Below are 56,850 nucleotides of genomic sequence, written 5' to 3' on the forward strand. Positions count from 1 at the left end.
GCTTCAACGTTAGATACTACTTTACGTGCTGGTCAAACTAGCAACATCGAAGCTGCAACTGCCGTTGGTAAATTAATTGCAGAACGCGCTAAAGCTGCCGGTATTACTAAAGTTGCGTTTGATCGTAGCGGTTTTAAATATCATGGTCGTGTTAAAGCATTAGCTGAAGCCGCTCGTGAAAATGGATTGGAGTTCTAATCATGGCAAAAGTTGAACAAACAGACGGTTTAGTAGAGCGCTTAGTCACAGTTGGCCGTGTATCTAAAGTTGTAAAAGGTGGTCGTATCTTTTCTTTCACCGCACTCACAGTGGTAGGTGATGGTAATGGTCGTGTTGGTTTTGGTCGTGGTAAAGCGCGTGAAGTGCCTGCAGCGATTCAAAAAGCACTAGAAGCTGCCAAACGTAATATGATTACCGTTGATTTAGCAGGTACAACCCTTCAACATCCTATTACTGCTAGCCACGGTGCAAGCCGCGTGTATATGCAACCAGCCTCTGAAGGTACCGGTGTTATCGCGGGTGGTGCAATGCGTGCAGTATTAGAAGTTGCAGGCGTAGAAAACGTATTAGCAAAATGCTATGGTTCAACCAATGCCGCTAACGTTGTACGTGCAACTTTCAACGGGTTAAAAGAAATGTCTTCTCCTGAAAAAGTTGCGGCAAAACGCGGCAAATCAGTTGAAGAAATCTTGGGCTAAGCTAAGGTGAGCTAACATGAAAAAAATGAAAGTTACTCAAGTAAAATCGAGTGCCCATCGCCTAGCAAGCCATAAAGCTTGTTTGAAAGGTTTAGGGTTACGTCGTATTGGACATACTGTCGAAGTTGAAGATACCCCTTCGACCCGTGGTATGGTAAACCGCGTTAACTACTTAGTTAAAGTGGAGGAAGTATAATGGGTCTACGTTTAAATGAATTGAGCCCAGCTGAAGGTTCAAGAAAAAATAAACTTCGCCGTGGTCGTGGTATCGGTTCTGGTATCGGTAAAACCGGTGGTCGTGGTGTCAAAGGTCAAACCTCACGTACAGGTTCTGGTATTCGCTCAGGTTTTGAAGGCGGTCAGATGCCTTTATACCGTCGTTTGCCAAAATTTGGTTTCACCAGTAAACTTGCAATGGTAACGGCAGAAGTGCGTTTATCAGAATTGAACCAAGTTGATGGTGACGTGGTAAGCGTTGAGTCTTTAAAAGCAGCGAATATCATTCGCCACGATATGCAACGTGTTCGTATCATCCTTTCAGGTGACGTAACCAAAGCATATACTTTTAAAGGTGTTAAAGTGACTAAAGGTGCTAAAGCGGCTATTGAAGCAGCTGGTGGTACTGTTGAGGAGTAATCCTACATGACTAAGCATTCAACATCGATGAATCCTCTAGCATTTATTCGTAAGTACGATGAATTATTTAATCGTTTACTATTTTTGTTGGGTGCTTTAGTCGTCTATCGTTTCGGTTCACACGTACCTATTCCTGGTATGGATCCAGAAAGCTTATCGAAATTTTTTCAAACCAATGAAAATACTATTTTAGGTTTGTTTAATATGTTTTCTGGTGGGGCATTAGAGCGGATGTCAGTCATGGCACTCGGGATTATGCCTTATATTTCTGCTTCAATCATTGTCCAGATGATGACGGCGGTTATACCATCATTGGATGCATTAAAAAAAGAAGGCCAAGCCGGTCAACGCCAAATCAACAAGTATACACGCCAATTAACCCTTGCCTTAGCTTTGGTTCAATCAATTGGTATGTGTACAGGTCTGATTAGTCAGAATCTTACATTGACCAGTGGTCTTGGTTTTTATATTCCTGCGGTAACCTCGTTGGTTGCAGGGTCGATGTTTTTGATGTGGTTAGGTGAACAGATTACTGAACGTGGTATTGGTAACGGTATTTCAATGCTAATTTTAGCGGGTATCGTAGCGACTTTTCCACAAGTGGTCACACAGTCAATTAACTCTGTCCAGCAAGGTCAAATGAATATGATTGCCTTGTTGATATTTAGTTTATTGGCGTTAGCGGTGGTGGCGGGGATTGTATTTATTGAGCGTGCACAGCGCCGTATCCCAGTCAACTATGCCCAAAAGCAATCGCAAGAACGAAAAATATATGCACAGCAGCAATCGCATTTGCCATTAAAAATTAATATGGCAGGGGTTATTCCAGCGATTTTTGCCAGTTCATTGTTGTTATTCCCAGCGAGTTTGGGACAGTGGGTAGGTCAATCACCCAATCCCAATATTTTTCAAAGTTTCTTGCAGAATATGGCATTAGTGTTATCACCCGGCCAGCCGCTGTATTTGGTAATTTTTGCAGCCTTGATTATTTTCTTTTGTTATTTTTATACCGCGTTGGTATTTAGTCCAAAAGAAGTATCAGAGAATTTGAAACGAAGTGGGGCGTATATTCCAGGTATTCGTCCAGGTTTACAAACTCAACGTTATTTAGATCATGTATTAAATCGCTTAACCTTTATTGGTGCGATTTATATGACAATTATTTGTTTGATGCCGATGATATTGCAATCTGCGTTTGGTATTCCGTTTCATCTAGGCGGTACCTCAGTACTGATTAGTGTGGTCGTGATTATGGACTTTATTGCCCAAGTTAAAGCGCACTTAATGACTCACCAATACCATGATTATTCGCTGATGCAAACTATGGAAGTCAAGCATTCATAACTACTACTAGGAGCTGAAAATGAAAGTTCAAGCATCTGTAAAAAGAATCTGCGGTAGCTGCAAAATTGTACGCCGCAAAGGCGTTGTTCGCGTTATTTGTAGTGCAGAACCGCGTCATAAACAACGTCAAGGTTAATCTAAATTGTTAGATTGGACTTGAAATCAGGTAGCGGATACTGTATTATCCGCTACTTGTCGTTATTTTGACACATTTGTAGATAACCAAGTGTTTCAAAATGCTACATCAGTAGATGATTAACTCATCTTTTCCTTATAATTGGAGAAATGTCAATGGCTCGTATTGCCGGTGTAAACATTCCGGACAACAAGCACGCTATCATTTCACTCACTTATATTTTTGGTATTGGTCGTACCACTGCTGCTAAAATTTTAGAAGCGGTAAACATTGCACCAACTACTAAAATCAGTGAACTAAATGATACTCAGCTTGATGCTGTCCGTACCCAAGTTGCAGAGTATGCGACTGAAGGTGACTTGCGTCGTGAAATCTCGATGAATATTAAACGTTTAGTAGACTTAGGTTGCTATCGTGGCTTGCGTCATCGTCGCGGTTTACCAGTAAATGGTCAACGCACAAAAACAAATGCGCGTACTCGTAAGGGTCCACGTAAAGCAATCAGAAAATAATTAACTTAGGAAGCTAAAAGATGGCAAAAGACACTCGTAGTCGCAAAAAAGTGACTCGCCGCTCGGTAGCTGAGGGCGTAGCGCACATCCATGCGTCTTTTAATAACACCATTGTAACGATTACCGATCGTCAAGGTAATGCTTTGGCTTGGGCCACCGCTGGTGGACAAGGCTTCCGTGGTTCACGTAAATCTACACCATTTGCTGCACAGGTTGCGGCTGAAGTTGCTGGTAAAGCAGCACAAGAATATGGTGTCAAGAATGTTGATGTCTTGGTTAAAGGTCCAGGACCTGGTCGTGAGTCTGCGGTAAGAGCCTTAGGTGCATTGGGTTATAAAATAAACAGCATTAGCGATATAACCCCGATTCCTCATAACGGAACTCGTCCACCGAAAAAACGTCGCGTATAAGGAGACTTTCATGGCCCGTTATCTAGGTCCAAAATTAAAACTTTCTCGTCGTGAAGGTACTGATTTACAATTAAAATCAGGCGTAAAAGCGTACGAAGAAAAAACCAAAAAAGCTGACCGTGCCCCTGGTCAACATGGTAATCCACGTAGCAAAACGTCAGAGTATTCTGCACAGCTTCGTGAAAAACAAAAAGTAAAACGCATTTATGGTGTGTTAGAGCGTCAATTCTCAAACTACTATAAAGAAGCTGCGCGTATGAAAGGCGCAACTGGCGAAAACTTGCTTCAAATGTTAGAACGTCGCCTCGATAACGTTGTTTATCGTATGGGTTTTGGTGCAACTCGCGCAGAAGCTCGCCAATTAGTTAGCCATCGTGCTATTCTAGTAAAAAAAGCGGGTCGTGATGAGTTTGTTCGTGTGAACATTCCTTCAATCCAATTGCAAGATGGTGATGTGATTGCCGTACACGAAAAAGCCAAAGAACAATTACGTATTAAAAACGCAATTGAATTGGCGGGTCAACGTGGTACGCCTGTATGGTTGGAAGTTGATCACAGCAAATTGCAAGGTACTTTTAAACAAGCGCCAGAGCGTGCTGATTTACCAACCGAAATCAACGAAAGCTTAATCGTTGAGTTGTACTCTAAATAATTAATTTTACTATAAAGTCGAGGTGACAAATGATGCTAAATGCTACTGAGTTTCTTACACCGAATGCCATTCATGTGGACACGGTCAATGAAACACACGCCAAAGTCACGCTCGAACCGTTAGAACGAGGTTTTGGGCATACCTTAGGTAATGCCCTACGTCGTATTCTATTATCTTCATTGCCTGGTGCAGCTGTAATCGAAGCTGAAATCGAAGGCGTTGATCATGAGTATTCAACCCTTGAAGGGTTGCAAGAAGATGTGTTAGATCTATTGTTAAATTTAAAAGGTTTAGCGATCCAATTGCATGATCAAAATGAAGTATTCTTGACCCTTAACAAACAAGGTCCTGGCACTGTACTAGCATCAGATATTGAGTTACCTCACAATGTAGAGATTATCAATCCTGATTTAGTTTTAGGTACATTAAGTGATCGTGGTCATTTAAAAATGCGTTTGCGTGTAGCAGTAGGTCGTGGTTATGAGCCTGCCAATGTACGTAAAGATTCTGGTGATAATAAAGTTATTGGTCGTTTAAAATTGGACGCTAGCTATAGCCCAATCTTACGCGTGGCATACCAAGTTGAAAATGCCCGTGTTGAACAGCGCACTGACTTAGACCGTTTGGTTATTGAACTTGAAACCAATGGTACCATCGATCCAGAAGAAGCGATTCGCAAAGCAGCAACGATTTTGCAGCAGCAAATTGCCGTATTTGTTGACCTTGAAGCGGAAGCTACCCCAGAACCTGTTAAGGAAAAAGAAGAAGTTGACCCTGTGCTACTGCGCCCAGTGGATGACTTAGAATTAACGGTTCGCTCAGCAAATTGCTTGAAGGCGGAAAATATCTATTACATTGGCGATTTGGTACAACGCACCGAAACTGAGTTGTTAAAAACCCCAAATCTCGGTAAGAAATCATTAACTGAAATCAAAGACGTCCTTGCTTCTAAAGACTTAGAACTCGGTATGCGCCTTGAAAATTGGCCACCTGCTGATTTACGTGTTGATGACCGCTTCTCTTACCGTAGCCGTTAAAATTTAAAGGAAGTTTGACCATGCGACATCGTAACAGTGGAGTTAAGTTGGGTCGTACCAGCAGCCATCGTAAGGCCATGTTCCAAAATATGACCAACTCACTATTTGAACATGAACTCATCAAAACTACTCTTCCTAAAGCTAAAGAGCTTCGCCGTGTGGCAGAGCCGCTAATTACTTTGGCAAAAGAAGATTCAGTTGCTAACCGTCGTCTAGCGTTTAACCGCTTACGTAATAAAGCGACTGTAGGTAAATTATTCACGACACTAGGCCCACGCTACAAAGCGCGTCCAGGTGGTTATTTACGTATCATCAAATGTGGTTATCGCGATGGCGATGCTGCACCGATGGCATACGTTGAATTAGTAGACCGTGACTAATCATCCTGATTAAAAAAACCCCATAGGTTCGCGCTTATGGGGTTTTTTTGTTTATAGTGATAACTCCTCAATTAACCTTTGGAAATATGATGCAGCTGAGTTTTGATGTACTAGTGATGTTAACGTTGGTCGCGGGGATTGCAGGATTTTTAGATGCCATGGCAGGGGGTGGCGGCTTACTAACTATTCCTGCCCTGTTAATGGCAAATGTTCCTACGCTTTATACCTTGGGCACTAATAAGCTGCAAGCGACTGCAGGTTCGCTTTCTGCTTCTATTACCATGATACGCAAAGGCAAGATTCACCCCAAGCAAATTTGGCGTTCGATTATCGCCTGTTTTGTCGGAGCTGTGCTAGGCGCTATGGCTGTGCAACTTTCTCCGCCAGTGCTATTAGCCAAAGGCATTCCTTTTTTAATCGCGCTTATTGGTATTTATTATCTGTTTGCACCCACTATCGGTGAGGTCAAATCTGCACCACGAATCAGCAAAAATAAATGGCAATATGGGATGTCACCCTTAATTGGTTTTTATGATGGCTATTTGGGCCCTGGTACAGGGATGTTTTTTGCGCTAGGCGGTATCACCATGCGGGGCTTGGATATGATTACCGCGACTGCCAATGCCAAATTACTCAACTTTACCAGCAATGCCGCATCATTGATGTTCTTTGTGTTGGGTGGAAAAGTGCTTTGGTCAGTGGGAGTTGCTATGATGGTGGGGCAGTTTATTGGTGCTTCATTGGGTGCAAGGATGGCCGTTAAAGGGGGCACTAAGTTTATTCGACCGGTGATTGTGGTGATGTGTTTTGCGATGCTAATTAAATATGTGTTTTTTTCTTAATAATTTTTATTTATGATAGCGGGAAAATTATTCATACTTTGAGTATCGAGAATATGACAACTGAAATGATTTTAAGTATTTTTCTTGGGATTGGCTTGGCGGCAAGTAGCGGGTTTCGTGTGTTTGTACCGCTGTTTGCGCTCAGTTGTGCCGCATATTTTCATATTATTCCCCTTAATGATAGCTGGCAATGGGTGGCATCCACCCCTGCGTTAATTATTTTGGGTGTAGCCAGTATTGCAGAGTCGATCAGTTATTTAATCCCGTTAGTTGATCATCTGTTAGATACGGTTGCTGTACCGCTCGCAGGGATTGCAGGAACATTGGTCATGGCTTCGACATTGACCGATATGAGTCCTGCCATGACTTGGGCGCTAGCGATCATTGCTGGCGGCGGCGCTGCGGCTACGATAAAAGGTACAGCTGCCACCACGCGCGTGGCTTCGACTGCGACGACGGGCGGTTTGGCAAATCCCGCTGTTTCAGTGGCAGAAACCGGGACAGCGATAGGGCTGTCGGCTTTGTCGATTTTTTCACCCATTTTTGCAATGATTGCGTTAATCATTGGTTTATTGATGATGATTTGGGTGGTAATAATGGTTAAAAACCGCGTCAAACGCTAAGGCATCTTGCCTGTTTCTTGTAAAGAAAGCGTGCCATCTTGACCCACGATAATATGGTCAATCAAAGTCATATCGACAAGCTGACACGCTTTTGCCAAACTGCGGGTAATTTCTAGATCTGCCTGTGACGCTGTGGCAGAGGTGCTTGGGTGATTGTGGGCGATAATAAGCTGGCTTGCCCCATATTTTAACGCACAGCGCAACACTTCCCGCACACACACCGAGCACGATGAAATACCGCCTGTGAACAACACCTCGTACTGGATTAAGGTGAGCTGATTGGTCAAAAACAGCACCGCAAACACCTCGCGATTGAGCGGTCGCAGCTGCGTAGTCAGATAGTCTTTGACCAATTGGCTGTCGTTAAGGGTAGGGGCTTGTTTGACTTGGCTGGCAAGGTAGCGTTTGCCCATCTCAAGGCTTGCCAAAATCTGCGCGTATTTTGCCATGCCGATACCATGACACGCCATGACTGCTTCACTCGGCGCAGCTAGTAACTGAGCCAGACTGCCAAATTTTTCAATCAAGCCACGAGCCAGTTCGATGGCGGATTGGTCTTTGGTGCCTGTGCGTAAGAATATTGCCAAAATCTCACTATCTGATAGACTCTCAGCGCCCTTTTGCAGTAGCTTTTCTCTGGGGCGCTCGTCTTGGTGCCAGTCTTTGATTGCCATAGGCATTTCCTAATAAATGATGATTAATCATACCTAAAGTGGCGGAAAATTGTTACTATAGGCGAAATTTTTTAGTGCTTTTATCTTATGAAAAATATCCTTCTTGGTATCACAGGCGCTATTGCTGCCTACAAATCCGCCTCGTTTGCCCGACTATTGATTAAAAGTGGCTATGACGTCCGTGTTATTATGACGGCAAGCGCACAAGCCTTTATCACACCGTTAACGCTGCAGGCCTTGACGGGCAACCCAGTGCATATCGACTTGTTGGATGAGAGCGCTGAGCTGGGAATGGGGCATATTGAACTGGCAAAATGGGCGGATTTACTGATTATCGCGCCTGCTACCGCGAATACGATTGCTAAACTGGCCATGGGAATAGCGGATGATTTACTCACTACCGTCTGCCTTGCTACCGCTGCCCCGATTTTAGTGGCACCTGCTATGAATCAGCAAATGTGGCAACATCCATCGGTCAAACTTAATTTGCAGACGTTAACCGATTATGATTATGAGATCATCCAACCAGCCAGCGGTGAGCAAGCCTGTGGTGATATCGGTGAGGGAAGATTGCCAGAGCCAGAGCAGTTGCTTGAATACGTGCAATATTTCATCGCAGCGCAAATCACCCCGCAAGTATTGGCGGGTAAAAATGTGACAATCACCGCAGGTCCAACGATTGAAGCCATCGACCCTGTGCGCTATCTATCCAATCATTCCACGGGCAAAATGGGATTTGCGCTGGCAAAAGCGTGCCGTAATGCAGGCGCGAGGGTGACCTTGATCGTTGGGGGTAAAGTGCCCCTACCAACGCCACTACTGGTCAATCGTATCGATGTGTTATCGGCTGAAGAAATGCTAATGACCGCTCGCCAATGCGCCAGTGATGATATATGTGAATGCCATGACGATCACCACCATAACCACAATCATCATGACCATGAACATCACCACCATCATCATCATGATGAATTTGGCAATGATATCGAAGTCGAACCTGTTAGCACAGCGACCGATATTTTTATTGCCACGGCTGCGGTCGCTGATTATCGCACGCGTGATGTCGTGCCGCAAAAGATTAAAAAAACGCAAGATCAGATGTCGCTGGATTTGGTGAAAAATCCTGATATTTTGGCGACCATTGCCGAAGAATTCCCTGAGGTTTTTGTGGTAGGATTTGCGGCAGAAACCCAAGATATCGAAAAATATGCTCGTGGCAAGCTTGAAGCCAAAAACTTAGATATGATTGCCTGTAATGATGTCTCCCGCACCGATATTGGTTTTGGCAGTGATGACAATGCCATGACGGTGTTTTTTAAAGATAAATCAGAAGGGATGACACTAGAAAAAGCCAGTAAAGATAAAATTGCGGAACAATTGGTTGCCTTAATTGGGGAAAATTTGCATTAATCACCCAAAAAAGCTAGGTGCAATCACGCAGCTTTTTTGCATTAACTAAAATGTGTCTTAGGTTGTTTTAGCTATCAGCCGCTAATTAGTTTGGTGCTAAGTATCAGTGATAGTTGCGATTTTAGCGATAGCTAGTATCTTTCATCGCTTGACCGGGTAACGCTGATGAACGGCATCAGCGTTTATTTTACTATCCGTTGTAATTGTAAAGCTCTGTCATACAAAGCATTTTTTTTCGTCCCTGTGATATCGCTGGCGAGCTGTGCGGCTTTTTTCAATGACAAATCTTGCAATAGTCGTTTTAACAATTCATCGTGTTGATTATCATTATTCTGTAAGTCACTTGCCCCAGCGACCACCAGTACCATTTCCCCTTTTTGCTGATTGGCATCGCTTGCAACAAACTGTTTTAGTTCACCGAGCGTTGATGGATAAATGGTTTCAAACGTTTTGGTTATCTCACGGCAAAACGTCACTTGTCGATTGTCGCCAAGCACCATAATCATGTCATCGATACACTCAACAATACGATGGGGCGCTTCATAAAAAATCAGCGTAGCGGTTAAGTCCTTGATTTTAGTCAACTCGCTTTGGCGTCCTGCGGTTTTGGCAGGCAAAAAGCCATAAAAATAAAACTTGTCTGAAGGTAATCCTGCGACCGATAAGGCGGCTATGGCAGCACTGGCGCCGACAACCGGTGAGACTTTGATACCGGCTTGGTGACAGGCGCGCACCAGTCGAAAACCAGGGTCGCTAATCAGCGGGGTACCGGCATCACTGATAAGCGCGATACTTTGCCCTGACTGTAATACTTCAATCAGTTTAGGGGTCTGTACTTCGGCATTGTGGTCGTGATAAGCCCAAGTTTTGGTGGGGATGTTAAAGTGGTTGAGCAGTTTGCCCGAGGTACGGGTGTCCTCACAGGCGATGATAGCCACGCTTTTTAGGCAGTCGATGGCGTGGGCGGTCATATCGGTTAAATTACCAATCGGGGTGGCGACGATGTAAAGTGTGCCGTTTTGCTGCATGATTTTCTCAAATTTTGCTAAATATTGGTGGTATTATAAGGTGTTTTCTGCGGAAAAAAGGATTTGTCATGAAAACAATTTGCTTTGCTATTTTAAGTGTAAGTTTAATTTCAACGGCAGAGGCTTGTTTACCCTCATCCCCGGCTGATGTGTTGGTCGGACGAATTGCCAGTATCGAAAAAGGCGGTGAATTGCAACGTGAAAGCCAATCCAAGCAAGGTTTTGGCTTAAAATTCACCGATTATTACTGGGCATTTCGCACATGGCGTCAACGGCTTATTTTGCCATCGGCGCAGCGTTTTGAAGGTGTTTTTGCCATTAGCTCATTAAAACCCAACGATATCGTTGTGGCATTAGCCAGTCATTATGATGGGGGTAAACCGCATAATTATCGCATTGATAGTGTGGCAAAGCTGACTTGTCAAAACAACAAGCTGATTTTACAAAAGCCGTTGGTGATACCGGTCAGTTGGAATCGACAACAGCAACGATGTGGGATTGGTCAAAATTACTCAGGGATTTTGGATGGCTTTATCGACAACAACCAAGCCTATTATTTGGCAAAATTACAGCAAAAATACCCAACTTGTGCCGCTTTAGAAAAAACCTTTGCAACAGTAAAATAACCCAACAATGAAACTCACCGCCCCAAAACAGCGCCAAGGCGACTATTATGAAACCCTCGCCAAACACTACCTTGAAGCGCAAGGCTTAACGTTTTTTGCCAAAAACTGGCACTACAAAAACTTGGGCGAGCTTGATTTGGTGATGCTTGAGCCGACGCAAAAAATCCCTTGCCTCGTCATTGTCGAAGTGCGTCAACGAAAAGCCAGCCAATTTGGCACAAGTTTAGACAGTATCACCCCCGCCAAACAACGTAAAATCATTAAAACCACCGCAGCTTTTTTACAAGCGCATCCACAATTTGATACCTTTGACATTCGCTTTGATGTAGTAATTTATGAAGGCGTTTTAGCTGCACGGCAGGCTGTCATGCCAACGCCTACGTGGATTAAGGACGCTTTTAGCGTAAATTAAGCATTTTGTATAACGTATAAACTTAGCAAAAATTATGCTATGCTACGCAGCAAAATAGTATAATTTTACCCCTCTTTTATTAGGTATTTCCCATGAACGCACAAGATTTAATTACTTTACTACAACCCCATTTTCCGAGTGGCAAAATCGAAGCTGCCAATCAAGGCAACAAATTTGATGTGCGCGTGGTGGATGACAGCTTTGAGGGTAAACGTCCTGTCGCACGTCAACAAGCCGTATTGGGGTTGGTGTCTGATAAATTTGCGTCAGGTGAAATCCATGCACTCAATATCCAAGCGTTGACCTATGCCCAGTGGCATGAGATGCAAGCCAAACAAGCTGCGCAATAAGCCATTTTTAGGAGAAACACATGGATAAATTTTTAATCACGGGTGGCACCCAGGTCAAAGGTGAAGTGGTCATCTCTGGTGCAAAAAATGCGGCATTACCCTTGCTTGCGGCAATGATTTTGGCAGAAACCCCCGCCACCCTGCACAATGTACCGACACTCAAAGACGTCAATACCTTGGTCAAATTGATTGCGGGAACGGGTATCACCATTGAAAAGAACGGCGATACGGTGACTTGCGATACCAGTACCATCAATAGCTACTATGCCCCGTATGAGCTGGTCAAAACCATGCGTGCATCGATTTTGGTATTGGGACCGCTGCTTGCGCGCTTTGGGGAGGCTGAAGTGTCGCTACCTGGTGGCTGCGCAATTGGCTCACGCCCTGTCGACCAACATCTAAAAGCCTTGGAAGCGATGGGAGCGACCATCACTGTTGAAAATGGCTATGTCAAAGCCAAAGCACCCGCTAGCGGTCGGCTAAAAGGCTGTCATTTTACCTTTGATATGGTCACGGTTGGCGGCACTGAAAACACCATCATGGCAGCGGCATTGGCGGAAGGAACCACGCACCTAGAAAACTGTGCGCGTGAACCAGAAGTGGTTGATCTGGCTAATATGCTTGTCAAAATGGGCGCAAAAATTGAAGGCATTGGCACCGCTTATATGACCATTGAAGGCGTTGACAAATTGAATGGCTGTGAGTACTCAGTAGTACCAGACCGTATTGAAACAGGCTCATATCTTGCGCTTGCCATGATGACAGGCGGCGAAGTGACTGCCAAAAAAACTGAAGCAAGCTTAATGCAATCCGTGCTTAAAAAATTTGAAGAAATGGGCGCCCAAGTCACCGTTGGCAGCGACTGGATTAATGTCAAAATGGCGGGTCGTCCAAAAGCCGTTGATATCCGCACATTACCACACCCTGCGTTCCCAACCGATATGCAAGCCCAGCTCATGACAGTTTGCTGTATTGCAGAAGGTACCAGTACCATTATTGAAAATATTTTTGAAAATCGCTACATGCATGTCCCTGAGCTGCAACGTATGGGCGCAAATATCAAGGTCGATGGTCATACTGCCGTTGTTCAAGGCGTCGATAAACTCAATGCCGCGCCTGTCATTGCAACCGATTTACGCGCCTCTATGTCATTGGTAATGGCAGCGGTGGCAGCCCAGGGCGAGACCTGTATCGAGCGCATTTACCACATCGACCGTGGTTATGAGTATGTGGAAGATAAACTGCGCGGCTTGGGCGTCACCATTGAGCGGGTAAAAGGCGAATAACAGGTATAAGACAATGATACAAGCAAATGATGCCAATTATAACGGTCTTACCTTAGCGTTATCCAAAGGGCGAATCTTAAAAGATACCTTGCCCCTGCTAAAAAAGGCAGGTATCGAACTACTTGAAGACCCAGAAGAATCACGTAAACTTATTTTCCCGACCACGCATGCTGACGTGCGGATTTTGATTTTACGTGCCAGTGACGTGCCAACCTATGTGGAGCATGGGGCGGCGGATTTTGGTGTAGCGGGTAAAGATGTACTAATGGAGCATGGCTCAAGCAATTTATATGAATTGCTTGACCTACAAATTGCCAAATGTCGTTTGATGACGGCAGGTAAAGTGGGGCTACAATTACCCAGTCGTCGTCTTAGAATTGCCACCAAATATGTCAATGTGACGCGCGCGTTTTTTGCCAGTCGTGGTGAACAAGTGGATGTGATTAAACTCTATGGTTCCATGGAACTTGCGCCCTTGGTAGGCTTGGGTGATTTGATTGTAGATGTGGTCGATACCGGTAATACCTTAAAAGCCAATGGTCTAGAGCCGCGCCAAGAGATTTGCCAAGTCTCTTCGCGTTTGATTGTCAATCAGGTCAGTTATAAACGCAAATTTGCCCTGCTTGAGCCCATCATTGAAAGCTTCAAGCAAAGCGTCGCTGATAACACCCAGTAACGGTTCAAAAATTACCATGATGCAGCATCTTTTTGTGTATGGCACGCTAGCGCCCAATTGCGATAACCACAGTATCATGACACCCATCAACAACGGCAGTTGGCAACCTGCGACTATTCGTGGGCATTTGATGCCAGATGGCGGTTGGGGCTCAGCGCTCGGATTTCCTGCAGTCATCCCAGATGAACAAGGCGACATGGTAGCGGGCTTGGTGTTTTCGTCGGATGATTTGGTCAATCATTGGGCGCGGCTAGATGAGTTTGAAGGTGAAGCCTATCAGCGCATTGAAGTAACCGCCACGCTTGATAATGGTGCAAAAATCCAAACCTTTGTGTATGCACTCGACAATCTACAGCATTATTGAAGCTGGCTATGCCGATTAAAACATGAAAGATGAAAACATGGAAAATCAAGACATTGAAAATTAAAAAAGACGTTATTAAGACGTCTTTTTTTAACTGGGCAAAAACTAAAAGTGGTGACGGGTTTGCTCAGTTTAGCTGATTTTGATGCGCTGGCTTTGATGCGCCGATTTGGATGAGTTGGCAAAGCTGTGCAGGCTAAAAATCCGCTTTCATCCATGAAAAATTTGTTATGCTATGGGTTAGTCATTTTTTATTGTTAGGGGAATACCATGCGATTGTTAAATAGCCAACAAGCCAGTTTTGAGCAGGAATTGACAGAGCTGCTTGCTTTTGAAACGGTAAATGATCCAGCGCTACTGGCTACGGTCGATGATATTATCGCGCAAGTGCGTCAGGGTGGGGATGAGGTGGTGTTAAAGCTGACCCAACAATTTGACAACCATCCTGCCAAAACCTTTGCTGAGCTAGAGATTCCACAAGAAAAGCTCAAACAAGCGTTTGATGGGTTAAACCCTACAATCAAGCAAGCGCTTGAACTGGCGGCACAGCGCGTCACATCCTTTCACGAGCGCCAACGGCAAGAAAGCTGGACATATCAAGATGCGCTAGGTAATACGCTTGGACAACAAGTTACGCCACTTGATAAAGTGGGTATCTATGTGCCAGGTGGGCTGGCAAGTTATCCATCGAGTGTCTTAATGAATGCGTTACCCGCAAAAGTGGCAGGGGTCGGGCAAATTATCATGGTGGTGCCTGCCCCTCATGGTGAACTAAATCCCTTGGTATTGGCAGCCGCTTATTTGGCGGGTGTGGATAAAGTCTTTACCATTGGGGGCGCGCAAGCGGTGGCAGCGTTGGCTTACGGTACTAACACCATCCCGCAAGTTGATAAAATCACAGGACCTGGCAACAAATACGTGGCAGCCGCCAAACGCGCCGTGTTTGGGCAAGTGGGCATTGACATGATTGCAGGCCCCTCGGAAGTACTGGTATATGCCGAAGGTGTGGCAAATGATAAAGCCGACTGGTTAGCCATGGATTTATTGTCGCAAGCTGAGCATGATACTGTCGCGCAAGCGATTTTTGTCACCCCATCTGAGCCGTTACTTAAAAAAGTTGCGCAGGAAATAGAAAAAGCCTTAGTAGATTTGCCAAAAGCTGACATCGCTAAAGCGGCGATTGCCAACCGTGGCGCGCTGATTTTGGTGAAAGACCGCGCAGAGGGTATTGAGGTGATTAACCGCATTGCGCCTGAGCATTTGGAATTATCGGTAGATGACCCAGAGGCAATGCTCAAAGATGTCCGCCATGCGGGTGCTATCTTTATGGGGCGCTATACCCCTGAAGCGATTGGCGATTATTGCGCTGGCCCTAATCACGTGTTGCCAACGTCAGGTACCGCACGCTTTAGTTCACCGCTCGGCGTGTATGATTTTCAAAAGAAATCTTCGATTATTTATTGTAGCGAGCAAGGTAGCCAAATGCTGGCAAAAACCGCCGATATATTGGCGGTGGAAGAGAATTTGGATGCCCACGCACGTTCAGCCCGTTACCGTGTGAAATAGGTTCAAACGCGCCTGTGATAATTCAACAGCTTATGGCAATTCAACAGTGCATTTAACTCATTTAACTCATTTTAACGGGGAAGTTAACGCTGTTTTGTCAATACATCGAGGCGTAGCTGTTCTTCAGGCGTAAACATCGTCTGCTGTAAAGCCACAATTTGTTGCTGTGCTTGCGGCACATTACCCAATTTGCCCAGTATTTGGTTAGACTGTGTCTGATAAGTTGCCACACGCTGCGCAAATTGCGCTTCAGATTGGTCAAGCTGCTCAAGCCGTTTGACCGCTTCAGGGGAGACATATTGACTACGCATGGCATTGATTTGGCTTTGCGTTGCCCCTTGCTGCTGCATTTGCTGCGTTTGCGCTAATAACTTGTCAATATTGCGCTGCTGGGTTAGCTTTGTCTGTAGATTTGGGTCTTTAACGCTGGCGATATAGGCAGTTTGCGCCTTATCAATGATGGCTTGGCGCTGGTCATTGCTCAGTTGTGCGTTTTGGTTGGCTTCGACGACCGTCATGTTGTAGTCATTGAGGGCTTGTTCATCCCCAAAAAAAGCTTCGCGGGTTTTGGCGTCAAAATAGCGGGCTTGCAGCTGTTGTACTGCGCGTAATTGGTTCTTAATGGCAGATAAATCTAATGCACTGACGTTGGGATTGGGATGTGCTTTAGGCTTATCTAGCTGGCTGACAGCAGTCAAATAGCTCAGGTAATTTTGAAAAATGTTAACCGCTTGGCTTGCGGCAGGCTCAGGCGTATGTTCACGAATATAGGCAATCACCCGTTGTTCAATCTGGGTTAAGGGCTCTTCCCCTTGTGCGGACAAAAAATAATCAAACAGTCGGCGCAAACCCGCGGTCACCACCAATTGCTTATTCTCATCGATAATAATTTCGCCATCGACTTGGGTGCCTTGTAGTGATTTGGGCAGTGATGTGGCCAGTGATATGGGCAAGGGGTTAGCGTTCGCGCTGACGGAGGATGCATTGACTAGCGTTACGGTTTGATTGGATGGCAATATACCAGATGGCATCGTACTAGCGGCATCATTTTGCAAAGGATTGGCTGTTTTGACAGCGTCCTTAGGTTTTAACCACAGTATGCAGGCTATCAATAATGCGATGATACCACTGGCCAATATTATTATTAGCCAGTTTATCGATCGTTGGTTTGTGTTAGGATTGTTTGATGGAACCATAGGCATAAGCTTACAACGATTGACCTTTTAAGCGATTGACTTGGTTGCGATAGACAGTCAATGGATTGGTGTCTAGCAAACTGACAATGCCAAACACCTGATTGACTGAATCCATATGATTCATTTTATAGTTATCACGAATCACTTCACCCAGACGACTTGAACAGGGTGAGACAAGACCATCATTGGCTTCGCCATTGAATGACAAACCCGTCAACCCCAACACCGCATCAGACGGATCGACAAGCATGGTCATAGTTTGGGCGCCACTAAGTGAGTAGTAACGCACATTATTGACCACCGTGTTTTTTGGGTATCCACAATAACTGGTCGGCATGGCTGCAGGGAATTTTTGGTTAAATTTGGCTGCATAATTGGTGGTGAGTGAATTGACGGCTGCCCAGCTATCTTGCTGCTGTAGTTGATTGAGTGGCACGCCAGATCCAATATCCATCACACCGCCCACCAATTCAAAAAACTTGATTGCCATTAAAGAGGCAGTATTAAATTCGCCAGCGGGTAAGCCATCAGCCGCACTGCCTTCAGTCACCATTTTGACTGTCCAGTCCGCCATTTTTGAGCCTTGCTCAGGACTAGAAACCGCCGTTACAGAGGATACTAGCGATGGCGCAACCCCAGCCACATAGCGAATATCAATCCCACCGTGGCTATGACCGATTAAGTTAACCTTTGGGCTGCCGGTGATTGCAATGATGGTTTTGACTTGTTGGAGTAGCTGCTCACCGCGTACTTCGGTGTCATTGACACTTGATGTCTTGGTCACATATACACTTGCGCCATTTTTGGTGAGATCTTGAGGGATGCCATTAAAATAATCGACCAAACCAAACATTTTGCTCCAGCCACCAAGCCCGTGAGCAAGTACGATAGGGTATTTGGTTTTTGCAAAATCTGAGGTGGCGTTGAGGGTGGTGACTGCGACACAGCCAGTGGCATTGGCACAGTTGTAATAGCTTGAGGCATAAGAAGACGCAGAAAATGCGATGGAAGAAAAAAGCAATCCTTTGGCGGCGCGGCGCATAAAGCGATAATGTGACATATACTTATCCTTGTAAAGTCATAATGAAGTTTCGCTGTCCTATGGATTAATTTAACCTAAATCAAGAATTTGTGAATCAAATGAAATGACTGATCAGTATATTTTTTGGCAAAGTCAGTTGATGCAGTAGCTATGTAGGGTTTGGGTAAGGTTAAATATCAAGTGATGTATTGGCACAATTGGCGTGCCATCTACAAAAGCAGACACAAATTATCATTGATTTTTTGCTATGATTTGCTAAGGTAACGGCTGATTTTTCGTTTTTGCTGTTTGTTGATTTTTTGCCCCTCATTACAAGAGAATAACTGACCCACTATGTTAGAACTACTATCTGACCCGTCAGCATGGCTAAGCCTTGCGACGCTTGTCATTCTTGAGATTGTTTTAGGTATTGATAATCTTGTCTTTATTGCCATCTTAGCCAATAAACTCCCGCCGCATCAGCGCGCTAAAGCCCGTAATCTAGGGCTTGGCTTGGCATTGGTCATGCGGCTGTTCTTATTGTCGATTATGTCATGGCTCATTACCTTAACCGATCCCGTGCTCACATTGGGAAGTTTTGATTTATCGGTTCGCGACATTATTTTATTGGTGGGCGGGGTGTTCTTGCTGTTTAAAGCAACGACGGAGTTGCATGAGCGGCTAGAAGGAAAACCTGAGCATACCAACCAAAGCAAAGTGCAAGCAGGGTTTATCGCGGTTGTCGCACAGATTGTGATTTTAGATGCGGTGTTCTCGTTTGATGCGGTGATTACTGCTGTAGGCATGGCAAAACACCTTGAAATCATGATGGCGGCAGTGATTATTGCCATGGCATTGATGGTGGCTGCATCTAAAGCGCTCACGGAGTTTGTTGGTCGTCACCCAACCGTGGTGATTTTATGCTTAAGTTTCCTACTGATGATTGGCTTTAGCTTGATTGTCGAAGGACTAGGCTTTCATATGCCAAAAGGTTACTTGTACGCAGCGATTGCGTTCTCAATTTTGATTGAAGCGTTTAACCAAGTAGCAAAACGCAATAAAACCAAATATGAAAATCAAATTCCGATTCGTGACCGTACCGCGGATGCGATTTTACGTTTAATGGGTGGTAAAACCGAAGAAGCGGTCACCCCAGAGAATAATTCAGAACATTTTGATTTTGATAGTATGCCTTTTGCGCAAGAAGAGCGTTATATGATTAGTGGCGTATTAGCGCTCAATGAGCGCGATGTACATACCATCATGACGCCGCGCAATGATATCTCTTGGGTCAATATCAATGGTAGCCGCGAAGAAATGCGCGCGCAATTGCTTGATACGCCGCATAGCTTGTTCCCTGTGTGCCGAGATACCATCGATAAAGTGCTTGGGGTAGTACGCGCCAAAGACTTTTTGGATCTGCTCGATAACAATGTTGCAGATATTGAAACCGCCATTAAACCCTTACTTAACAAGCAGCAGCCTGTGTTTGTGTCAGAGAGCATTGACAATCTAAAACTGCTCAATATGCTCAAAAAAGCCAAAGGTAATTTGGCAATGGTGATTGATGAATACGGTCAAGTCGCAGGACTAGTGACACCGCTTGATGTGCTAGAGGCGATTGCAGGTGAGTTCCCTGATGAAGATGAAACTTTAGAAATTATCCCCTATGACGATTATTGGATTGTGGAAGGTACAGCAAGCTTACACCAACTACGTTTGGAGCTTGACGATCCAGATTTGCTACTCGATGCCGATCAGTTCACCATTGGCGGGTATTTGATTTCGCAGTTGACCGATGTCCCAGAAGTCAATCAAACCATTGATATCGGTGCCTATAAGTTTACCATTCTAGAAACTTCAACATCGCGCATTTTGAAATTAAAAGTTGAACGTGAAGCCCCGATGGTAGCAACGGTTTAAATCACTGATTGGGTATAAAAAAAGGGGTAATTAACCCCTTTTTTTTGTATTACTTTTTTAGGCAGCATAACAATTAAGGAATTTGCTTAATTGTCAAGGTGATAGTAGGCAGTTTGCTGGTTGACGTGGCAGTAGATTGACTGGACACAGGCGTGGATGATAGCGCAGTCAAGGTAATATCCATATTGGCAAAACGCTGTGTTTGACGCAAGTCTCCGCGCAAATCCCCAATCGATAGGTTGAGGGTTTGTGGGCGAGAGGCGGTAGTCATAGCCGTGACCGCTACTGTGGCATTACCTGCCCAAATACACTGTACGCCTGTGGCACAGCGGCTATCATTGAGCACTTTATCAAAAGTCAGATTTAGCTGGTGTTCTTTAACAAAGATGTTTTGACCCAGTGCAAGCGTGACCGTGCGAGTGGCATTGGCTGGCTGGTTGACTGTTGAAGGCGTTGGTTTGGCGGGCAAGGTGGGCGCAGTCATACAGGCGGTTAATAGGCTCGTAGTGAGTAAGGCGATACTTGTGGTTTGAATGATTTTTTTCATCAGTAATTTCCTTTTTTCTTAACGGTTAATTTTATTTCTGGTTTTTAGTTTTGATTTTTAGTGTTATTTTTAGGGGCAAAAAAACGCTGTAGTCCCGCCAATACCAAGTCTTGCCGAATTTCCACGCTGGCTGATAGGTGCGGCTCAAAAGTATGGGCATCACCGCCTGTCATGGTGATTTCAAATTGTGGGTAGCGATGAATGGTTTCATTGATGGCCCCAACAATGGATAACATAATACCATGATGCACCGCGTCTTGGGTATTGGTGCCTGAATCTATACTATCAAAAGTGCCATCAATAATACTAATCTGGCGCGTTCCTGAGAATAGCGACTCGCGCTGCAAATAGATACTGGGGAAAATATAGCCTCCCAAGTGATGACCCTGATCGACCAAATCGATGGTAACGGCAGTGCCGCAGCCAATCACGCATTGTTTTTTGCTAGGCTCGATGATACCGAGCATTTGTAGCCAGCGGTCAACGCCAAGTTGGGCGGGGTTATAATCGCTCGACATCAGTGCGTGCTTGGCATGGACTTGGGCAAATTCAAACGGTTTTTGCAATCGCTCTAGGCTCTCGGCAACGTGATTATTGACGGCTTGTCCAAGTACGGATGACACCCCGATAAAGTCAGGATTGAGTCGTTCAAGCCGAAAGGTCAACCCTTTGAGCAATTCGGCAGGTGCTTGCAAATGCTGCTCAGCCGCATGATCGAGCACTTGACCGCTATCGTCCGTGAGCCAATATTTTAAGCGGGTATTACCCAAGTCTAGCCAAAGTTTTGTCATAAGTGAGAGCCTTTGAGAAGGATGCTTTATTTGTGTTTATTTGCCTGCAAGGATGAAACGGCTGAATCCACAACTTGAATGGTCCCTGTCCAAATCGTTTGTGTGCTACCATCTGCTTGCTCAATCAGTAGACAGCCTTGCGTATCGATACCTGCTGCAATGCCTGTTATTGATTGCTCAGATAAGGCGTTATGAATTTGCAAATGCTTGTTTTTTAATACGTCTCTTTGGGCAAAATCATGGATAAATTGCTGGCTTGCTTCAGCCGCTTGCAGCTGATTAAATTGCCCAATCGCATTAGCTATGGCATCGGTGACAGGCTGATAAAATTCACGGGGCTGTAAGCGCTGCGCTGTCAAATCTTGCAAGCTTACCGCTTGGTAGTTTAAGCCTTCTTGGGTTTGCTGGGTCAATACAGGGGCATGGGCAATATTGACCCCCACACCGATGACGACCCCTAGCATGTGACCTGCGACATTGACAGGCTCTATCAAAATACCCGAGAGTTTTTGAAATTGGTCAGGTAGGTTGGCTTGTGGTTGATAAAAACCCACATCGTTCACCCATTTGACGCCAATGGTAGGCAAATGCTTTGCCAGTCTTGTTTGATTGATGTGTTCTATAATAGGGATTTGACTAAGCTGATAACCCACGCACAGTGACAAGCGACCATCTAATCGATAAGATAAGCAAAGATTTTGCTGCCAAGCATAGGCTTGTGTCGGCACATACAGCGATAAATAAACATTGCCTAGCGGTGATTGCCATGTTCTGCCATGTTGACCACGTCCGCCTGATTGGGTATCGGCAGTGAGTACATGCGGTCGGCTAAAATGCGGTCGGTTATGGTCGGTGGGCGACTGCGCTTGATAGCTTAGCACCATCCACTCGATCAGCTGGCTGTTGGTTGAGTGGGTGCTGGCTAGATGGGTATGGCAAAGCGAATCAATTTTCATCGAGATAGATATATAGGGTTGGGTTCATAAGCTTAGGCACAATGTTACAAACGACAAAAAGATAAGTTTGCTATACTAACGCTATTTTTAATCAAAGGAAATGCAAAAAATGATGTATCTGTGGTTTTTGCTGGCGGGGGCATTTGCTGGCACTTGTGCGGGGCTGTTTGGTGTCGGTGGGGGATTGATTATCGTACCTGTGCTGATGGCGATTTTTAAAGCGTATGGCTATCCAAGCGATGTCATCACCCATTTGGCGGTAGGGACATCGCTTGCCACGATTGTGGTGACTTCCATAAGCTCCATGCAATCGCACAATAAGCGCGGTGGCGTGCGCTGGGATGTATGGCGCAATATGTCGATTGGCTTGGTGGTGGGTAGTTTTGTTGGTGCTTATATCGCAGATTTATTGCATGGTAAGGTCTTGGCGTTTTTGATTGCTGGCATGGCGCTGTTTATGGGGCTAAAAATGCTTCTGGCTAAAAAATCGGAAGTTGTCGCGACCACTCACTTGCCATCTGCTCCCGTGCAAACAGGGGTCGGCGGGTTCATTGGCGCAGCATCGGCGATTTTTGGTATTGGCGGTGGCAGTTTTACCGTGCCGTTTTTGAGCCGTTTTGGTTTGACCATGCAACAAGCAGTGGGTACGTCAGCAGCCTGTGGCTTACCGATTGCCATTGCAGGGGCGCTCGGGTTTATGTTTTTTGGCAAAGATGTACAGGGTTTGCCCGCTGAGGCGATTGGTTTTGTGCATATCACTGCGTTTTTGTGTATTTCAGTGATGAGTTATGTGTTTGCCAAAGTGGGGGCAAAATTGGCGCACCAATTGCCTGCCAATACTTTAAAGCGTATGTTTGGTGGTCTGCTGCTTATGGTGGGTGCAAAAATGATGCTGGGCGCGCTTGGGATTAATTTATGGTAAAAATAAACCATGGGTTTTGTGTCATGTCATGAGAGTGAATTTTATAATCCATTCTCAATCATATGCCCCATGCGCGCTTTTTTGGTATTGAGGTAGGCTTCATTGTGCGGGTTGACACCCACCAACAGCGGTACGCGCGCTACCACTTCAATACCAATATCATTGAGATACTCAATTTTGTTGGGATTGTTGGTTATCAGCTTTACCTTATCCACACCGACATGCTCAAGCATCGGCTTGCACATCTCATAGGTGCGAGCATCGGCAGGTAAATCGAGCAGCAAATTGGCATCAAGCGTATCATGTCCTTGGTCTTGCAATGCGTAAGCACGGATTTTATTGGTCAGTCCAATCCCGCGCCCTTCTTGGCGCAAATATAAAATCGCCCCACAGCCGCCATCTTTAGCATAAGCTTGAATCATCTGCATGGTGGCATTGAGCTGAGGTCCGCAGTCGCATTTAAGCGAACTAAAGGCATCCCCTGTCAAACATTCGCTATGAATGCGTACCAATGGGATTTTGGATTTATCGGCCGTGGGCAAACCAACCGTCAGCATGACGTGTTCATGTTTGCGATTGCCAAGCGCATCGCGTGCCGTGTCGTCCGTATCTTCAAACACATGAATATCAAATAGCCCATGGGCTGTTGGTAAGGTTGCTTGCGTGATAAATTGATACGACACCCACTACTCCAAAAAATGACCAACTGACCCAAACAACTGAACCAAGTCGGTAAACCCAAAACAATAAAATTGCCCTTTACATGAAGGCATTGATTAAAATATCAAGAAGGATAGCGTCATTACGCATCTTATCAATAAGCCGCAAGCTAGGCTTGCATGCTATCTGAGGTAACTTTTTTGTCAAAATTTATCAAAAATTCAAGGCGCTAAGCTAAACTTTATAGAAGCTATAAGATACAATCTAAAATAGCGAGGTTTGATGTTTAATCAACAAAAAAATGCTATTATGCCACATTCATGCGCCACATTGGCAATTCAAAGCTGGTAATGCTAGCTTAGTCACCTAGATTTTCAAGCGTTCAACGCTTTGGCAGTCTGTCAACTTTGTGCCCGTATCTTGTGCCAATTTTGTGCCAACAATAAGGTGTTAATAGTCATTGTGCGTTTTACCATTTATTTTTTTCACCTGTGTTAACAAGGCTCATCGAGTGCCTGTAAGCAATGAAAAGTGTCAGCCAAGATATGTCAAAAACTAAAATAGCTAACCAAAACTACTCATTAAAAAACTTTGATACCATCCCTATGTTAAAGCCGCATACGCCGCTGCTCGATGGGGTGGACAGTCCTGATGACCTAAAAAAAATGAGTACCGCGCAATTGCAGCAATTAGCCGATGAACTGCGCGAGTTTTTGCTGTATACAACGGGCGTCAGCGGCGGGCATTTTGGTTCTAACCTTGGCGTCGTTGAGCTGACCATTGCACTGCATTATGTCTTTAACTCACCCAAAGACCAAATTGTCTGGGACGTAGGGCACCAAGCCTATCCCCACAAAATTTTAACGGGTCGCCGTGACAAGCTTACCACCATTCGTAGTCAACATGGGCTGACCGCTTTCCCTGAGCGTCATGAGTCTGAGTATGATACTTTTGGCGTTGGGCATTCATCGACGGCGATTTCTGCAGGGCTGGGCATGTCGCTTGCTATGCGCTATTTAGGCAAACATGACAAAGTGGTTAGCATCGTCGGTGATGGTGCTATGACAGGCGGCATGGCGTTTGAAGCGATGAATGACGCGGTGCAGCAAAATGCCGATTTGATTGTGGTGCTCAACGATAATGACATGTCAATTTCGCAGGCAACGGGCGGATTTTCTAAACATTTAGCCACCCTTTGGCAGCGTGGTTTGGCAGTCGATATCGATAAAAACGGTGATGCGATTTTTACCAAGCGCGTCATCTCCAGTGAAGACCGCCGTATTCGTCATTATTTGCACATGGCAAACGAAGCCTTAGATGATTGGACCTCGCGCCTGCCCAATAAAATTGTCGAAAAATTGGCAGAAAAAGGTATTCCCAAGCCCTCTCAGTTAGAGACATTACCTGAGAAAATCGCCAATAAACTCATTGATGAAGTGTTCCCTGAAAACTTGTTTAAAGCCATCGGTTTTCAGTATTTTGGACCGTTTGATGGGCATGATGTTGCCAAATTGACGCAGGTATTTGAACGGGTGAAGCAGTTAAAAGGGGCAGTACTTGTCCATGTACATACGGTCAAAGGCAAAGGCTTTTTACCTGCAGAATGTGACCCGATTACTTATCATGCCATTACCAAACTTAAAAAAATCAACCCAGTGCAAGAAAAATCTGTGCCAGTTGACAGCCAAAAGCCGGCACCCACCCCCGCCAAAAAATACTCGCAAGTGTTTGGCGAGTTTATCTGCGATAAAGCCGCCACTGACAAACAACTGATGGCGATTACCCCTGCGATGGCTGAAGGCTCAGGCATGACCGAATTTGCCAAGCGCTTTGCTAGCCAGTTCTTTGATGTGGCGATTGCCGAGCAACATGCAGTGACCCTAGCGGGTGGTATGGCAACCCAAGGCGTCAAACCAATTGTCGCGATTTACTCCACATTTTTACAACGTGGCTATGACCAACTGATTCACGATGTGGCTTTGCAAAATCTCAACGTGATGTTCGCCATTGACCGTGCAGGCTTGGTCGGTGAAGACGGTGCGACCCATGCGGGGGTATTTGATATCGCCTTTATGCGAACTGTGCCCAATATGGTGATTGCTTGTCCCAAAGATGAGAATGAGTGCTATAACTTACTTAATACCTGTTATGAGCATATTGGACCCGCTGCGGTGCGTTATCCACGTGGTAATGGCATTGGCGCAGAAATTGATAAAAACCAAGCGATGTATCCAATCGGTAAGGCAGCGCTTGAGCAGACTATCGAAGCCACTGCAGCAGATACGAGCAACGTGGCGAAAAAAGTTGCGGTGCTTGCTTTTGGTACCATGGTAAAGACGGCGGTCACGGCGTGTCAAAACTTAGCCGAAACTTACCCAACAACGACGTTTTTTGTTTATAATATGCGGTTTGTTAAACCGTTAGACAGCGAATTACTGGATACGCTATTGGCGCAAAACTGCTCCATTGTTACCCTTGAAGAACACCAAATCATGGGCGGTGCCGGTAGTGCGGTCAATGAATACCTCGTTGCCCAAGCAGCAAAAACAAGCCAAACCTTGCCAACGCTACTTAATATCGGTATCCCCGATAAATATATCGCGCATGGCAGCCCTGAGCAGCAATTAGCCGATTGTGGGCTAGATGTCGCGGGTGTGGTCAAACAGATGCAAACGATTTTGTCATAAATTTTAGATTTTTATCCTTCAACAAAAGGTCAATTATGGAACCGATGGTCGTCATGGCAGCCCGCGCTGCACAAAAAGTAGGTCAAGAGATTTTAAATGCACACAACAATCGCCACAAGCTAGAGTTCACGATTGAAAGCAAAGGCTTAGATGGTTTGGTGACCCAAATCGACCGTTACAGCGAAGAATTATTGATCGCGATGCTCAAAGAAAGCTACCCAACCCACTCGTTTTTGGGCGAAGAATTTGGGCTACAAGAAGGCAAGGGCAATGATAAAGACTGGTGCTGGGTCATTGATCCATTAGATGGTACCCACAACTTTATTCATGGTTTGCCGCATTTTTGTGTCTCAATCGGTGTGCAAAAAAATGGCGTCACCGAACACGGCATCATCTATGACCCAGTGCGTGATGAGATGTTCTCAGCCAGTCGTGGTAAAGGCGCGCGTCTCAACCAACGCCGTATCAGCGTTAGTGAGCATAAAACCATTGATGGCGGCTTTTTTACCACAGGTCATCCGCTTGAGCGTAACCGAGCGGAAGGTAAAGTATCATATGCCAAAGAGCATTTTGAAAGCTTACAAAAAATCTGCGAACAAGGCGGTCAAGTGCGCCGTGTGGGTTCAGCCGCGTTGGATTTGGCATATGTAGCAGCGGGACGGTTTGATGGTTATTTTGAAATGTCTATCAAACCTTGGGATATCTGCGCCGGTGAATTGATTGTCACTGAAGCACGTGGTACTGTGGTTGACCATACAGGCGCGCATAATGCGATGCAAACAGGTTCTATCTTTGCGGCAAATATCAAACTGTTAAAACCATTGATGCAAACCGTGGTGCCAGTTTGGGGCAGTGCCGTTAAAGGCTGATGTTATTGTGACACTAAAAACGCGCTAATCCATAGCGCGTTTTTTTATTTCATAATCAATTTGCAAAAAAATAGGCTAAGTTAAAGACGTTAAGTTAAGCAGATAGACAACAACGTTGGCATAATACCAAGGCTGGCATAATAAGAGATGACAATATAAAAACGGCAATCAATATCCACTGATTGCCGTCCTCGTTCTATATGCTGTTTTATAGCATGTTGTTTATAGCATCTTATTTATAGCATCTTGCTAAAAATCACCTAACTGGCGTATCTTAGAAAGGCTATCTTTCAATATACTGTAATTTATTGGGTACGCCATCCCATTCTTTGGCATCGGGTAGTGGGTCATGCATGGCTGAGATGTTTGGCCATTTTTCGGCGAGCTCTGCATTCAGTTCGATGTATATTTCTTGACCTTTTGGCACTTCATCTTCTGAGAAAATCGCATTGGCAGGGCATTCTGGCTCACACAGCGCACAGTCAATACATTCATCAGGATGGATGACCAAAAAATTCGGACCTTCATAGAAACAGTCCACAGGACAGACTTCAACGCAGTCAGTATATTTACAACGAACACAGTTATCAGTAACGACGAAAGTCATGGCGGTGGCTACCTTTTTTTAGTTGCACAAATGTTAAAAGCATAAAAAATACAATCGTATTATTTTAGCGCGTTACGCTTTTTTTAACAATTCCTTTAATGAATAAATAAATTCTAACGCCTGTTTCGGCGTCAGCTCATCAGGGTTTAGGGCTTGTAGTTGTTGGTTAAGTTTATATTCATCAGTTTTCAACGTTTGATAATCAGCCGCTGCACTCTGCAAATCCAGACCCATTTGTTTCTCGTCTTCTGATGGATAGGGTAAAGGATTGTTGGGCAAGCTTTTTTGCTCGCTTTGGTTATCCAAATAATATTGCGCTTGAACTAATAAGGCTTGCGGCAAACCTGCCATTTTGGCGACATGCAATCCAAAACTGCGATGCGTCGCCCCGGGTGCGATTTTATGCAGTAGTAGTAACTGCCCGTTGATTTCTTGGGTGACAAGGTGCTGATTAAACATTTTGGGGTGGCGCTCAGCCAGTTCCGTGAGCTCAAAATAATGGGTGGCAAATAGGGTCAAACAGCCAATTTTTTCTGCTAAATAATTCACGCACGCATGCGCAATCGCTAGACCATCTTGGGTGCTGGTGCCACGACCGACTTCATCCATGAGTACCAACGAGTTGGCATTGGCTTGGTTCATGATATTGGCGGTTTCGATCATCTCGACCATAAAGGTTGATTTACCACTTGCCAAGTCATCTGCCGAGCCAATGCGGGTAAAAATCCGCTCAATACGACCGAGCGTCACCGACTGCGCAGGGACATACGCGCCACAACAAGCAAGTAGCACGATGAGCGCGGTTTGACGCATGTAGGTCGATTTACCGCCCATATTGGGGCCTGTGATGAGCATCAAGCGTTCAAGTTGGCTGGCTGTTCCCATGACACAGTCATTGGCGACAAATGGGTCAAGCGATGCCGTCTGATGGTGAGCTTGGCGCTGTTGACCTGCTTCAACCACGATATGGCGTCCGCCTTGGATATTGAGGCTTACAGTATCATCACTGGCATTAAACACGGGGCGGCACCAGTTTTTACTATGAGTAGAATGAGTGTGCAAACGCGTTAGGCTGACCCAGTTGGCAAGTACGTCCAAATACCCAATCGCTTTGGCAAGGCGCTGCACATCGCCAAGCTGTGACTTGAGCTGACCCAGCAGATTTTCATAGATACGTTTTTCAAGGGTCAACGCTTGCCCTTGAGCCGATAAATAGGATTCTTCAATGGTTTTGAGTGCTGGCGTGATAAAGCGTTCAGCATTTTTGAGCGTTTGACGGCGGGTAAAATATTCAGGCGCATTCTTGGCTTGCAGGGCGCTAAGTTCAAAATAAAATCCGCTCACTTTATTAAAGCCCACTTTGAGCATGGGCAGGTTGTTTTTTTGCCGCTCTTGCACCGCCAATGCTTCCAAAGTTTGCTCGATATTGCCATGCAGATTTTGCAATTCATCAAGCTGTGGGTCATAGCCCTTTTTTATCATGCCGCCATCACGGATGTGGGCGGGCGGCTCATCGACAATCGCTTGCTCTAGCAAGGCATGGATATTGGCAAAACTGTCAGTTAAAGCTAAATCAGGTAGCTGTTTGCTAAGCATGGCAAGCAAAGGCGTCTCGGCAGTTAGCGTCGTTATGTTGGTAAAATCAAAATATTGCTGCAACTGCTTTGACAACGCTAACGCTTGCGCCAAGCTCAGACGCAATTTGAGCAAATCGGTCGGTTTTGCTGAACCCAAGCCAATGCGTCCCCCAATGCGTTCGATATCGCTGATTTCGCTTAATGTTTGTTTAAGCAATTCAAACGCTGCTATCGGCAATTGCATCAGTTGTTCAACCGCATCAAGCCTGCGGTTAATCAGGGTGACATTGCGTAGCGGTCGGCGCAAATGATGCACTAAAGCGCGTTTGCCCATCGGCGTTTGGCAATGATCAATCACCGATAACAGCGAAATACCCGATGCCAACACGGGTTTAAAAATTTCCAAATTTTGCTGACTGATGGTATCAAGCTGCAAAAAATCGCCGTTATGCTCGAGCTGTAGGCTGCAAATATGGCGTAAATCAGCTTGCTGTGTCTGTTTGCCGTAATGCAGTACAACCGATGCCGATGAGATGGCAAGCGGTTTTTGCTCAATGCCAAACCCTGCCAGCGTGGTGACGCTTAGATGCTGGGTCAGATGTTCAAGGGCGTTATTGGGCAGAAAATAACTGTGCGGCTGTGACAAAATCGGCGGCAGACTAGCTGTTGGACTATTTGCGCTCAGACAATCCTGCAAAAAATGTTGCCATGCCTCAGACAGCTGTTCATCTATCAGCACTTCACTGGGATCAAAGCGGGCGAGCGCGTTAGCAAGCTCGCTTTGTAGTGCAGTATGGCTGTCGCAGTTAAGCTCAGTGACGCGGATTTGTCCTTGTGCCAAATCCAGCTGCGCCAATCCCACCGACATTTGCTGTTTGGCAAAGCTGATCGCGACGACCGTTGGCGTTTGTCCTTGGGTGATGAGGTTATCATCGGTCAGCGTCCCTGCGGTCAAGGTACGGACGACTTTACGCTCCATAATCTTAGCGGCATTGGCTTTTGTTTTGCTGGTTTTTTTTGCTATGCTTTTGGCTGCAGTGTCTTTTGCTACAATGTTTTCTTCAGGCTCGTCTTCAGTCTTTTCTTCTTCAACTTGTTCACAGACCACCACGGTTTGCCCGGCATTAATCAGCCGAGCAATATAGCCGTCTGCCGAATGAAACGGCACGCCTGCCATCGGGATGGTATTGCCCTGTTTATCTTTGCCACGTCGGGTCAAGGTGATGCCCAAAATATCGGCAGCAAGCTTGGCATCATCAAAAAATAGCTCATAGAAATCGCCCATCCGGTACAGCACCAAGGCATGCGGATAATCCGCTTTTAGGGTGAGATATTGCTGCATCATGGGGGTGTGATGGTCAAGATTGTGAGGCATGGTCTGGGTCATAATGGTTAAACGTTATGAAATATGGTTTTGATATTGTGCTCGCCCATGTGTTGCACCACTTTTAGTTTAAGGTTACTTAGCGGACACACCGTCAGCGGCATTTGCTCCGCTATCAAGCTTAAAATCTTCCAAGAAAATTTCAACAATGAAAATCTCGAAAATAAAGTTCAATTATGGGGATGGATTGATAAAGATAAAGGTAATAGAGTCAAGCGGTTCAAACTCACAGGCTGTCATAACCTTGTATCTAAAAAAAGCAAACCCATATATAATAGCAAAATTTATTTTGAATACCTTTATTAACCATCATCGTATTAAAAGTCATCGCACTTATTGATTTGAGCACTTTAGGAAAATCCTCGTATGTTAGGCAAAATGATAGGCAAGGTTATCGGCACCAAAAACGACCGTGAGCTTAAGCGAATGCGTAAGTTGGTCGACAAAATCAACGCCTTAGAACCCAAAATCCAGTCCCTCTCTGACGAAGCATTAAAACAGAAAACTGCGGAATTTAAAACCCAGTTTGCGCAGGGTACTAGCCTAGATGCCATTTTACCTGAAGCTTTTGCGGTCTGTCGTGAAGCCTCAAGACGTGTCCTTGGCATGCGTCACTACGATGTACAGCTCATCGGGGGTATCACCCTGCACGAAGGTAAAATCGCCGAGATGCGCACGGGTGAAGGTAAAACCTTGATGGCAACGCTTGCGATATATCTCAACGCCATTAGCGGTAAAGGCGTGCATGTCGTCACCGTCAATGACTACTTGGCAAGCCGTGATGCCGAATTAAACCGCCCGTTGTTTGACTTTTTGGGCTTGACTGTCGGCGTGATTTACTCACAGCAAGATCCAATGGAAAAATTTGAGGCCTATGCCGCAGATATTACCTACGGTACCAACAATGAATACGGCTTTGACTACCTGCGCGACAATATGGTATTTCGCCTAGATGAGAAAAAACAGCGCGGACTCAACTATTGTATCATCGATGAGATTGACTCGATTTTGATTGATGAAGCGCGTACGCCGCTGATTATCTCGGGTCAAGCCGAAGACTCATCCGCCATGTACAGGCTGATTGACACCATCATCCCACGCCTCAAACGTTCAGAAACCGAAGAAGGCAACCGCGAAAACCGTGAGCAGGATTTTTGGATTGATGAAAAAAATCGTCAAATCGAAATCAGCGAAAAAGGCTACGAGAAAATCGAAAAATTCTTGGTGGAAAAAGGCGAGCTTGGCGAAAACGAGAGTCTATATAGCCCAACGCGCTTGCCACTACTAGCCCACGTCCAAGCCGCGATTCGTGCGCACCATTTATTTGTTAAAAACATTCACTATATCGTGCATGAAGGCGAAGTCATCATTGTCGATGAAAACACAGGGCGTACCATGCCCGGTCGCCGCTGGTCAGAAGGGTTGCACCAAGCGGTTGAAGCCAAAGAACAAGTTGAAATCCAAGCCGAAAACCAAACCCTTGCCACCACGACATTCCAAAATTATTTCCGTCTGTATGACAAACTCTCAGGCATGACAGGTACAGCGGATACCGAAGCTGCGGAGTTTAAACAGACTTACGATCTAGATGTGGTGATTATCCCCACCCACAAACCGATTCAGCGTATTGACCTTGATGACCAAATTTTCCTAAGTAAAATGGGCAAATATCAAGGCATCATCCGCGAAATCAAACGCATTCAAGAAAAACAAGCACCGATTTTGGTGGGGACGGCAACCATTGAAGCCAGTGAGGTGCTTTCAGAGTTACTGACGCAAGAAGGCATTCAACATAACGTCCTTAATGCCAAACAGCACGAGCGTGAAGCCGATATTATCGCGCAAGCAGGTAGCCCCAATGCGGTCACTATTGCCACCAACATGGCAGGTCGCGGTACTGATATTATCTTGGGGGGTAACTGGCAAGCAGAGCTCGCCAAAATCGACAACGTCACCCCTGAAATGAAAGAGCAAGCCCATGCTGAATGGCAAGTGCGAAACCAACAAGTGCTAGAGGCGGGTGGTTTACATATCATCGGTTCTGAGCGTCACGAATCGCGCCGTATTGATAACCAATTGCGCGGTCGTGCGGGTCGTCAAGGTGACCCAGGGGAGTCGCGTTTTTTCTTGTCGCTTGAAGATGACTTGATGCGGATTTTCGCTGGCGATCGCGTGGTGAATATGATGCGCGCCATGGGGCTAAAAGAAGACGAAGCCATTGAGCACAAAATGGTATCACGCTCGATTGAAAACGCCCAAAGCAAAGTGGAAAACCGCGACTTTGATGCCCGTAAGAGCCTACTCAAGTACGATGACGTTGCCAACGAACAACGTAAGGTTATCTATAAACAGCGCGATGAACTGCTCGCCGAAAGTAATCTACAAGCAGGTATCGAAGCGATGCACTACGATGTGTACAATGCCTTGATTGACCAATTTGTGCCACTTGGTTCGATTGATGACCAATGGGACATTGATGGGCTTGAAGACGAGCTTGAAAATGAGTTTCGTATTTATATGCCAATCAATGACTGGCTAGATGCCGATCGTCGTTTGGATGAAGAAGGTTTACGCCAAAAAATCATTGAGGCTGCGCTACTCAACTACCGCGCTCGCCGTGAGCAAATGGGTGAAGAAAATGCTGCCCAGCTTGAGCGTCACTTTATGCTATCTAGCCTAGATAAGCATTGGAAAGAACATTTAAACCAAATGGATCAACTGCGTAAAGGTATCCATCTACGCGGCTATGCGCAAAAAAATCCTGAGCAAGAATATAAATCTGAATCTTTCTCATTGTTCCAAAGTATGCTCGGTGCTATCAAGTCTGAAACCGTGCAAGATTTAGCGCGTGTGCATATCCCAACGCCAGAAGAAATCGCTGAGCTTGAGCGCCAGCAACGTGAACAAGCCGAGATGATGCGTCTGCATTTTGAGCACCAGGAAATGAATGGCGTGACCGGTGAGCTGAGTGACGATGAAGACATGATTGCGCGTAACAGCCAACAACGCACGCGAGCCACATATTCATTTGGTCTAAGCGGCTCAGCCGCGGCAACCGCGAGTCCAGAGATGGCTGAAAATGGTGACAATCCATATGCCAACTTAGCCATTAGCCGAAACGCCCCTTGTCCTTGTGGATCGGGTTTAAAATACAAGCAATGCCATGGTAAAATTTAAGGTGATATCATTATCATCTTTGAATTAGCAACCTCATTGATTGAGCAATTTTTACTATATAGGCTATCAAGTACGTTGTCGGGCTGAGCGATTTATTGATAGTAGAGGAATACCCATGCAAAACACCCTAGCAAAAATCACCCTGCTGAGTTTAGTATCGGCGCTTACGTTGACAGCTTGTGATAAAAAGACTGACAGCACAGACAACGCCGCGGCAGCATCAGCGGCAGAATCACAAGCCGTACCAATGTCAGCTGCGCCTGCCGATGAAAAAAATAGCGCCGCTGTGACCGAAGCCAATGCCACCGTAGATGCTGGTCCTGACGCTACCAGCGCCAGTGTCACCGCAGCGACCCCTGTTGATGCGATGCCAGCGAGTAACACCGAGGCAGACGCTGCAGATGACGGCGGCGCGGATAATTCAGACATGGATAAGATTACGGAAAATGATACCGTGATTGATAATGCGCCTGCCTCGCCCAATGCACCAAAAGCCAGCGATGATGCAGCGCCTGCCGTCGGTAACCAAAAAGTCGGTCAATAACAACTACACGCACAAAAAAAGCTGATACCCATCAGCTTTTTTTAACACTTCATCTAAACGCTGTTCAAACTAAATGCTGTTCAAATAATTATCAAAACGCACGATATCATTTGATAGGCTTAAGTTAGGCGATTGATCCGCAAGAAAAGGTGCTGATTTAGGTCGTTTGACTACCACCATACCCCGTGGGGTTATTTGCGCCAATGCTGCCGCCAATAATTGTTGTGATTGCGCAATCGACGGTGGGGTCGTCACAGTATGCAACATCTGCATATGTTTATTAACCGCTGATTTGTAGCTATCAGTGGGAAACATCGGATCTAGATAGACACGGTCGACTTTTGGCAATTTAGCCAGCAACTCTATCGCGTCGCCATGATAAATCGTTAATCGACTCATCAATTTTTGCCAGTTGCGATGCTGCGCCATTTTTTGCTGTTCCAGTTGCAGTAGCAAAAACATAAGTGGCTGCTGTTCAAGCAAAGTCACACTGGCACCGGTACTTGCCAAGATTAGGCTATCATGCCCAAATCCTGCGGTTGCATCAATGACAGTCATGTTGGCTTGTAGCTGCATGGCTTTGAGTAGTAGTTCAGTTTTTTTGCCCGCTTTGACCACCCGCTGTTGTAGGTTTTGCCAATTGGGGCTGACTTTCATGCCCGCTGCGATGACAAAAACGTCACCTACCTCATCAATCAGCACACTGTTATCATCGACTGATTTCAGCCATTTTTGAGTTACTTTGCTAGTAATCTTTTGTGGTTGTAAATTGACGGATAAAGGGGCGAGTATGGTCTCAATGTTTGCCAAACGCTGCTCGCTTGGCAAAGTGTTAACATAATACAGTTGGATTGATTGATGAGATAGCATGGCGAATTAAATATAGCCCAGCATACCAGCGATGAGTACCAGTACGCCTACCACGATGCGCCACCAAGCAAAAATCGTAAAATCACGGGTACTGACCCAGTTAACCAACCATTTGATGAAAATCATAGCAAAAATAAATGAGACTACCACACCCACTGCCATGATGGTCCAGTCTTCAGCGCTGGTTAAAATATGATGGTTTTTGGTCAGATCTAATAGCCCAGCACCTACTAATACAGGAATCCCTAAAAAGAAAGAATACTCCGCAGACGCCTTACGTGATACCCCCAAAAATAGGGAACCAATAATGGTAGACCCTGAGCGAGAAGTACCAGGAATCAAGGCAAGACATTGAATCAAACCAATGATAATCGCCGTTTTAATATCAATATCTTCCGCTTCGGCATATTTGACCGTATGTTTGTGTTGTTGGCGCTCTGCCCAAAAGATAATCAAACCACCGACAATCAATGAGATCGCCACTACGGTTGGGTTAAATAACGCCGCTTTTAACGCTTTATCAAACATCAAACCTATCAGCATAATCGGAATGGTGGAAATAATCAGCGAGATACCCAATTGACGCGGGTTGTTACGCTCAGGGTCTTTACCCGTAATAAGTCCCATCAAGGCGCGCCATAGCCGCCCCCAGTACAAATAAATTACCGCTGAAATCGCACCCAGCTGAATGACGACGATAAATAAATCGGCTTTATCTTTGGTCCAAAAATTTAACAGGGAGTCGGCAAGAATTAAATGCCCGGTACTTGAAATCGGTAAAAATTCGGTAATGCCCTCAACCATGCCCATGATGATGGCTTTAAAAATCAAAATAAGATCCATAACGTATCCAACTATGTTAGTTATTAACAGTCAAAGCTAACAATTTTTGCGCTTATAACAAGGTAAAGGGTAGCGAGTCAAACTTAACACAACATGAGTAATCAGCCGATAAATTAAGCCTTTTGTTGTTCGGCTAGGGTTTTCCACGCATTATTTCTTAAATAAACCGGCAGTGCCAGCTCAGCAGGGACGGATTGGTGCTGCTGGTACAAGGTTAGCCCAAGTTTGGCAATGATAATCGCTGAGGGGCGAATATCGGCAAAGATGGCTTGACCTAGCTGCGCATTGACCAAGGTTGCGCCATTCCCTACTAAGGCTAAGTCTTTGTCTATCACACTGTCATAATCAAGCAAATGCTCAGTAGCACCTGCCACAAGTTGCATGATACCATCGCGCACGGCGTATTCACCGGCGTACACTTGGTTCATGCGCGCATCTGTCAGCGCCAATACGTGAGGGCGTTGGTGTCGTTCAAATGCCGATTGGGCGATAGCTTGCAGGCTTGATACCGGCAAACAAGGCACATCATGGGCAAAAGCGATGGCTTGCGCTACCGCCGTATTAATGCGTATACCACTAAAAGCCCCGGGACCTCGATTAAAAGCAATCGCAGTCAGTTGTGACCAATCAATCGATGATGCTGTCATCAGCGCTTGTATCATCGGCAAAATTTGCTGGGTTTGCAGACGATTTCCCGTCAGGGTCTGTTCAGCGATGACATTACCTGCTAAATCCACGAATGCCACCGAGCATTGGTCAAACACACTTTCAAGTGCCAAAATCATAACAAATTGCCTTTACCGTTTGCAGCAATCATGCGCTTAAAGCACACAAATTTTGCCTAAAAAATTGCTTGGTATGATACCACTAAAAACAAATTTGAGCACAATTTAGTTAACATGGATTTAAGCAGAAATGCCCTCAACCCCGTCAATAAAGTGCTATAATCCTTACTATTTTTAAGGGTTTAAAGACAGTTTATTGAGGCAAATAACGAACGGTTAACAATGGTTTGCAAAGTCATTCAAAGTCCCTCAAAGTCACTTTGCTGCACAATTTTATAGCATGTTTTATTAGTGGTCTAAGTTTTATTTGTCGGTTAAATGGGTAGGTAGGCTATGAGCGGTAAAATAATTTTTGATAATGGCAAGCATCAGTGCATTATGTTTAGTGATTTGGTAAAAGGTGACGGTATTCAGTCCAATCAATTTTTAATTTTGCACTCAGATGAAGAAACTGTCGGCGCGGTTATTGACCCAGGGGGTGATTTGACCTATACGCCGCTAACCCTCGCACTACTCAAACATACGGATATAAGGCATATCCGCTATGTGATTGGCTCACACCAAGACCCTGATATCATTGCGTCATTGCCGCGTTGGCTATTGCATACCCAAGCCAATATCGTCATCTCAAGATTGTGGGAGCGTTTTTTACCGCATCTTAACTCCGCGTTTACTACTGACCGTCTGCAAGAAGGGTATCTTAAGCGCTTGATTGCATTGCCGGATGAAGGCGCGGTGTTGCCTTTGGGAAAAACCCAGTTATTTGCTTTGCCTGCGCACTTTCTGCATTCAGAAGGTAATTTTCAGTTTTATGACCCCATCAGCAAAATTTTATTTTCAGGCGATATGGGGGCTTCGTTGCTCGGTGATGCGAATGTGCCAGTGGAAGATTTTGACGCGCATATTCCGACCATGCGAGGGTTTCATCAGCGCTACATGGTCAGTAATAAAGTCACCCGTTTTTGGGCAGATGCGGTTCGGCAGTTAGATGTCGAGATGATTGTGCCGCAGCATGGCAAATCTTTTGTTGGCAAAGCCATGATTAATCGCTTTTTGGATTGGATAGGCAATTTGCCTTGTGGGGTTGATTTGCTCACACAAGACGATTATGACTATGCAAGGCTGATTAATAGTGTTAAAGTTGACTGATTTGTTGTTTTAGTCGATGATGTCTTGTACTGTTACCCCTGTTTTTGAACAATTTGCCAACTCATACGATGCCGCCACGCCGATTCAATCGCAGGTGGCAGAGCATTTGGCGCAGCTCATTGTGCGTTACCATACCGGCGTAACCGATATGTGCGTGGTTGATGTGGGCTGTGGCACAGGAAAATTGACCCAAGCGGTGATGTCAAAGTTTTTACAAAATGCAGCGTTAGCTTCCGCTCAGTTATATGGCGTCGATACTGCTGCCAGTATGCTTGCAATTTGGCAACAGCGAGTCGAGCATCTTTTGTCGATGCCGCAGTCATCTACCTCATCCTCACCAACTTCTCCAATGACGCTGCACAGCCAAGCGCTTTGCGCCAATATGGCAGATACGGCATTGGCAAATCAATCTGCCGATTTGGTGATGAGTAGTTTTGCCCTTCATTGGACGTCGCCAAGCGTTATCGCAGAGCTTGGGCGCATCGTCAAAACCAAAGGTCAGCTGCATTTGGCGATTCCGGTGGCAGGTTCTTTTCATGAAGTCAGTCAGCGCTTTCCCAAGTTACCTGTTTTTGATTTTTTACCCAGTCACGCTTGGCTAGCGGCGATACACACTTTGCAGCAACAGCGTCAAGGTACGCTAATTTATCACACCGAGCAATCGTTTGCTGCCTCTTATGACAATCTAAAAAGTCTGTTAAAAAATCTCAAGCAAATGGGCGGCGCCGTCTCTGGCAAAGATAGCATCGATACGGCGACATTTAGACGCTATCTGCAAGACCAATCGCCGATTGGGCTGGATTATGAGCTGCTGATGATTGGCATACAGCTGTAAGGGTAACAAATTTATCGACGATTTGACTAACGTTTAGCGTTACACTATTGGTTAGCCACGCTAGCGTCAACCTTCTATTCCTTTTTGATTAGTTTAATTAAACATGCTATGACTACACACACTCTGTCTTTTAAAGATAAGCTACAAGCCTATATTCACCTGACCCGCTTTGATAAACCTGTGGGCATTGAGCTGGTGTTTTGGTCGACTTTATGGGCGGTGTTTTTGGCGGCAAAAGGGTTTGAGCAATTCCCCCCTTGGCATGTGGTGGCAATCTTTGCGACGGGTGCGGTGTTGATGCGAGCGGCAGGCTGCGCCATCAATGACTTTGCTGACAGAAAAGTCGATGGGCATGTGTCGCGAACCAAAGGTAGGCCGCTGGCGGATGGTCGCTTGACGGGTAAAGAAGCGGTTTGGACGTTTTTAATTTTATCTTGCGTGAGTGCAGCGCTATTAGTGTTTTTGCCCGTGCAGGTTTTTATTTGGTCATTTGGTGCGGTGGCGCTGGCGTTTATCTATCCGTTTATGAAACGCTTTACCCATTTGCCGCAAGTGTTTTTGGCGGCGGCTTTCGGTTGGGCGATTCCGATGGCGTATGTTGCGGTATCGCAAGTATTAACGGGGCAGACAGAGGTTGATATTTGGTGTTGGCTGCTGTTTGTCGGCTATATGTGCTGGACGGTGGCGTATGATACCCAATATGCGATGGCAGATCGTGAGGATGATTTAAAAATTGGGGTCAAATCCACCGCGATTTTATTTGGTAAACACGATGTGTTGATAATTAGCCTACTTCAAGGGGTGTTTTTGCTCAGTTTGGCGGGCGTGTTTTGGCATTATTTTGGCGCGCTTTCAGTATTGGCGTTGCTACCTATCGTTGCCATGTTTTACCGACAAAATAAACAATGTCTTACCTATGATCGTAAGCTTTGCTTTAACGCATTTTTAGATAACGTGTGGGTAGGGCGCTATGTATTTTTGCTAATCGTGATATTGAGTGTATCCACGCTTCGAGTATAAACTATGATAAACATAAAAAAACGCCTAAATTTGATTGTAGGCGTTTTTTTTACTATGCCCATAATTTGACTATACCCATAACTTAATAGGCAAATTGAGTCCAAGGCGGTTGGTGAGTTGGTTATTTTTAAGCGAAACAATCCGCTCAGCAAATAATCCCACCACCATAGGCAGCAACTGGTACTCCATCGCATGAACGCGCTGCTGTAATTGGTCAGCGCTCTCAGCCGCGTTGACGCAGGTCACCGCTTGGGCGATGACTTCCCCTGCATCGAGTTCGCTCGTTACTAGATGCACGCTGCAACCATGATAGCGCTCGCCTGATTGTAGCACGCGGGTATGGGTATCTAAGCCTTTATAATTGGGTAGCAGTGACGGGTGCAGATTTATCATCGGCACGTTTAATCCCGTGCTGCTGGTGACACCATCAATAAATAGCGGCGTTAAAATCCGCATAAATCCTGCCAATACCACCAAATCAGGTTGCCACGCGTGTAATTCTTGCAGTGCCTGTTGTTCAAAACCGACACGGGTATATTTTTTACCATTATCGTCTCGCTCAATCACCGCGGTTGCAATATTGGCTTGCTGCTGCTTATTGGCAAGGCGGATGCGCTCAAGTGCATAGGCATCGGCTTTATTACTAATTACGCCCACGATTTGAATGTTCAATAGTTGCTGTAGCTGCTTATCAATTAATACTTGCAGGTTACTGCCACTGCCAGAGACGAGGACGGCAATTTTTAACGGGGTAGGGTTTGTCATGTTCAACTTCATAATGATAGCAAAGCAATAGGTTGGAAAAAGTAAGGTGCGTAAAAACGCACCTTTTAAGCTAGCTCAATGGTAAATTAGCTCTAGGATAAATTAACTCAAGGGTAAAATAGCCCAATAATAAAATACCCTAATTAGTCGAGTCGCGGATAAAATTAGCGATAGGTTACCGCATCGCCTGTTCTTTCAACGATTTCACCCAATTTCCATGCGGTTTCGCCTTGTTCGTTGAGTAAGTCAATGGCTTGGTCTGCTTTATCTGCCGGCACCACGACGACAAAACCCACGCCGCAGTTAAAGGTGCGGTACATTTCCATCTGCTCGATATGACCTTTTTGCTGAAGCCATTGGAACACAGGCGGGAATGTCCAAGAACTCACATCAATTTGCGCCGCCAAATGGTCGGGCAATACGCGTGGTAGGTTCTCCGTCAAGCCGCCACCGGTGATATGTGCCATCGCATGCAAGCTTGCGTTGCCCAAGGTTTTTTGCAGTTGTCCAATGGCTTTGACATAGATTTTTGTCGGTGCCATCAACACGTCTTTTAATGCTCTGCCGTCTAATTGTTCGGTGGCAACATCGGCACCGCTGACTTCAATGACTTTACGCACCAGTGAGTAACCATTTGAATGCACGCCGCTAGAGGCGATACCGATTAACACATCACTGTTGGCAACGTTTTTACCCGTGATAACTTCCGACTCTTCGACGACGCCCACACAAAAACCTGCCAAATCATAGTCGTCATCTTGGTACATACCCGGCATTTCAGCCGTCTCGCCACCGATGAGTGCACAATTTGCCAATTTACAACCCTCACCAATACCGGTGATAACCGTTGCTGCGGTATCGACGTCTAGTTTTCCTGTGGCATAATAATCCAAGAAAAATAACGGCTCGGCGCCACAGACGAGCAAGTCATTGACACACATCGCGACCAAGTCTTGACCAATGGTGTCATGCTGCTGAAGTTGTAAAGCCAGTTTGAGTTTGGTACCGACACCATCAGTCCCTGAGACCAATAATGGGGATTTATAGCCTTGTGGAATACGGCACAAGGCGCCAAATCCACCCAAACCACCGACTACTTCAGAGCGGCTAGTTGCTTTGGCAACTGATTTAATGCGCTGAACTAACGCTTCGCCAGCATCGATATCGACGCCAGCATCTTTATAACTTAACGAAGTGGGTTGTGTAGTCATGGTCTTCCTATCGCCAGAATCATTGGGAAAAGTAATACGCGCATTATACCCAAATTCCCATCAAAAAGAAAAATAATCCATTGCTTTGCTAGCTGGCTAATATTAGGCTTTTCATCGTTGATGACGCCTTCTAGCCCCACAAATGTGATAGGGCTTTATAACATAGCTTTGAATATTTGTATGAGTTGTGCAGTTTGCGCTATCTATTTTTGTCAAATTACCTAAAATTAGTCGAAAATACAACGATGGCAGTGACCGTCTTTTATTTGACATTACCCTTATATTTTTGGCGTATTTGGCTTTTTTGAGGAACCTATGTACAACCCATTCCCTTATCGATTTACGAAAGATGTGTTTTTCAAACGGGTATTTATATCGCTGTTTTTGGTTGCAATAGGCTATATCATTTATCAATTGCAATCGGTAATTTTGCCATTTTTGGTAGCATTTATTTTGTCGTATGCGATTAATCCGCTGGTACAAAAATTACAGGACAAGGCACACATTCGCCGCTGGGTGGCGATTTTGCTGGTATATTTGTCCACTGCGCTGATGATTGGATTGATACTCTGGTGGCTCATTCCACTGGTGTGGGAGCAGTTACAATCGGCATGGAAGTATGTACCGACAGCGATTGACTATTATAACAATACGCTTCGAGGCTGGGTGCGTTCTCACACACCCATACGCTTACCTGCCATGCAAGTACGTGATATGTCCAAAGGCTTGGTCGATTATCTCAAAGAAAACTACAATATCACTGATGCGCGTTCATTTTTTACCAATTTAATGTTATCGGGCATGAATATAATCAACGTGGCGGGCATTGTGGTACTGGTGCCGATTTTGATGTTTTATTTTTTATATAATTGGGATGAGCGCTTGGTAAAAATGCGTCATATGATTCCCAACCGTTATATTCCATCGGTCTATCGTATCGCCAAAGAAAGTGATGAAGCGTTGATGTCATTTATCAAAGGTCAGCTACTAGTGATGGTGTTGCTCGGTATGGTGTACGCGGTGCAATTGCAACTCATTGGACTTAAAGTCGGTCTTATCATCGGTATGATGGCGGGTATCGCAAGTTTTGTGCCGTATCTTGGCTTTACCCTTGGCTTTATTGCGGCGATTATTGCAGGGCTATTTCAATTTGGCGTGGACTGGGTACATTTAGTGCTAATTGTCGGTGCCTTTATGGTAGGGCAGGCGGTGGAAGGTTATGTTTTGCAGCCGTTATTGTTGGGTGATAAAATTGGTTTATCACCATTGTGGGTGATATTTGCGGTACTTGCCGGGGCGGCACTGGCAGGCATTGCAGGTATGCTGATTGCTTTGCCGCTCGCCGCTGTGCTCAATGTGCTATTCAAACATGCGTATGACAGTTACCGTGAAACTGAGTTTTATAAAGGCGATGCCCAATATGGTTTATTTAAAGAAAAAAATCTGATGGATATCAAGCTTGAGGAGCAGCAAAAACAAATCGAGGCGCAAATGAAAAAAGAAAATACCAGTTGGATGGCGCGGATAAAAAATATCTTCTAAAACAGCAAGATGTCATTCAAATGACTACAAGCGCGCAATTTTGCCGTATAATAGCCGACTATGTGATAGGCGTTTTCTGTTTTCTATCTGATAGGCGGTTATAGATACGCTCAATCAAGCATTTATTGTGAGGAGTTGGTCTGCCTTACGTTAAATGCTTTTTTTTATTTGCAATTTTTCCAATAAATGACGCGTCGTTGATAGGCGATAGCGTCATCATAGGTTTATTTATCGGTTTATCATCAGTTAGGTATCTTATGCAATCAAACAATTCTGTAAGCCCAGCAGCAACCATGCCTGCTGTTGAATTAAATCCCCAATTATCAGCCCAACTATTAGAGAGTGACGTAGACTTAGATAGTGACATAGATGGGCTTGATGATAATGATTGGGGTGGTGAGGCGTCAGACAGTGATGCTTTAGAAAACGAAGCGTTAAACAATGAAGCGCAGCAAAGCTGGGGCGATGCTAAAGGTGACAGCAAAGGCGATGACATCAAATCCGCGCGTTTTCGCAAGCTACAAAAAAAATTACGTAAGCTGGTCTCTTGGGCGATTCGTGACTACAACATGATTGAAGACGGTGATGTGGTCATGGTGTGTATTTCAGGCGGTAAAGACAGTTTTACCTTACTGGATATTTTATTGTTCTTAAAGAAGATAGCACCGATTCAGTTTGATGTGATTGCCGTCAATCTTGACCAAAAGCAACCTGACTATCCTGAAGATATTTTGCCCAACTATCTGACCGAGCACGGCATTCCCTATTATATTTTAGAAAAAGACACCTATAGCGTGGTCAAGCAAATCGTACCAGAAGGTAAAACTTACTGTTCTGCGTGTTCACGTCTGCGACGTGGTTCGTTATATGGATTTGCCAAACAAATCGGTGCAACCAAAGTGGCACTGGGTCATCACCGTGATGATATCATGGCGACGTTTTTCTTAAATTTATTTCACGGCGGTAGTCTCAAAGCGATGCCACCAAAACTGCTATCGGATGATGGGCAAAATATCTTGATTCGTCCGCTTGCGTATGTGGAAGAAAAAGACATTATCAAATATGCCAATTATAAGCAGTTTCCGATTATTCCTTGTAACCTGTGCGGTAGCCAAGAAAACCTACAACGGGCGATGATTAATGACATGCTGCGCACATGGGATCAGCAATACCCGAATCGCTTGGATTCGATATTTGGCGCGATGCAAAATGTAGCACCGTCACAGCTCGCTGACCGTGAGTTGTTTGACTTTGAAAATTTGCAGTTAAAGCGTGATGAGCATATCCGTGTATTTGAAGGGGAAAACATCCAAGCGGGGCAGATTGATGAGCAGCTTCAGCAAAAAGGGGTACCAACCGCACCTGCTGTGCAAACCTTTGACCCCACCAAATCTCAGAAAAACAAAGCGTCTCAAAAACCCAAAGCGCCTCAAAAATCCAACGCCAGCCAAAACGCTGAGAGCCAAAAAATACCGACAATCAATCCTTTGATTTGACAACCAAGCGGGTCAAGCACACGGATATTTTGGCTGCTGTAATGGGTTAGGCTATTGAGGTGATAAGCGGTTGATTTAATAAGCTATTGGTTTAATAAGAAAGTTCGGTTAAATACACCCGAACTTCTTTTTTAGTTTTAACCTGTAAATTATTGTCATCACGCAGCGAGTTATATTGTTCAATGAGATTGCGCAACGAAATTTCAAAACAAAATTTCACAACGAGTTGTCCCGTTGTTTTTTATCTTATCCGCGATTATTTTTTTGACCCTATAGTTGCATCATTGCTAGGGGTAACGGGGCTTGGCATAACAGGGCGAGGCGCTACAGGTTGGCTTGATGTAGGCTGATGGGTATCAGTGTATTTTGGATAGCGGTTGTTAGGTACACTCCGCGGATAATACGGACGTGACCTTCTATCTAAACCGCCCCAACCACCAAAACGATTACTATAGAAGGGTGAGCCCCAAAATGGGTCGGTGTTGTACCACAGTTGATTTAGCCTTTGCTCACGTTGGTAGTTGAGATAACCTTCGTCATGCGCTTTTAACAAATCAAGCGTCATCGATTGTGGGCATACATCATTGTAATCGTAGCCCTCACGTCCCAACTGATAAGCGCGTAGCGGCGTGCAATAACGTTTTAACCCTGCTTCACGACCTTGTTGCCACTGTTGCTGATCAGGCACAGTATTAGCTTTAGCGCATTGCTTGATATGCTTTTGAATATAATCTTGACTGCGACCCAGTAAACCATCTTGATAACCAATGGTTTGCCAATTGCTTTGTTGGCATTGAGTGGGTGTTAATCCGCCGCCTAAGGTAGCACAACCTGTCATCGAAGCAGTGACAGCAAACAGTCCAAGCATTTTTTTTGAGGTGGTTGCTGGGTGATAGGTCTCTATGAATGAAAGCATCGTCATGGTGGCACCTTTGAGGTTTACGGTCGCCATTAGCCAGTCAAAAACTGGCTAAACCGATCAAACCGTTAATGAATTGATATTTTTTAATTTAGCAGATTATTTATATAAAAGCATTTATCAATGGTTAAAATTTTGTTAGGCTACTTAATACAACCAAATGAATAGCGTCAAATTAACAGGGTCAAAATTTTGAGTTAATGTGGTGATATTGCATTAATTTTTTATCAACAGGGTGAGGGTCATGCAAAAAATTTTAATCGCCAATCAAAAAGGGGGATGTGGTAAAACCTCGATTGCGGTGAGTCTAGCGGCGGCATTGGCAAACCAAGGCAAAACAGTGGCATTGGCAGATGCAGACCCCCAAAAATCAAGCCTACAGTGGCTAAAAATGCGCCCAGCGGACGTACCTGCCATTATCGGTATTGACTGGCGCGATAGCAATGATATAGGTGATATCCCAAAAACCTTGGGTAAAAACGACTGGCTGATTATTGATGCCCCAGGTGCATTATCAGGCACTAAAGCCGAGCAGCTGATTGCCGAATGCAAGGCGATTTTAATTCCTGTTTTGCCCGCTTTTTTTGATATTGACAGTACCAAACGCTTTTTAAAAAGCCTAGAAGACATTAAGCGTATCCGCAAAGGTAAAGTCGATATTTATCTAGTTGCCAATCGCGTGCGTAGTCAATTGATGCAGGACAATGAACCGACCGAAAAACTGATGGCGTATTTTGCTGATATTGGGCAGCAACCCCTGGCTTGGCTATCTGAGCGTAGTATTTATCAAGCGTTGGCAGAGCGTGGCTTGACGATTTTTGATAAAAGCCAAAAACCGTATCGAGACATTCAAGCCCAGTGGCAGCCAATTATAGATATGCTAGCTTCCGAGCCGCAGCCGACTGATAAAGTTGACGCCAAAGCCGAAAACAAAGCTGACACCAAAACCGAAGCAAAAACGTCATCTAAAAAATCCAAAAATAGCAGCTGGTACGAGTAATATAATCAATGGGAATATGGATAGCCATCGCCATCGGGGTGTTTATTGTCGGTAGTATCATGGGGTTAAAACCATCTGCTCGCGAGACCATGCGTGATAATCTGCGCATGGCAGCCAGACGCGTGGGCGTGCAGCCAAAACTGGTCGCATGCCCTGATTGGATTATCGGCGATACAGGCGAACGCGGTAAAGGCATGATGGCGCAATACGGCGTGGTGATTGAGGACGCGAAGATGCGCCCCTGTGATTATCAAGTGATTGAGGGCAAATGGCGACCCTTTACCGGGCATTATCCCGCTAATTTTGCGCTCGATAATCGGGAGGTGGATTTACCGGCATCCATCGCAACAACCGTTAAAGGTTTAAGCTGTAAAGCCAATTTTATCTGTATTTATTGGCAAGAAAATAGCCAACTGGGCATGAAATCAGAACTTGAAACCACCGAAAAAGACCTAATCATGTTAAAAAGTAAATTGCATGATTATGCCAAATTGGTGCAGAATAACTAACTTTTCGTATTTTAACTTACCCTTTTTAATGATTTTGTGAACCCAACATGAGTAAAACACCGACAGCGAGAAAATCAACCAAAACTACGGATACGGCTGATACAAAAGCAGACACGAAAGCCGCCCAAAAAGCCGCAACCAAAGCCGCCGCGCCCAAATCAACAGCCACATCAAAAGCATCAAAAACAACGCCTAAAACGTCGGGGCAAGGCAAAGCCTTGGTGATTGTGGAATCCCCTGCCAAAGCCAAAACCATCAATAAGTATCTGGGAAATGATTTTATCGTCCGCTCTAGTGTGGGGCACGTGCGTGATTTACCTGTGTCGGGTTCTGGCGCAGCAAAAACTGACGATAAGTCCGATACCAAACTTACCAAAGAGCAAAAAGCGCAGCAAGCCTTGGTACGGCGTATGGGCATTGACCCCGAGCACGACTGGGTGGCACATTATGAAATTCTACCCAGCAAAGTTAAAGTCATTAAAGAATTAAAATCCCTTGCCAAAGACGCCAAAGAAATTTATCTTGCAACCGACTTGGATAGAGAAGGGGAAGCGATTGCCTGGCATCTTAAAGAAGTCATCGGTGGTAGTGATGACAAATACAGCCGTGTGGTATTTAACGAAATCACCAAAAACGCGATTCAAAATGCCTTTAAAAGCCCCACCAAGCTAAACTATGACCGTGTCAACGCGCAGCAAGCTAGACGATTTTTAGACCGTGTCGTCGGCTTCATGGTATCGCCATTGCTATGGCAAAAAGTAGCGCGCGGACTGTCAGCAGGGCGAGTACAATCTGTCGCCACGCGTCTAGTAGTGGAGCGTGAACGTGAAATTCGCGCTTTTACCCCAGTGGAATATTGGGAAATCCATAGCAATACCCACAGCCAGCAAGCCAAACAAGAGACCATTCGCCTAGAAGCGGTAAAAAAAGCGGGCAAACCCCTTGAACTAAAAAACGAAGAAGCGACCAATGCGATTGTTGCGCTGCTTGAACAGTCAGATTTTATCGTAGCGGATCGGGAAGAAAAACCTACCCAGTCAAAACCCGCTGCACCCTTTATCACCTCGACACTTCAACAAGCTGCAAGTACTCGCCTTGGTTTTCCGGTCAAAAAAACCATGATGCTGGCTCAGCGCCTGTATGAAGCAGGTCATATTACTTATATGCGAACCGACAGTACTTTTTTGTCAGCGGATGCACTTACCAGTTTGCGCGGTTTTATTGACAAGCAATACGGCGCAAAATATGTCCCAACATCGCCCAATGTGTATGGTAACAAGCAAAATGCCCAAGAAGCGCACGAAGCGATTCGCCCCTCAGATGTCTTGGTGCAATCTGCCTCGCTAAAAGACATGGAGCGCGATGCCCAGCGCCTATATGAGTTGATTTGGCGCCAGTTTGTGGCATGTCAGATGCCACCTGCGCAGTACCAATCCATGACGTTGATTGTCAATGCTGGTGAGATTGAGCTTAGAGCCAAAGGTCGCGTAATGACCTTTGATGGGTATACCAAAGTACAGCCCCCTGCCAAAAATGAAGACAATCTATTACCTGATGTAAAAATCGGGGAAAAATTGGTGGTCGATAGTATCGAGCCTACCCAACATTTTACCAAGCCACCAGCCCGCTATACTGAAGCGAGCCTAGTCAAAGAATTGGAAAAACGTGGGATTGGTCGTCCGTCCACGTATGCCGCTATCATCTCAACCATTCAAGAACGTGGTTATGTCAAGGTAGAAAACAAACGTTTATTCGCCGAAAAAATGGGTGATATTGTCACTGACAGATTGGTTAACAGCTTTCCGCATTTGATGGACTATACTTTTACCGCTGGGCTTGAAGAAAACCTAGATGAAGTCGCTGAAGGTCAGCAAAACTGGAAAAAAGTGCTGGATGATTTTTATGGCGATTTTAAAGGCAAGTTAGAGCGTGCCAAAGACGAAGACGGCATGAAGCCTAATGACCCAACCGATGTCCCAGATATTCATTGTGACTTATGTCAGCGCCCAATGCAGATCCGTACAGGCTCTACAGGGGTGTTTTTGGGTTGTACCGGCTATAATTTACCCCCCAAAGAGCGTTGTAAAGGCACCAAAAATTTGATGCCTGTGGAAGCCTTTCATAGCCAAACCAGTAAAGAGAGCCAAAATCTCGGTGAGGACGACGCGGACAACAACGACGAGATACAAGCGCTACTTGAGAAAAAACGCTGCCCGAAATGCCATACCGCGATGGATGGGTATATCGTCGATGGCGGGTTAAAACTCCATGTCTGTGGTAACAATCCTGACTGTGATGGCTATCTATTAGAAAAAGGCGTCTTTGAAACCGCAGGCAATGACGATGTGCCTACCATACCTTGTGATAAATGCGATGGGCAAATGGTGCTTAAAACTGGGCGTTTTGGTGCCTATTTTGCCTGTCAGCAGTGCGATAACACCCGTAAAGTGCTCAAAAATGGCGATGCAGCGCCGCCACGCATGACCGCAATCCCTATGCCAGAACTCAAGTCACAAAAATTTGATGACCATTATATTTTGCGTGAAGGGGCAGCAGGGTTATTCTTGGCAGCGTCAAAATTTCCTAAAGTGCGCGAGACGCGCCCACCAAAACTGTCAGAGTTACGCGCGATACAAGATCAGTTGGAAGATAAATTCCAGTATTTATTTAGCGCGCCAGATACCGACAATGAGGGCAATCCAACAATTTTGCGTTGGAGTCGTAAAAATGCAGAGCAATATATCGGCTCAGAAAAAGACGGCAAAGCCACTAAATTTGCCTTGGTTTATCGAAAAGGACAGTGGGTGGAAGAATAATGGCAACCAACAAAAAACCCTAGCCTATGCTAGGGTTTTTTATGGATAAATAAAATCTTTATTTTAAATCAGTGCTGTCATCTTCAATTACAAAGCTAACAATCATCATCACGTTATAGCTAGTGATATTACCATCACTAATGCGTACTTTTTGCTCTTTAATCCAAGCACCTTCCACGTTATTAACCGTTTTGTTGACTTGTGTAATGCCTTTTTTGATCGCATCTTCAAAACTTACCGTTGAGCTGCTGCTAATTTCAATATTTTTTGCCACTGACATAACGATATCCTTATTTTCTATTATATTATTTTCCTAATAAATTTTTAATCTAACACTTATCAAGCTTAACTTAAGTTATCGCAAACCCGATGTTTATAACTTATCAAATATGCAAAAAAATACCAAAGTTAACTTGTAACTTTGGTATTAGTTTTGGCTATCACATCGACTAGAAGCGTAACCAATATTGCGTAATTTTAAATGATGTAAAAGTAGCTATGTAAGCCTTTAAATTAAGCAAAAATCATTTCAATATCTTTGTGATCAAAACGGTAAACATGCCCGCAGAAACCACAATCTAACGCCACCGCGCCCCCATGCTCATTAGCGATTTCTAATGCAGCTGGTTTGCCCAACTGAAAAATTGCCGATTCACTTTTCTGCTGTGAGCAGGTACAAGCAAAGGTCAACGGCATAGGCTCAGCCGTCACCACGTCTTCTTCATGATACAAGCGATATAAAATCTCATCGGCTGGCAAGGTGGTTAATTCTTCAGCTTTTAGCGTTTTGGTTAAAATTTTTAAGCGGGGGAACAAGTCATTATCCACCGTCTCATACTCTTCTTCTGTGGTACGTGGTAGCAACTGCAGCACGATACCGCCCGCTTGCTCACCATCACAAGCCAAGTTGATTAGGGTAGGAATCTGTACGGATTGCTGTTGGTAATGTGCCAAACAATCAGCTAGGTTATCTGACACACGCTCAACGATGCCTTGATAGCCTTCTGCTTGTGTGCCATACGCGGCATCAGGTTGGATATTAATAAATAACACCCCTTCACCCACTTTACCAAGTTTGGCAAAGGCATCATTTGCCGTTTGTGCGGATTGCCACGAGCCTGTCCACTCTGCAAGACCTCGAATGTGACCTTGGTGGTCGCACTCTGCCATCGCCCAAGTTAAGCTGTCCTGTTCAGTATCCGCGGCTGCACCTGAATTTTGTAATTGAATGGATAGACGACCTTCGATTTTTAATGTACCAATCAGCAAGCTTGCCGCAACCAACATTTCCCCAAGTAGTTTTTGCAGGGCAACTGGGTAATCTTTTTGCTGCAATATCGTCTGCAGGCTGTCATTGATGCGTACCACGTCACCGCGTACGGGGCTTTTGTCAAAATAAAAACGTTGGCGCATATCAAAATCGTGAAGTGCTTGAGTCGCTGTTGTCATAAATAACCTATCTTAAGTGAGTTTTAATCAATTTATTGAGCTATAAATGGGGATAAAATACAAAATAGCAAAAAAATGGTAAAAAAATTGTCGATAAAGAAAAAAATATTTTTTGTAAATCTATTGTCACAACACAGAAAAGTAAATTACTATAAACACACATTTTAAATCTTTTGAGTATCCTAAACTATTTTTTATCAGTCATTGTGCAAGGTTTTGCCAAATTTTAATAGGTGCAATGAGAGATGATGAAGGACAGGGAAGGATAAGCATAAAGAGATGGGGGGAGTCTTTTTACTCGATTTGGCATTGAATGCCACACAGCGAAAAGATTAACTAAGAACGTATCATACGACAAGGATCATAGGATGATTTTAATCTCTAAAAAGCCAATCGCCTTAGCAACTGTTGCTATTATGGCATTAGGTCTTGCAGGTTGTAACAAAGCCAGCGACAACAAAGCGGCAGGGACTGAAGGTAGCCAACCAGCGGCAGCGGCTACTGGTGAAAAAACGCTCGATAAAATTAAAAAATCAGGGGAAATCGTACTAGGTTACCGTGATTCCTCAATTCCATTTTCTTATATCGCAGGTACGCCAAACCAACCTGTGGGTTATGCTCATGACCTCCAATTAAAAATTGTTGACGCAGTCAAAAAACAATTGAATATGCCAGACCTCAAAGTGCGTTACAACCTCGTAACCTCACAAACCCGTATCCCATTGGTACAAAATGGTACGGTTGACTTAGAGTGTGGTTCAACCACCAACAATGAAGAGCGCCAAAAACAAGTGGCTTTCTCAAACGGTTTCTTTGAGATTGGTACTCGCTTATTAACCGCTAAAGATTCAGGCATCAAAGATTTTGCGGATTTAAAAGGCAAAACCTTAGTGACTACCGCAGGTACTACCTCTGAGCGTTTTATCAAAAAACTCAACGATGACAAAAAAATGGGCATTAACATCGTTTCTGCCAAAGACCACGGCGAATCTTTCTTGATGTTAGAAAGCGGTCGTGCGGCAGCCTTCATGATGGATGACGTACTGCTTGCGGGTGAAAAAGCCAAAGCCAAAGATCCAAACAAATGGGTCATTATTGGTACCCCACAATCGTATGAAATTTATGGCTGTATGATGCGTAAAGACGATAGTGAATTCAAAAAAGTAGTCGATGATGCGTTGGTTGCGACTTATTCATCAGGTGAAATCAACGACATCTACAAAAAATGGTTCATGTCACCGATTCCACCAAAAAACATCAATATGAACTTCCAAATGTCTGACAACTTAAAAGACTTGTTAGCAAACCCACATGACGGCGCGCAACCAAAAGACGTTGCTAATGCAGCCGCATCTGCTACCGTCAATGCAGTAGCAACGGGCGCTAGTAATGTGGCAACCGCTGTGGCATCTGCAAGCAATGCAATTGCAAGTGCAACAAAACCTTAGTTGATGGGATAACAACAAACTAGGTTAGGAAGGTTACTATCCAACATAAAACTGACGTCATCACCTATCAATTGTGGTTACGTCAGTTTTAGTTTTTGGGTAAATCAATTTGCTAGACAGGATTTTGGGGGTGGCAATGAATTATAGTTGGAATTGGGGCGTGTTGCTGCAACCAACAGGTGTAGGCAATGAAGTCTACTGGCAGTGGCTATTAACAGGCTTTAAATGGCTGTTGGTCATTGGTGGGAGTGGCTGGCTGATTGCCTTAATTATCGGTACGATTTTAGGTATTATGCGTACTTTACCAAATAAAACTGCTAGAGCGATTGGTACGGCTTATGTGAGTTTTTTTCGTAACATTCCGCTATTAATACAGTTATTCTTCTGGTTTTATGTGGCACCTACTTGGCTGACACCTGCCTTACAAAAATGGTGGTTTCAGGAGTTAGACCCAAATACCTCGGCGGTGATTTCGGCAAGTATTGGTCTTGGGTTATTTACTGCGGCGCGTATCGTTGAGCAAGTGCGTACGGGCATTGAATCATTGCCAAAAGGGCAGACCAATGCTGCCTATGCGCTTGGGTTCACCTTGCCCCAGACGTATCGCCATATCGTCTTGCCACAGGCGTTTCGGGTGATTTTACCACCGATGAGCTCTGAGCTTACCAACTGTTTTAAGAATGCCTCGGTCGCTTCATTGGTCGGGGTTACTGAGCTGATTAGTCAAACCAAAACTATCAGTGAATATACCCAGAACAATATCGAAGTGTATACCTTTACCACGATTATTTATTTATTGTTTAATTTGGTGTTGATTTATTTTATGACTTGGCTTGAGAAAAAATTACGCATCAAAGGTCAAATCGATGGGGGTGGCGCATGAATATGATGGAATTACAAGCCGCAATGCCCGGGTTGATGGGTGGCTTATGGATCACTTTCAAAGTGTTATTTTTAGCTATCATTGGCGGTTTAGCGCTGGGTACGATTCTAGCCTTGATGCGGTTATCAGGGATAAAAATTTTAGCCGTGCCTGCCAAGCTGTATGTCAACTTTTTCCGTTCAGTGCCGCTGCTGTTGGTATTGCTTTGGTTTTATTTTGCTGTACCGATGGTGTACAACTTGGTGACGGGCACGTATTTGACGTTGGATACCGCGTTTACTTCGTGCGTGGTGGCATTTATGGTGTTTGAAGCCGCGTATTTTTCTGAGATTGTACGTGCGGGTATCCAGTCAATTGGCAAAGGACAGGTCAATGCCGCTAAAGCCTTGGGCATGACTTATGGTCAGACCATGCGCTTTATTATTTTGCCACAAGCGTTTCGCAAGATGTTTCCGCTACTTTTACAACAGTCGATTATTTTGTTCCAAGATACGACGTTGGTGTTTGCGATTGGCTTGGTGGATTTATTCCGAGCCTCATACGTGCGCGGTGACTTGATGGGGTTATTAACCCCCTATATCTTGTTGGCAGGGGCGTTTTATTTTGTGGTCAGTCTAACCGCATCGACCGCTGTCAACCACCTACGCAAACGCTTTCGCATGGCTTAATCAATATTGAATAAAGGAATAATAACATGTCAGTAGTTACTAAAATTGATGAAACCACCTGGCTCAACGAATTTGGTGGCTTGGTATCAAACAGTGGACACGCCAGTCCCGATATCATGATTAATGTCAACAAAATCAGTAAATGGTATGGCGACTTTCAAGTATTGACCGACTGTACCGCGCATGTGCACAAAGGCGATGTGACCGTCATCTGTGGTCCATCAGGTAGCGGCAAATCAACTTTAATCAAAACCGTCAATGGGCTTGAAGCCTTTCAACAAGGTGAAATCTTGATTGATGGCATTTCGGTCGGCGCCAAAGCAACCGACTTGCCAAAACTACGTAGCCGTGTAGGGATGGTATTTCAGCATTTTGAACTGTTTCCGCATTTATCCATCTTAGAAAATTTGACCTTGGCACAAATCAAAGTATTGGGTCGTAGTCAGTCTGAAGCGCAGAAAAAAGGCTTAGGTTATCTTGACCGCGTGGGCTTGTCAGCGCATGCCAAAAAATACCCTGCCGAGTTGTCAGGCGGTCAGCAGCAACGGGTAGCAATTGCGCGTGCGCTCAGTATGGACCCGATTGCAATGCTGTTTGATGAGCCAACTTCCGCACTTGACCCTGAGATGATTCAAGAGGTGCTTGAGGTGATGATTGAGCTTGCTAATGAGGGCATGACCATGATGTGTGTGACCCACGAAATGGGCTTTGCGCGCCAAGTCGCCAACCGTATTATCTTTATGGATCAAGGTCATATTGTTGAAAACTGCAGCCGTGAAGAATTCTTTGCCGGTGCGCGTAGCGAGCGTGCGAAAGATTTCTTGTCAAAAATCTTAAATCACTAAATATAAAATAAAGTTTATTTCATTAAAAAACGGCAGTCACTGCCGTTTTTTATTATAAAAGTTTGCATTAGCCTAATTGTTCATGAGCGATTCAAATTGCTTGAGTTCCTCTTCCATATAGGCGAGTAATCGTTGGCTATGGGGCAATATTTGGCTACAGGTGACGATACAAAACTCGATTTTATCCACGTAAGTACACAAGGTGATATTCATCGCTTGGTCATTGAGCACAATCGAGGCAGGATACAACGCCTGCAGTTTTGCCCCTTGCCAATACAATGGCTGATGGGAGCCTGGTACATTTGAGATAATCAAGTTAAAACCGCGATAATCGGGAAACAGACCCGTAAGTACCTGCAATCCTGAACGGCTATAAGCAACCCCACTATAAATAATCGACGAGGCTTGCTTCATCCGTGAAAAGCGTTTTTTACTATTTTTGGTGCTGCCATTAATCGTCTTTAACCGTGCAACAGGGTCGGCAAGGTGAGTGGCAAGATTGGCTAAAATAAAGGTAATTTGATTGCCAACGTGTTGGCTTGCGCTATCGTTGTCATCGCGCAGTGATAAGGGTACAAAGGCAATCAAGGGTTTTTTGGGTAAGCCATTGATATCGAGCAAATAACGGCGTAACGCGCCCGAACAAATCGCCAAAATCACATCATTGACGGTCACGGCGTAATGTTTGGCGATGGCTTGAAAACGAATAAGCTCATAAGATTGGGCAGAGATACGCCGTGAGCTTGATACCGGTTGGTTGAGGGGGCTATCTGGCGCTTGGGTAGTGGTAATGTAGTCTTTGTGAAATCGCTCTACCACATTTTTACCTAAGGCTTTGATGGCGGGTGGGATAGCCAGCGCTTGCTCTTTGACGACACGCAGAAGGGATTTATCTTCTGGTATCAAAGCATCAAGTTGGTGACGATGACGGGTCATTAGCGACCAAATTGGCAGGCTAATACGCTCGGTTGGCGATTCTGATAGCGATTTTTTCACCAAACGAATCGCCGCTATCCCATCGACCATAGAATGATGAATCTTAAAATACAACGCAAAACGATTGCCTTCAATCCCCTCGATGATGTGACATTCCCACATCGGTTTGGCACGATTGAGTAATTTGCTGTGCTCTTGGGACACGTAAGTCAATAGCTCACGGATACGTGCTGGTTTTGGCAATGCGATATGGCGAAAATGATGGTCGACTTCAAAGTTTTCATCGGTTTTCCACCATGCTAGGTGATACAACACTTGGTTAAACGGAAAACTCGGCG

The 56,850-nt window shown here is 44.9% G+C and carries 58 protein-coding genes (2 of these 58 cut by a window edge); 39 read left to right on the forward strand and 19 right to left on the reverse strand.

Going from position 1 to position 56,850, the window contains the following annotated elements; all coding sequences use genetic code 11:
* The 13 genes from rplR to RNZ41_RS02415 all read left to right on the forward strand — a co-directional run.
* Positions 1–198 carry the 3' portion of a 50S ribosomal protein L18 gene (rplR, locus tag RNZ41_RS02355; RefSeq protein ID WP_007115561.1) on the forward strand. It extends 153 nt beyond the left edge of the window, so the window shows 198 of its 351 coding nt (coding positions 154–351); the start codon falls outside the window, past its left edge; it ends in the stop codon at positions 196–198.
* Positions 199–200: 2 nt separating this feature from the next.
* On the forward strand, positions 201–698 hold the full coding sequence (gene rpsE / locus RNZ41_RS02360; RefSeq protein ID WP_007115562.1) for a 30S ribosomal protein S5: 498 nt from the start codon (positions 201–203) through the stop codon (positions 696–698).
* Between the two features lie 16 nt (positions 699–714).
* Positions 715–894 carry a 50S ribosomal protein L30 gene (gene rpmD / locus RNZ41_RS02365; RefSeq protein ID WP_007115563.1) on the forward strand — a complete coding sequence of 60 codons (180 nt, stop codon included), beginning with the start codon at positions 715–717 and terminating at the stop codon, positions 892–894.
* The gene (rplO, locus tag RNZ41_RS02370) at positions 894–1,334 is read left to right on the forward strand and encodes a 50S ribosomal protein L15 (protein ID WP_007115564.1); all 441 of its coding nucleotides are present in this window, start codon (positions 894–896) and stop codon (positions 1,332–1,334) included. Before rpmD ends, rplO begins: the two co-directional genes overlap by 1 nt.
* Before the next feature lie 6 nt (positions 1,335–1,340).
* On the forward strand, positions 1,341–2,678 hold the full coding sequence (gene secY / locus RNZ41_RS02375; protein WP_007115565.1) for a preprotein translocase subunit SecY: 1,338 nt from the start codon (positions 1,341–1,343) through the stop codon (positions 2,676–2,678).
* Positions 2,679–2,697: 19 nt separating this feature from the next.
* Entirely contained in the window at positions 2,698–2,814 is a 117-nt protein-coding gene (rpmJ, locus tag RNZ41_RS02380) for a 50S ribosomal protein L36 (RefSeq protein ID WP_040403280.1), read from the forward strand.
* A gap of 155 nt (positions 2,815–2,969) precedes the next feature.
* Positions 2,970–3,326 (forward strand): 30S ribosomal protein S13, encoded by a 357-nt coding sequence (rpsM, locus tag RNZ41_RS02385; protein ID WP_007115566.1) that lies wholly within the window; start codon positions 2,970–2,972, stop codon positions 3,324–3,326.
* Between the two features lie 20 nt (positions 3,327–3,346).
* On the forward strand, positions 3,347–3,736 hold the full coding sequence (gene rpsK / locus RNZ41_RS02390) for a 30S ribosomal protein S11 (protein WP_007115567.1): 390 nt from the start codon (positions 3,347–3,349) through the stop codon (positions 3,734–3,736).
* Positions 3,737–3,746: 10 nt separating this feature from the next.
* Positions 3,747–4,388, forward strand: coding sequence for a 30S ribosomal protein S4 (gene rpsD, locus RNZ41_RS02395; RefSeq protein ID WP_007115568.1), 642 nt, complete (start codon positions 3,747–3,749; stop codon positions 4,386–4,388).
* A 29-nt stretch (positions 4,389–4,417) separates the two neighbouring features.
* Positions 4,418–5,425 (forward strand): DNA-directed RNA polymerase subunit alpha, encoded by a 1,008-nt coding sequence (locus RNZ41_RS02400; protein WP_065253362.1) that lies wholly within the window; start codon positions 4,418–4,420, stop codon positions 5,423–5,425.
* Between the two features lie 20 nt (positions 5,426–5,445).
* Positions 5,446–5,805 (forward strand): 50S ribosomal protein L17, encoded by a 360-nt coding sequence (gene rplQ, locus RNZ41_RS02405; protein ID WP_036593417.1) that lies wholly within the window; start codon positions 5,446–5,448, stop codon positions 5,803–5,805.
* Positions 5,806–5,894: 89 nt separating this feature from the next.
* The gene (locus tag RNZ41_RS02410; RefSeq protein ID WP_282850055.1) at positions 5,895–6,647 is read left to right on the forward strand and encodes a TSUP family transporter; all 753 of its coding nucleotides are present in this window, start codon (positions 5,895–5,897) and stop codon (positions 6,645–6,647) included.
* A gap of 53 nt (positions 6,648–6,700) precedes the next feature.
* A complete protein-coding gene (locus RNZ41_RS02415) occupies positions 6,701–7,270 on the forward strand; it encodes a DUF4126 domain-containing protein (protein ID WP_050324676.1) in 570 nt (189 codons plus the stop codon).
* On the opposite strand, the gene radC is transcribed toward RNZ41_RS02415, so the two are convergent.
* Entirely contained in the window at positions 7,267–7,944 is a 678-nt protein-coding gene (radC, locus tag RNZ41_RS02420; protein WP_050324677.1) for a RadC family protein, read from the reverse strand. The two genes, RNZ41_RS02415 and radC, sit on opposite strands and share 4 nt — an antisense overlap.
* 87 nt (positions 7,945–8,031) lie before the next feature.
* On the opposite strand from radC, the gene coaBC reads away from it, so the two are divergent.
* A complete protein-coding gene (coaBC, locus tag RNZ41_RS02425) occupies positions 8,032–9,354 on the forward strand; it encodes a bifunctional phosphopantothenoylcysteine decarboxylase/phosphopantothenate--cysteine ligase CoaBC (protein ID WP_312175740.1) in 1,323 nt (440 codons plus the stop codon).
* Positions 9,355–9,536: 182 nt separating this feature from the next.
* Here the strand turns inward: coaBC and rsmI are convergent, their stop codons facing one another.
* Positions 9,537–10,382 carry a 16S rRNA (cytidine(1402)-2'-O)-methyltransferase gene (gene rsmI, locus RNZ41_RS02430; RefSeq protein WP_314027483.1) on the reverse strand — a complete coding sequence of 282 codons (846 nt, stop codon included), beginning with the start codon at positions 10,380–10,382 and terminating at the stop codon, positions 9,537–9,539.
* A gap of 68 nt (positions 10,383–10,450) precedes the next feature.
* Between rsmI and RNZ41_RS02435 the strand changes: the two genes are divergently transcribed.
* From RNZ41_RS02435 to hisD, 7 genes are all read left to right on the forward strand, one after another.
* Positions 10,451–11,008 carry a hypothetical protein gene (locus RNZ41_RS02435; protein ID WP_203172247.1) on the forward strand — a complete coding sequence of 186 codons (558 nt, stop codon included), beginning with the start codon at positions 10,451–10,453 and terminating at the stop codon, positions 11,006–11,008.
* Positions 11,009–11,015: 7 nt separating this feature from the next.
* The gene (locus RNZ41_RS02440) at positions 11,016–11,420 is read left to right on the forward strand and encodes a YraN family protein (RefSeq protein WP_314027484.1); all 405 of its coding nucleotides are present in this window, start codon (positions 11,016–11,018) and stop codon (positions 11,418–11,420) included.
* A gap of 92 nt (positions 11,421–11,512) precedes the next feature.
* Entirely contained in the window at positions 11,513–11,770 is a 258-nt protein-coding gene (locus RNZ41_RS02445) for a BolA/IbaG family iron-sulfur metabolism protein (RefSeq protein ID WP_065263076.1), read from the forward strand.
* 20 nt (positions 11,771–11,790) lie between these two features.
* Entirely contained in the window at positions 11,791–13,056 is a 1,266-nt protein-coding gene (gene murA, locus RNZ41_RS02450) for a UDP-N-acetylglucosamine 1-carboxyvinyltransferase (RefSeq protein ID WP_314027485.1), read from the forward strand.
* Positions 13,057–13,069: 13 nt separating this feature from the next.
* The gene (hisG, locus tag RNZ41_RS02455) at positions 13,070–13,732 is read left to right on the forward strand and encodes an ATP phosphoribosyltransferase (protein WP_099834369.1); all 663 of its coding nucleotides are present in this window, start codon (positions 13,070–13,072) and stop codon (positions 13,730–13,732) included.
* A gap of 16 nt (positions 13,733–13,748) precedes the next feature.
* Positions 13,749–14,096 carry a gamma-glutamylcyclotransferase family protein gene (locus RNZ41_RS02460; RefSeq protein WP_314027486.1) on the forward strand — a complete coding sequence of 116 codons (348 nt, stop codon included), beginning with the start codon at positions 13,749–13,751 and terminating at the stop codon, positions 14,094–14,096.
* A 270-nt stretch (positions 14,097–14,366) separates the two neighbouring features.
* Positions 14,367–15,662, forward strand: a complete 1,296-nt coding sequence (hisD, locus tag RNZ41_RS02465; protein ID WP_309574741.1) for a histidinol dehydrogenase — start codon at positions 14,367–14,369, stop codon at positions 15,660–15,662.
* Positions 15,663–15,745: 83 nt separating this feature from the next.
* On the opposite strand, the gene RNZ41_RS02470 is transcribed toward hisD, so the two are convergent.
* Positions 15,746–16,864 carry a lipase secretion chaperone gene (locus RNZ41_RS02470; RefSeq protein ID WP_314027487.1) on the reverse strand — a complete coding sequence of 373 codons (1,119 nt, stop codon included), beginning with the start codon at positions 16,862–16,864 and terminating at the stop codon, positions 15,746–15,748.
* Positions 16,865–16,868: 4 nt separating this feature from the next.
* Positions 16,869–17,918 (reverse strand): esterase/lipase family protein, encoded by a 1,050-nt coding sequence (locus RNZ41_RS02475; RefSeq protein ID WP_314027488.1) that lies wholly within the window; start codon positions 17,916–17,918, stop codon positions 16,869–16,871.
* A 315-nt stretch (positions 17,919–18,233) separates the two neighbouring features.
* Here RNZ41_RS02475 and RNZ41_RS02480 point away from each other — a divergent pair, with 315 nt between their 5' ends.
* Positions 18,234–19,802: a TerC family protein gene (locus RNZ41_RS02480; RefSeq protein WP_314027489.1), complete on the forward strand. Its 1,569-nt coding sequence runs from the start codon at positions 18,234–18,236 to the stop codon at positions 19,800–19,802.
* A 73-nt stretch (positions 19,803–19,875) separates the two neighbouring features.
* On the opposite strand, the gene RNZ41_RS02485 is transcribed toward RNZ41_RS02480, so the two are convergent.
* Genes RNZ41_RS02485 through RNZ41_RS02495 form a run of 3 tightly spaced genes read right to left on the reverse strand, consistent with a single transcriptional unit; the run spans position 19,876 to position 22,096 of the window.
* On the reverse strand, positions 19,876–20,349 hold the full coding sequence (locus tag RNZ41_RS02485) for a hypothetical protein (RefSeq protein ID WP_065253348.1): 474 nt from the start codon (positions 20,347–20,349) through the stop codon (positions 19,876–19,878).
* A gap of 44 nt (positions 20,350–20,393) precedes the next feature.
* Positions 20,394–21,140 carry a pantothenate kinase gene (locus RNZ41_RS02490; RefSeq protein ID WP_062331814.1) on the reverse strand — a complete coding sequence of 249 codons (747 nt, stop codon included), beginning with the start codon at positions 21,138–21,140 and terminating at the stop codon, positions 20,394–20,396.
* A gap of 26 nt (positions 21,141–21,166) precedes the next feature.
* Positions 21,167–22,096 (reverse strand): biotin--[acetyl-CoA-carboxylase] ligase, encoded by a 930-nt coding sequence (locus RNZ41_RS02495; RefSeq protein WP_314027490.1) that lies wholly within the window; start codon positions 22,094–22,096, stop codon positions 21,167–21,169.
* Positions 22,097–22,205: 109 nt separating this feature from the next.
* On the opposite strand from RNZ41_RS02495, the gene RNZ41_RS02500 reads away from it, so the two are divergent.
* On the forward strand, positions 22,206–23,018 hold the full coding sequence (locus RNZ41_RS02500; protein WP_314027491.1) for a sulfite exporter TauE/SafE family protein: 813 nt from the start codon (positions 22,206–22,208) through the stop codon (positions 23,016–23,018).
* A gap of 41 nt (positions 23,019–23,059) precedes the next feature.
* On the opposite strand, the gene ribA is transcribed toward RNZ41_RS02500, so the two are convergent.
* Positions 23,060–23,701 carry a GTP cyclohydrolase II gene (gene ribA / locus RNZ41_RS02505; protein WP_007115593.1) on the reverse strand — a complete coding sequence of 214 codons (642 nt, stop codon included), beginning with the start codon at positions 23,699–23,701 and terminating at the stop codon, positions 23,060–23,062.
* A gap of 522 nt (positions 23,702–24,223) precedes the next feature.
* Here ribA and RNZ41_RS02510 point away from each other — a divergent pair.
* Together RNZ41_RS02510 and RNZ41_RS02515 are read left to right on the forward strand one after the other, a co-directional pair.
* Positions 24,224–26,365 carry a 1-deoxy-D-xylulose-5-phosphate synthase gene (locus tag RNZ41_RS02510; protein ID WP_314027492.1) on the forward strand — a complete coding sequence of 714 codons (2,142 nt, stop codon included), beginning with the start codon at positions 24,224–24,226 and terminating at the stop codon, positions 26,363–26,365.
* Positions 26,366–26,400: 35 nt separating this feature from the next.
* Complete coding sequence (locus RNZ41_RS02515) at positions 26,401–27,234, forward strand: inositol monophosphatase family protein (protein ID WP_007115595.1); 834 nt, start codon at positions 26,401–26,403, stop codon at positions 27,232–27,234.
* Positions 27,235–27,517: 283 nt separating this feature from the next.
* Here RNZ41_RS02515 and fdxA read toward each other — a convergent pair whose 3' ends face one another.
* Together fdxA and mutS are read right to left on the reverse strand one after the other, a co-directional pair.
* A complete protein-coding gene (gene fdxA / locus RNZ41_RS02520) occupies positions 27,518–27,841 on the reverse strand; it encodes a ferredoxin FdxA (RefSeq protein ID WP_007115596.1) in 324 nt (107 codons plus the stop codon).
* A gap of 72 nt (positions 27,842–27,913) precedes the next feature.
* Entirely contained in the window at positions 27,914–30,805 is a 2,892-nt protein-coding gene (mutS, locus tag RNZ41_RS02525; RefSeq protein WP_314027493.1) for a DNA mismatch repair protein MutS, read from the reverse strand.
* A 363-nt stretch (positions 30,806–31,168) separates the two neighbouring features.
* Between mutS and secA the strand changes: the two genes are divergently transcribed.
* Both secA and RNZ41_RS02535 read left to right on the forward strand, forming a co-directional pair.
* The gene (gene secA, locus RNZ41_RS02530) at positions 31,169–33,979 is read left to right on the forward strand and encodes a preprotein translocase subunit SecA (protein ID WP_314027494.1); all 2,811 of its coding nucleotides are present in this window, start codon (positions 31,169–31,171) and stop codon (positions 33,977–33,979) included.
* Between the two features lie 115 nt (positions 33,980–34,094).
* Positions 34,095–34,523: a hypothetical protein gene (locus RNZ41_RS02535; RefSeq protein ID WP_314027495.1), complete on the forward strand. Its 429-nt coding sequence runs from the start codon at positions 34,095–34,097 to the stop codon at positions 34,521–34,523.
* A gap of 69 nt (positions 34,524–34,592) precedes the next feature.
* Here RNZ41_RS02535 and RNZ41_RS02540 read toward each other — a convergent pair whose 3' ends face one another.
* From RNZ41_RS02540 to tsaB, 3 genes are all read right to left on the reverse strand, one after another.
* Complete coding sequence (locus tag RNZ41_RS02540; RefSeq protein ID WP_314027496.1) at positions 34,593–35,393, reverse strand: class I SAM-dependent methyltransferase; 801 nt, start codon at positions 35,391–35,393, stop codon at positions 34,593–34,595.
* A 6-nt stretch (positions 35,394–35,399) separates the two neighbouring features.
* Positions 35,400–36,236 (reverse strand): undecaprenyl-diphosphate phosphatase, encoded by an 837-nt coding sequence (locus RNZ41_RS02545; RefSeq protein ID WP_065253339.1) that lies wholly within the window; start codon positions 36,234–36,236, stop codon positions 35,400–35,402.
* A 113-nt stretch (positions 36,237–36,349) separates the two neighbouring features.
* Positions 36,350–37,021: a tRNA (adenosine(37)-N6)-threonylcarbamoyltransferase complex dimerization subunit type 1 TsaB gene (tsaB, locus tag RNZ41_RS02550; RefSeq protein WP_314027497.1), complete on the reverse strand. Its 672-nt coding sequence runs from the start codon at positions 37,019–37,021 to the stop codon at positions 36,350–36,352.
* A 333-nt stretch (positions 37,022–37,354) separates the two neighbouring features.
* Here tsaB and RNZ41_RS02555 point away from each other — a divergent pair, with 333 nt between their 5' ends.
* The 3 genes from RNZ41_RS02555 to ubiA all read left to right on the forward strand — a co-directional run bounded on the left by RNZ41_RS02555 (position 37,355) and on the right by ubiA (position 40,025).
* Positions 37,355–38,170: an oxygen-binding di-iron domain-containing protein gene (locus RNZ41_RS02555; RefSeq protein WP_309593456.1), complete on the forward strand. Its 816-nt coding sequence runs from the start codon at positions 37,355–37,357 to the stop codon at positions 38,168–38,170.
* Positions 38,171–38,186: 16 nt separating this feature from the next.
* Positions 38,187–39,005 (forward strand): methyltransferase domain-containing protein, encoded by an 819-nt coding sequence (locus RNZ41_RS02560; RefSeq protein WP_314027498.1) that lies wholly within the window; start codon positions 38,187–38,189, stop codon positions 39,003–39,005.
* Between the two features lie 108 nt (positions 39,006–39,113).
* Entirely contained in the window at positions 39,114–40,025 is a 912-nt protein-coding gene (gene ubiA, locus RNZ41_RS02565; protein ID WP_314027499.1) for a 4-hydroxybenzoate octaprenyltransferase, read from the forward strand.
* A 69-nt stretch (positions 40,026–40,094) separates the two neighbouring features.
* Here the strand turns inward: ubiA and purN are convergent, their stop codons facing one another.
* The gene (gene purN, locus RNZ41_RS02570) at positions 40,095–40,790 is read right to left on the reverse strand and encodes a phosphoribosylglycinamide formyltransferase (RefSeq protein WP_314027500.1); all 696 of its coding nucleotides are present in this window, start codon (positions 40,788–40,790) and stop codon (positions 40,095–40,097) included.
* Positions 40,791–40,954: 164 nt separating this feature from the next.
* Entirely contained in the window at positions 40,955–42,001 is a 1,047-nt protein-coding gene (purM, locus tag RNZ41_RS02575; RefSeq protein ID WP_314027501.1) for a phosphoribosylformylglycinamidine cyclo-ligase, read from the reverse strand.
* Positions 42,002–42,316: 315 nt separating this feature from the next.
* Between purM and RNZ41_RS02580 the strand changes: the two genes are divergently transcribed.
* Positions 42,317–43,543, forward strand: coding sequence for an AI-2E family transporter (locus tag RNZ41_RS02580; protein WP_314027502.1), 1,227 nt, complete (start codon positions 42,317–42,319; stop codon positions 43,541–43,543).
* Positions 43,544–43,836: 293 nt separating this feature from the next.
* Positions 43,837–45,039, forward strand: a complete 1,203-nt coding sequence (gene ttcA / locus RNZ41_RS02585; protein WP_409950721.1) for a tRNA 2-thiocytidine(32) synthetase TtcA — start codon at positions 43,837–43,839, stop codon at positions 45,037–45,039.
* Positions 45,040–45,295: 256 nt separating this feature from the next.
* Here ttcA and RNZ41_RS02590 read toward each other — a convergent pair whose 3' ends face one another.
* Positions 45,296–45,961, reverse strand: coding sequence for a DUF2799 domain-containing protein (locus RNZ41_RS02590; RefSeq protein ID WP_172823583.1), 666 nt, complete (start codon positions 45,959–45,961; stop codon positions 45,296–45,298).
* 241 nt (positions 45,962–46,202) lie between these two features.
* Between RNZ41_RS02590 and RNZ41_RS02595 the strand changes: the two genes are divergently transcribed.
* The 3 genes from RNZ41_RS02595 to topA are packed head-to-tail and all read left to right on the forward strand — an operon-like array spanning position 46,203 to position 50,283.
* Complete coding sequence (locus RNZ41_RS02595; RefSeq protein WP_096489275.1) at positions 46,203–46,958, forward strand: ParA family protein; 756 nt, start codon at positions 46,203–46,205, stop codon at positions 46,956–46,958.
* Positions 46,959–46,966: 8 nt separating this feature from the next.
* Positions 46,967–47,467: a hypothetical protein gene (locus tag RNZ41_RS02600; protein WP_314027503.1), complete on the forward strand. Its 501-nt coding sequence runs from the start codon at positions 46,967–46,969 to the stop codon at positions 47,465–47,467.
* A gap of 47 nt (positions 47,468–47,514) precedes the next feature.
* Positions 47,515–50,283 carry a type I DNA topoisomerase gene (gene topA / locus RNZ41_RS02605; RefSeq protein ID WP_314027504.1) on the forward strand — a complete coding sequence of 923 codons (2,769 nt, stop codon included), beginning with the start codon at positions 47,515–47,517 and terminating at the stop codon, positions 50,281–50,283.
* Positions 50,284–50,341: 58 nt separating this feature from the next.
* On the opposite strand, the gene RNZ41_RS02610 is transcribed toward topA, so the two are convergent.
* Together RNZ41_RS02610 and hslO are read right to left on the reverse strand one after the other, a co-directional pair.
* Complete coding sequence (locus RNZ41_RS02610; RefSeq protein ID WP_065253328.1) at positions 50,342–50,563, reverse strand: dodecin family protein; 222 nt, start codon at positions 50,561–50,563, stop codon at positions 50,342–50,344.
* 233 nt (positions 50,564–50,796) lie between these two features.
* Positions 50,797–51,732 (reverse strand): Hsp33 family molecular chaperone HslO, encoded by a 936-nt coding sequence (hslO, locus tag RNZ41_RS02615; RefSeq protein ID WP_314027505.1) that lies wholly within the window; start codon positions 51,730–51,732, stop codon positions 50,797–50,799.
* A 368-nt stretch (positions 51,733–52,100) separates the two neighbouring features.
* Here hslO and RNZ41_RS02620 point away from each other — a divergent pair, with 368 nt between their 5' ends.
* From RNZ41_RS02620 to RNZ41_RS02635, 4 genes are all read left to right on the forward strand, one after another.
* On the forward strand, positions 52,101–53,180 hold the full coding sequence (locus tag RNZ41_RS02620; protein ID WP_096489271.1) for a glutamate/aspartate ABC transporter substrate-binding protein: 1,080 nt from the start codon (positions 52,101–52,103) through the stop codon (positions 53,178–53,180).
* A gap of 136 nt (positions 53,181–53,316) precedes the next feature.
* A complete protein-coding gene (locus RNZ41_RS02625) occupies positions 53,317–54,063 on the forward strand; it encodes an amino acid ABC transporter permease (protein WP_040404072.1) in 747 nt (248 codons plus the stop codon).
* The gene (locus RNZ41_RS02630) at positions 54,060–54,731 is read left to right on the forward strand and encodes an ABC transporter permease subunit (RefSeq protein WP_314027506.1); all 672 of its coding nucleotides are present in this window, start codon (positions 54,060–54,062) and stop codon (positions 54,729–54,731) included. Before RNZ41_RS02625 ends, RNZ41_RS02630 begins: the two co-directional genes overlap by 4 nt.
* Before the next feature lie 116 nt (positions 54,732–54,847).
* Entirely contained in the window at positions 54,848–55,576 is a 729-nt protein-coding gene (locus RNZ41_RS02635; RefSeq protein WP_286130603.1) for an amino acid ABC transporter ATP-binding protein, read from the forward strand.
* Positions 55,577–55,648: 72 nt separating this feature from the next.
* Here RNZ41_RS02635 and RNZ41_RS02640 read toward each other — a convergent pair whose 3' ends face one another.
* Positions 55,649–56,850 carry the 3' portion of a WS/DGAT/MGAT family O-acyltransferase gene (locus RNZ41_RS02640; RefSeq protein ID WP_314027507.1) on the reverse strand. Its footprint extends 157 nt past the window's final position, so 1,202 of the gene's 1,359 nt are visible here — the last part of the coding sequence; its start codon lies beyond the right edge, outside the window — the gene reads right to left on this strand; the stop codon is at positions 55,649–55,651.

The sequence above is a fragment of the Moraxella sp. DOX410 genome, assembly GCF_032248735.1.
Lineage (GTDB): Bacteria > Pseudomonadota > Gammaproteobacteria > Pseudomonadales > Moraxellaceae > Faucicola > Faucicola tetraodonis.

Excerpts from the sequence above, each read along its gene's own strand:
- rpsE (WP_007115562.1), top strand. The coding sequence starts at position 201 with ATGGCAAAAGTTGAACAAACAGACGGTTTAGTAGAGCGCTTAGTCACA.
- rpmD (WP_007115563.1), top strand. The coding sequence starts at position 715 with ATGAAAAAAATGAAAGTTACTCAAGTAAAATCGAGTGCCCATCGCCTA.
- rplO (WP_007115564.1), top strand. The coding sequence starts at position 894 with ATGGGTCTACGTTTAAATGAATTGAGCCCAGCTGAAGGTTCAAGAAAA.
- secY (WP_007115565.1), top strand. The coding sequence starts at position 1,341 with ATGACTAAGCATTCAACATCGATGAATCCTCTAGCATTTATTCGTAAG.
- rpmJ (WP_040403280.1), top strand. The coding sequence starts at position 2,698 with ATGAAAGTTCAAGCATCTGTAAAAAGAATCTGCGGTAGCTGCAAAATT.
- rpsM (WP_007115566.1), top strand. The coding sequence starts at position 2,970 with ATGGCTCGTATTGCCGGTGTAAACATTCCGGACAACAAGCACGCTATC.
- rpsK (WP_007115567.1), top strand. The coding sequence starts at position 3,347 with ATGGCAAAAGACACTCGTAGTCGCAAAAAAGTGACTCGCCGCTCGGTA.
- rpsD (WP_007115568.1), top strand. The coding sequence starts at position 3,747 with ATGGCCCGTTATCTAGGTCCAAAATTAAAACTTTCTCGTCGTGAAGGT.
- RNZ41_RS02400 (WP_065253362.1), top strand. The coding sequence starts at position 4,418 with ATGATGCTAAATGCTACTGAGTTTCTTACACCGAATGCCATTCATGTG.
- rplQ (WP_036593417.1), top strand. The coding sequence starts at position 5,446 with ATGCGACATCGTAACAGTGGAGTTAAGTTGGGTCGTACCAGCAGCCAT.
- RNZ41_RS02410 (WP_282850055.1), top strand. The coding sequence starts at position 5,895 with ATGCAGCTGAGTTTTGATGTACTAGTGATGTTAACGTTGGTCGCGGGG.
- RNZ41_RS02415 (WP_050324676.1), top strand. The coding sequence starts at position 6,701 with ATGACAACTGAAATGATTTTAAGTATTTTTCTTGGGATTGGCTTGGCG.
- radC (WP_050324677.1), bottom strand. The coding sequence starts at position 7,944 with ATGGCAATCAAAGACTGGCACCAAGACGAGCGCCCCAGAGAAAAGCTA.
- coaBC (WP_312175740.1), top strand. The coding sequence starts at position 8,032 with ATGAAAAATATCCTTCTTGGTATCACAGGCGCTATTGCTGCCTACAAA.
- rsmI (WP_314027483.1), bottom strand. The coding sequence starts at position 10,382 with ATGCAGCAAAACGGCACACTTTACATCGTCGCCACCCCGATTGGTAAT.
- RNZ41_RS02435 (WP_203172247.1), top strand. The coding sequence starts at position 10,451 with ATGAAAACAATTTGCTTTGCTATTTTAAGTGTAAGTTTAATTTCAACG.
- RNZ41_RS02440 (WP_314027484.1), top strand. The coding sequence starts at position 11,016 with ATGAAACTCACCGCCCCAAAACAGCGCCAAGGCGACTATTATGAAACC.
- RNZ41_RS02445 (WP_065263076.1), top strand. The coding sequence starts at position 11,513 with ATGAACGCACAAGATTTAATTACTTTACTACAACCCCATTTTCCGAGT.
- murA (WP_314027485.1), top strand. The coding sequence starts at position 11,791 with ATGGATAAATTTTTAATCACGGGTGGCACCCAGGTCAAAGGTGAAGTG.
- hisG (WP_099834369.1), top strand. The coding sequence starts at position 13,070 with ATGATACAAGCAAATGATGCCAATTATAACGGTCTTACCTTAGCGTTA.
- RNZ41_RS02460 (WP_314027486.1), top strand. The coding sequence starts at position 13,749 with ATGATGCAGCATCTTTTTGTGTATGGCACGCTAGCGCCCAATTGCGAT.
- hisD (WP_309574741.1), top strand. The coding sequence starts at position 14,367 with ATGCGATTGTTAAATAGCCAACAAGCCAGTTTTGAGCAGGAATTGACA.
- RNZ41_RS02470 (WP_314027487.1), bottom strand. The coding sequence starts at position 16,864 with ATGCCTATGGTTCCATCAAACAATCCTAACACAAACCAACGATCGATA.
- RNZ41_RS02475 (WP_314027488.1), bottom strand. The coding sequence starts at position 17,918 with ATGTCACATTATCGCTTTATGCGCCGCGCCGCCAAAGGATTGCTTTTT.
- RNZ41_RS02480 (WP_314027489.1), top strand. The coding sequence starts at position 18,234 with ATGTTAGAACTACTATCTGACCCGTCAGCATGGCTAAGCCTTGCGACG.
- RNZ41_RS02485 (WP_065253348.1), bottom strand. The coding sequence starts at position 20,349 with ATGAAAAAAATCATTCAAACCACAAGTATCGCCTTACTCACTACGAGC.
- RNZ41_RS02490 (WP_062331814.1), bottom strand. The coding sequence starts at position 21,140 with ATGACAAAACTTTGGCTAGACTTGGGTAATACCCGCTTAAAATATTGG.
- RNZ41_RS02495 (WP_314027490.1), bottom strand. The coding sequence starts at position 22,096 with ATGAAAATTGATTCGCTTTGCCATACCCATCTAGCCAGCACCCACTCA.
- RNZ41_RS02500 (WP_314027491.1), top strand. The coding sequence starts at position 22,206 with ATGATGTATCTGTGGTTTTTGCTGGCGGGGGCATTTGCTGGCACTTGT.
- RNZ41_RS02510 (WP_314027492.1), top strand. The coding sequence starts at position 24,224 with ATGTCAAAAACTAAAATAGCTAACCAAAACTACTCATTAAAAAACTTT.
- RNZ41_RS02515 (WP_007115595.1), top strand. The coding sequence starts at position 26,401 with ATGGAACCGATGGTCGTCATGGCAGCCCGCGCTGCACAAAAAGTAGGT.
- fdxA (WP_007115596.1), bottom strand. The coding sequence starts at position 27,841 with ATGACTTTCGTCGTTACTGATAACTGTGTTCGTTGTAAATATACTGAC.
- mutS (WP_314027493.1), bottom strand. The coding sequence starts at position 30,805 with ATGACCCAGACCATGCCTCACAATCTTGACCATCACACCCCCATGATG.
- secA (WP_314027494.1), top strand. The coding sequence starts at position 31,169 with ATGTTAGGCAAAATGATAGGCAAGGTTATCGGCACCAAAAACGACCGT.
- RNZ41_RS02535 (WP_314027495.1), top strand. The coding sequence starts at position 34,095 with ATGCAAAACACCCTAGCAAAAATCACCCTGCTGAGTTTAGTATCGGCG.
- RNZ41_RS02540 (WP_314027496.1), bottom strand. The coding sequence starts at position 35,393 with ATGCTATCTCATCAATCAATCCAACTGTATTATGTTAACACTTTGCCA.
- RNZ41_RS02545 (WP_065253339.1), bottom strand. The coding sequence starts at position 36,236 with ATGGATCTTATTTTGATTTTTAAAGCCATCATCATGGGCATGGTTGAG.
- tsaB (WP_314027497.1), bottom strand. The coding sequence starts at position 37,021 with ATGATTTTGGCACTTGAAAGTGTGTTTGACCAATGCTCGGTGGCATTC.
- RNZ41_RS02555 (WP_309593456.1), top strand. The coding sequence starts at position 37,355 with ATGAGCGGTAAAATAATTTTTGATAATGGCAAGCATCAGTGCATTATG.
- RNZ41_RS02560 (WP_314027498.1), top strand. The coding sequence starts at position 38,187 with ATGATGTCTTGTACTGTTACCCCTGTTTTTGAACAATTTGCCAACTCA.
- ubiA (WP_314027499.1), top strand. The coding sequence starts at position 39,114 with ATGACTACACACACTCTGTCTTTTAAAGATAAGCTACAAGCCTATATT.
- purN (WP_314027500.1), bottom strand. The coding sequence starts at position 40,790 with ATGACAAACCCTACCCCGTTAAAAATTGCCGTCCTCGTCTCTGGCAGT.
- purM (WP_314027501.1), bottom strand. The coding sequence starts at position 42,001 with ATGACTACACAACCCACTTCGTTAAGTTATAAAGATGCTGGCGTCGAT.
- RNZ41_RS02580 (WP_314027502.1), top strand. The coding sequence starts at position 42,317 with ATGTACAACCCATTCCCTTATCGATTTACGAAAGATGTGTTTTTCAAA.
- ttcA (WP_409950721.1), top strand. The coding sequence starts at position 43,837 with ATGCCTGCTGTTGAATTAAATCCCCAATTATCAGCCCAACTATTAGAG.
- RNZ41_RS02590 (WP_172823583.1), bottom strand. The coding sequence starts at position 45,961 with ATGACGATGCTTTCATTCATAGAGACCTATCACCCAGCAACCACCTCA.
- RNZ41_RS02595 (WP_096489275.1), top strand. The coding sequence starts at position 46,203 with ATGCAAAAAATTTTAATCGCCAATCAAAAAGGGGGATGTGGTAAAACC.
- RNZ41_RS02600 (WP_314027503.1), top strand. The coding sequence starts at position 46,967 with ATGGGAATATGGATAGCCATCGCCATCGGGGTGTTTATTGTCGGTAGT.
- topA (WP_314027504.1), top strand. The coding sequence starts at position 47,515 with ATGAGTAAAACACCGACAGCGAGAAAATCAACCAAAACTACGGATACG.
- RNZ41_RS02610 (WP_065253328.1), bottom strand. The coding sequence starts at position 50,563 with ATGTCAGTGGCAAAAAATATTGAAATTAGCAGCAGCTCAACGGTAAGT.
- hslO (WP_314027505.1), bottom strand. The coding sequence starts at position 51,732 with ATGACAACAGCGACTCAAGCACTTCACGATTTTGATATGCGCCAACGT.
- RNZ41_RS02620 (WP_096489271.1), top strand. The coding sequence starts at position 52,101 with ATGATTTTAATCTCTAAAAAGCCAATCGCCTTAGCAACTGTTGCTATT.
- RNZ41_RS02625 (WP_040404072.1), top strand. The coding sequence starts at position 53,317 with ATGAATTATAGTTGGAATTGGGGCGTGTTGCTGCAACCAACAGGTGTA.
- RNZ41_RS02630 (WP_314027506.1), top strand. The coding sequence starts at position 54,060 with ATGAATATGATGGAATTACAAGCCGCAATGCCCGGGTTGATGGGTGGC.
- RNZ41_RS02635 (WP_286130603.1), top strand. The coding sequence starts at position 54,848 with ATGATTAATGTCAACAAAATCAGTAAATGGTATGGCGACTTTCAAGTA.